The sequence below is a fragment of the Streptomyces sp. x-80 genome, assembly GCF_046549095.1.
Taxonomy (GTDB): Bacteria; Actinomycetota; Actinomycetes; order Streptomycetales; family Streptomycetaceae; genus Streptomyces; species Streptomyces celluloflavus.
Window position 1 is genome coordinate 394,957 of record NZ_JAJPWM010000002.1, and the last position, 53,126, is coordinate 448,082.

General features: G+C 68.3%; 69 protein-coding genes, 4 pseudogenes and 1 CRISPR repeat array (1 of these 74 running past the window's edge). Of the genes and pseudogenes, 15 read left to right on the forward strand and 58 right to left on the reverse strand.

From position 1 onward, the window contains the following. Together ACLJWH_RS04535 and ACLJWH_RS04540 are read left to right on the forward strand one after the other, a co-directional pair. Window positions 1-359, forward strand: the 3' portion of a protein-coding gene (locus tag ACLJWH_RS04535) for an XRE family transcriptional regulator (protein ID WP_411140233.1). It extends 904 nt beyond the left edge of the window; 359 of the gene's 1,263 nt are visible here — the last part of the coding sequence; its start codon lies beyond the left edge, outside the window; it ends in the stop codon at window positions 357-359. Further along, complete coding sequence (locus tag ACLJWH_RS04540; protein WP_411140234.1) at window positions 344-883, forward strand: GNAT family N-acetyltransferase; 540 nt, start codon at window positions 344-346, stop codon at window positions 881-883. Before ACLJWH_RS04535 ends, ACLJWH_RS04540 begins: the two co-directional genes overlap by 16 nt. A gap of 77 nt (window positions 884-960) precedes the next feature. Further along, window positions 961-1,538: direct repeats of the CRISPR family, unit length 29 nt; unit sequence GGGACCATCCCCGCGTGCGCGGGGACCAC. A 391-nt stretch (window positions 1,539-1,929) separates the two neighbouring features. On the opposite strand, the gene ACLJWH_RS04545 is transcribed toward ACLJWH_RS04540, so the two are convergent. From ACLJWH_RS04545 to ACLJWH_RS04705, 33 genes are all read right to left on the reverse strand, one after another. Then, entirely contained in the window at window positions 1,930-2,280 is a 351-nt protein-coding gene (locus ACLJWH_RS04545; protein ID WP_411140235.1) for a hypothetical protein, read from the reverse strand. A gap of 40 nt (window positions 2,281-2,320) precedes the next feature. Next, window positions 2,321-2,581: a hypothetical protein gene (locus ACLJWH_RS04550; protein ID WP_411140236.1), complete on the reverse strand. Its 261-nt coding sequence runs from the start codon at window positions 2,579-2,581 to the stop codon at window positions 2,321-2,323. A gap of 14 nt (window positions 2,582-2,595) precedes the next feature. Continuing rightward, a complete protein-coding gene (locus tag ACLJWH_RS04555; protein ID WP_411140237.1) occupies window positions 2,596-3,465 on the reverse strand; it encodes a GH25 family lysozyme in 870 nt (289 codons plus the stop codon). A gap of 209 nt (window positions 3,466-3,674) precedes the next feature. Beyond that, a complete protein-coding gene (locus ACLJWH_RS04560; RefSeq protein WP_411140238.1) occupies window positions 3,675-3,917 on the reverse strand; it encodes a hypothetical protein in 243 nt (80 codons plus the stop codon). A gap of 78 nt (window positions 3,918-3,995) precedes the next feature. After that, window positions 3,996-4,283, reverse strand: a complete 288-nt coding sequence (locus ACLJWH_RS04565; RefSeq protein WP_411140239.1) for a hypothetical protein — start codon at window positions 4,281-4,283, stop codon at window positions 3,996-3,998. A 117-nt stretch (window positions 4,284-4,400) separates the two neighbouring features. Next, the gene (locus tag ACLJWH_RS04570; RefSeq protein WP_411140240.1) at window positions 4,401-5,012 is read right to left on the reverse strand and encodes a hypothetical protein; all 612 of its coding nucleotides are present in this window, start codon (window positions 5,010-5,012) and stop codon (window positions 4,401-4,403) included. Window positions 5,013-5,173: 161 nt separating this feature from the next. Further along, complete coding sequence (locus ACLJWH_RS04575; protein ID WP_411140241.1) at window positions 5,174-5,803, reverse strand: hypothetical protein; 630 nt, start codon at window positions 5,801-5,803, stop codon at window positions 5,174-5,176. A 1-nt stretch (window position 5,804) separates the two neighbouring features. Continuing rightward, a complete protein-coding gene (locus tag ACLJWH_RS04580; protein WP_411140242.1) occupies window positions 5,805-6,899 on the reverse strand; it encodes a DUF5047 domain-containing protein in 1,095 nt (364 codons plus the stop codon). Next, a complete protein-coding gene (locus ACLJWH_RS04585) occupies window positions 6,899-9,136 on the reverse strand; it encodes a hypothetical protein (RefSeq protein WP_411140243.1) in 2,238 nt (745 codons plus the stop codon). Before ACLJWH_RS04585 ends, ACLJWH_RS04580 begins: the two co-directional genes overlap by 1 nt. Window positions 9,137-9,142: 6 nt before the next feature. Beyond that, window positions 9,143-12,721, reverse strand: coding sequence for a hypothetical protein (locus ACLJWH_RS04590; protein WP_411140244.1), 3,579 nt, complete (start codon window positions 12,719-12,721; stop codon window positions 9,143-9,145). Then, the gene (locus tag ACLJWH_RS04595; protein ID WP_411140245.1) at window positions 12,718-13,161 is read right to left on the reverse strand and encodes a hypothetical protein; all 444 of its coding nucleotides are present in this window, start codon (window positions 13,159-13,161) and stop codon (window positions 12,718-12,720) included. Before ACLJWH_RS04595 ends, ACLJWH_RS04590 begins: the two co-directional genes overlap by 4 nt. After that, window positions 13,113-13,490 (reverse strand): phage tail assembly protein, encoded by a 378-nt coding sequence (locus ACLJWH_RS04600; RefSeq protein WP_411140246.1) that lies wholly within the window; start codon window positions 13,488-13,490, stop codon window positions 13,113-13,115. The genes ACLJWH_RS04595 and ACLJWH_RS04600 overlap by 49 nt, the downstream gene beginning before the upstream one ends. 79 nt (window positions 13,491-13,569) lie before the next feature. Next, entirely contained in the window at window positions 13,570-14,136 is a 567-nt protein-coding gene (locus tag ACLJWH_RS04605) for a hypothetical protein (RefSeq protein WP_411140247.1), read from the reverse strand. Between the two features lie 70 nt (window positions 14,137-14,206). Further along, complete coding sequence (locus ACLJWH_RS04610) at window positions 14,207-14,644, reverse strand: hypothetical protein (RefSeq protein WP_411140248.1); 438 nt, start codon at window positions 14,642-14,644, stop codon at window positions 14,207-14,209. Continuing rightward, window positions 14,641-14,922, reverse strand: a complete 282-nt coding sequence (locus ACLJWH_RS04615; RefSeq protein ID WP_411140249.1) for a DUF5403 family protein — start codon at window positions 14,920-14,922, stop codon at window positions 14,641-14,643. The genes ACLJWH_RS04610 and ACLJWH_RS04615 overlap by 4 nt, the downstream gene beginning before the upstream one ends. 324 nt (window positions 14,923-15,246) lie before the next feature. Beyond that, window positions 15,247-16,167 carry a glycosyltransferase family 4 protein gene (locus ACLJWH_RS04620; protein ID WP_411140251.1) on the reverse strand — a complete coding sequence of 307 codons (921 nt, stop codon included), beginning with the start codon at window positions 16,165-16,167 and terminating at the stop codon, window positions 15,247-15,249. 65 nt (window positions 16,168-16,232) lie between these two features. Next, the gene (locus ACLJWH_RS04625; RefSeq protein ID WP_411140252.1) at window positions 16,233-16,688 is read right to left on the reverse strand and encodes a hypothetical protein; all 456 of its coding nucleotides are present in this window, start codon (window positions 16,686-16,688) and stop codon (window positions 16,233-16,235) included. Window positions 16,689-16,713: 25 nt separating this feature from the next. Then, a complete protein-coding gene (locus ACLJWH_RS04630) occupies window positions 16,714-17,637 on the reverse strand; it encodes a P22 phage major capsid protein family protein (protein WP_411140253.1) in 924 nt (307 codons plus the stop codon). A 44-nt stretch (window positions 17,638-17,681) separates the two neighbouring features. Beyond that, the gene (locus ACLJWH_RS04635) at window positions 17,682-18,188 is read right to left on the reverse strand and encodes a hypothetical protein (protein WP_411140254.1); all 507 of its coding nucleotides are present in this window, start codon (window positions 18,186-18,188) and stop codon (window positions 17,682-17,684) included. A gap of 68 nt (window positions 18,189-18,256) precedes the next feature. Beyond that, a complete protein-coding gene (locus tag ACLJWH_RS04640) occupies window positions 18,257-19,306 on the reverse strand; it encodes a hypothetical protein (protein WP_411140255.1) in 1,050 nt (349 codons plus the stop codon). After that, window positions 19,299-20,705 (reverse strand): phage portal protein, encoded by a 1,407-nt coding sequence (locus ACLJWH_RS04645; RefSeq protein ID WP_411140256.1) that lies wholly within the window; start codon window positions 20,703-20,705, stop codon window positions 19,299-19,301. Before ACLJWH_RS04645 ends, ACLJWH_RS04640 begins: the two co-directional genes overlap by 8 nt. 9 nt (window positions 20,706-20,714) lie before the next feature. Then, complete coding sequence (locus tag ACLJWH_RS04650; protein ID WP_411140257.1) at window positions 20,715-22,349, reverse strand: terminase; 1,635 nt, start codon at window positions 22,347-22,349, stop codon at window positions 20,715-20,717. Window positions 22,350-22,984: 635 nt separating this feature from the next. Beyond that, complete coding sequence (locus ACLJWH_RS04655; RefSeq protein WP_411140258.1) at window positions 22,985-23,467, reverse strand: hypothetical protein; 483 nt, start codon at window positions 23,465-23,467, stop codon at window positions 22,985-22,987. A gap of 184 nt (window positions 23,468-23,651) precedes the next feature. Further along, on the reverse strand, window positions 23,652-23,963 hold the full coding sequence (locus ACLJWH_RS04660) for an HNH endonuclease (protein WP_411140259.1): 312 nt from the start codon (window positions 23,961-23,963) through the stop codon (window positions 23,652-23,654). Further along, on the reverse strand, window positions 23,963-24,190 hold the full coding sequence (locus ACLJWH_RS04665; protein WP_411140260.1) for a hypothetical protein: 228 nt from the start codon (window positions 24,188-24,190) through the stop codon (window positions 23,963-23,965). The genes ACLJWH_RS04660 and ACLJWH_RS04665 overlap by 1 nt, the downstream gene beginning before the upstream one ends. Before the next feature lie 131 nt (window positions 24,191-24,321). Further along, entirely contained in the window at window positions 24,322-24,498 is a 177-nt protein-coding gene (locus tag ACLJWH_RS04670; RefSeq protein WP_411140261.1) for a hypothetical protein, read from the reverse strand. A 123-nt stretch (window positions 24,499-24,621) separates the two neighbouring features. Then, window positions 24,622-25,014: a hypothetical protein gene (locus tag ACLJWH_RS04675; protein ID WP_411140262.1), complete on the reverse strand. Its 393-nt coding sequence runs from the start codon at window positions 25,012-25,014 to the stop codon at window positions 24,622-24,624. Between the two features lie 147 nt (window positions 25,015-25,161). Beyond that, window positions 25,162-25,533, reverse strand: coding sequence for a hypothetical protein (locus ACLJWH_RS04680; protein ID WP_411140263.1), 372 nt, complete (start codon window positions 25,531-25,533; stop codon window positions 25,162-25,164). A 172-nt stretch (window positions 25,534-25,705) separates the two neighbouring features. Continuing rightward, window positions 25,706-26,074 carry a hypothetical protein gene (locus ACLJWH_RS04685; protein WP_411140264.1) on the reverse strand — a complete coding sequence of 123 codons (369 nt, stop codon included), beginning with the start codon at window positions 26,072-26,074 and terminating at the stop codon, window positions 25,706-25,708. A gap of 142 nt (window positions 26,075-26,216) precedes the next feature. Further along, the gene (locus tag ACLJWH_RS04690; RefSeq protein ID WP_411140265.1) at window positions 26,217-26,798 is read right to left on the reverse strand and encodes a hypothetical protein; all 582 of its coding nucleotides are present in this window, start codon (window positions 26,796-26,798) and stop codon (window positions 26,217-26,219) included. A gap of 54 nt (window positions 26,799-26,852) precedes the next feature. After that, on the reverse strand, window positions 26,853-27,872 hold the full coding sequence (locus ACLJWH_RS04695) for a hypothetical protein (protein WP_411140266.1): 1,020 nt from the start codon (window positions 27,870-27,872) through the stop codon (window positions 26,853-26,855). A 66-nt stretch (window positions 27,873-27,938) separates the two neighbouring features. Then, window positions 27,939-28,397 carry a hypothetical protein gene (locus tag ACLJWH_RS04700; protein ID WP_411140267.1) on the reverse strand — a complete coding sequence of 153 codons (459 nt, stop codon included), beginning with the start codon at window positions 28,395-28,397 and terminating at the stop codon, window positions 27,939-27,941. Further along, window positions 28,394-28,546, reverse strand: coding sequence for a hypothetical protein (locus ACLJWH_RS04705; protein WP_411140268.1), 153 nt, complete (start codon window positions 28,544-28,546; stop codon window positions 28,394-28,396). The genes ACLJWH_RS04700 and ACLJWH_RS04705 overlap by 4 nt, the downstream gene beginning before the upstream one ends. A gap of 162 nt (window positions 28,547-28,708) precedes the next feature. Here ACLJWH_RS04705 and ACLJWH_RS04710 point away from each other — a divergent pair, with 162 nt between their 5' ends. The 3 genes from ACLJWH_RS04710 (at window position 28,709) to ACLJWH_RS04720 (ending at window position 29,840) form a co-directional block, all read left to right on the forward strand. Continuing rightward, window positions 28,709-29,008 carry a helix-turn-helix domain-containing protein gene (locus ACLJWH_RS04710; protein ID WP_411140269.1) on the forward strand — a complete coding sequence of 100 codons (300 nt, stop codon included), beginning with the start codon at window positions 28,709-28,711 and terminating at the stop codon, window positions 29,006-29,008. Window positions 29,009-29,092: 84 nt separating this feature from the next. Beyond that, window positions 29,093-29,296 (forward strand): hypothetical protein, encoded by a 204-nt coding sequence (locus tag ACLJWH_RS04715; RefSeq protein ID WP_411140270.1) that lies wholly within the window; start codon window positions 29,093-29,095, stop codon window positions 29,294-29,296. Between the two features lie 97 nt (window positions 29,297-29,393). Further along, complete coding sequence (locus ACLJWH_RS04720) at window positions 29,394-29,840, forward strand: FxLYD domain-containing protein (RefSeq protein WP_411140271.1); 447 nt, start codon at window positions 29,394-29,396, stop codon at window positions 29,838-29,840. Window positions 29,841-30,011: 171 nt separating this feature from the next. On the opposite strand, the gene ACLJWH_RS04725 is transcribed toward ACLJWH_RS04720, so the two are convergent. Then, window positions 30,012-30,668 (reverse strand): hypothetical protein, encoded by a 657-nt coding sequence (locus ACLJWH_RS04725; RefSeq protein WP_411140272.1) that lies wholly within the window; start codon window positions 30,666-30,668, stop codon window positions 30,012-30,014. 54 nt (window positions 30,669-30,722) lie between these two features. Then, the gene (locus tag ACLJWH_RS04730) at window positions 30,723-31,610 is read right to left on the reverse strand and encodes a hypothetical protein (protein ID WP_411140273.1); all 888 of its coding nucleotides are present in this window, start codon (window positions 31,608-31,610) and stop codon (window positions 30,723-30,725) included. A 103-nt stretch (window positions 31,611-31,713) separates the two neighbouring features. Here ACLJWH_RS04730 and ACLJWH_RS04735 point away from each other — a divergent pair, with 103 nt between their 5' ends. Further along, the gene (locus ACLJWH_RS04735; protein ID WP_411140274.1) at window positions 31,714-31,968 is read left to right on the forward strand and encodes a hypothetical protein; all 255 of its coding nucleotides are present in this window, start codon (window positions 31,714-31,716) and stop codon (window positions 31,966-31,968) included. Window positions 31,969-32,021: 53 nt separating this feature from the next. Here the strand turns inward: ACLJWH_RS04735 and ACLJWH_RS04740 are convergent, their stop codons facing one another. Both ACLJWH_RS04740 and ACLJWH_RS04745 read right to left on the reverse strand, forming a co-directional pair. After that, window positions 32,022-32,354, reverse strand: coding sequence for a hypothetical protein (locus ACLJWH_RS04740; RefSeq protein WP_411140275.1), 333 nt, complete (start codon window positions 32,352-32,354; stop codon window positions 32,022-32,024). A gap of 111 nt (window positions 32,355-32,465) precedes the next feature. Continuing rightward, a complete protein-coding gene (locus ACLJWH_RS04745; RefSeq protein ID WP_411140276.1) occupies window positions 32,466-33,173 on the reverse strand; it encodes a SpoIIE family protein phosphatase in 708 nt (235 codons plus the stop codon). Between the two features lie 286 nt (window positions 33,174-33,459). On the opposite strand from ACLJWH_RS04745, the gene ACLJWH_RS04750 reads away from it, so the two are divergent. Then, on the forward strand, window positions 33,460-34,047 hold the full coding sequence (locus ACLJWH_RS04750; RefSeq protein ID WP_411140277.1) for a hypothetical protein: 588 nt from the start codon (window positions 33,460-33,462) through the stop codon (window positions 34,045-34,047). 13 nt (window positions 34,048-34,060) lie between these two features. Here ACLJWH_RS04750 and ACLJWH_RS04755 read toward each other — a convergent pair whose 3' ends face one another. The 18 genes and pseudogenes from ACLJWH_RS04755 to ACLJWH_RS04840 form a co-directional block, all read right to left on the reverse strand. Further along, the gene (locus ACLJWH_RS04755; RefSeq protein ID WP_411140278.1) at window positions 34,061-34,309 is read right to left on the reverse strand and encodes a hypothetical protein; all 249 of its coding nucleotides are present in this window, start codon (window positions 34,307-34,309) and stop codon (window positions 34,061-34,063) included. A 38-nt stretch (window positions 34,310-34,347) separates the two neighbouring features. Next, complete coding sequence (locus ACLJWH_RS04760) at window positions 34,348-34,980, reverse strand: hypothetical protein (RefSeq protein ID WP_411140279.1); 633 nt, start codon at window positions 34,978-34,980, stop codon at window positions 34,348-34,350. Beyond that, a complete protein-coding gene (locus ACLJWH_RS04765) occupies window positions 34,977-35,327 on the reverse strand; it encodes a hypothetical protein (RefSeq protein WP_411140280.1) in 351 nt (116 codons plus the stop codon). Before ACLJWH_RS04765 ends, ACLJWH_RS04760 begins: the two co-directional genes overlap by 4 nt. Further along, window positions 35,324-36,046 carry an ATP-binding protein gene (locus ACLJWH_RS04770; protein ID WP_411140281.1) on the reverse strand — a complete coding sequence of 241 codons (723 nt, stop codon included), beginning with the start codon at window positions 36,044-36,046 and terminating at the stop codon, window positions 35,324-35,326. The genes ACLJWH_RS04765 and ACLJWH_RS04770 overlap by 4 nt, the downstream gene beginning before the upstream one ends. 2 nt (window positions 36,047-36,048) lie before the next feature. Further along, window positions 36,049-36,963, reverse strand: coding sequence for a helix-turn-helix domain-containing protein (locus ACLJWH_RS04775; protein ID WP_411140282.1), 915 nt, complete (start codon window positions 36,961-36,963; stop codon window positions 36,049-36,051). A gap of 92 nt (window positions 36,964-37,055) precedes the next feature. Further along, entirely contained in the window at window positions 37,056-37,373 is a 318-nt protein-coding gene (locus tag ACLJWH_RS04780) for a hypothetical protein (RefSeq protein ID WP_411140283.1), read from the reverse strand. Window positions 37,374-37,396: 23 nt separating this feature from the next. Then, entirely contained in the window at window positions 37,397-37,744 is a 348-nt protein-coding gene (locus ACLJWH_RS04785) for an HU family DNA-binding protein (protein WP_411140284.1), read from the reverse strand. Between the two features lie 310 nt (window positions 37,745-38,054). Continuing rightward, window positions 38,055-38,300, reverse strand: a pseudogene (locus ACLJWH_RS04790) (WhiB family transcriptional regulator); the annotation flags it as partial. Continuing rightward, window positions 38,300-39,274: a hypothetical protein gene (locus tag ACLJWH_RS04795; protein ID WP_411140285.1), complete on the reverse strand. Its 975-nt coding sequence runs from the start codon at window positions 39,272-39,274 to the stop codon at window positions 38,300-38,302. The gene ACLJWH_RS04795 and the pseudogene ACLJWH_RS04790, both read right to left, overlap by 1 nt. Window positions 39,275-39,279: 5 nt before the next feature. Next, complete coding sequence (locus ACLJWH_RS04800; RefSeq protein ID WP_411140286.1) at window positions 39,280-40,116, reverse strand: hypothetical protein; 837 nt, start codon at window positions 40,114-40,116, stop codon at window positions 39,280-39,282. Next, on the reverse strand, window positions 40,113-40,526 hold the full coding sequence (locus tag ACLJWH_RS04805) for a hypothetical protein (RefSeq protein WP_411140287.1): 414 nt from the start codon (window positions 40,524-40,526) through the stop codon (window positions 40,113-40,115). Before ACLJWH_RS04805 ends, ACLJWH_RS04800 begins: the two co-directional genes overlap by 4 nt. Continuing rightward, window positions 40,513-40,857, reverse strand: coding sequence for a hypothetical protein (locus ACLJWH_RS04810; protein WP_411140288.1), 345 nt, complete (start codon window positions 40,855-40,857; stop codon window positions 40,513-40,515). The genes ACLJWH_RS04805 and ACLJWH_RS04810 overlap by 14 nt, the downstream gene beginning before the upstream one ends. Continuing rightward, window positions 40,854-41,084, reverse strand: a complete 231-nt coding sequence (locus tag ACLJWH_RS04815) for a hypothetical protein (protein ID WP_411140289.1) — start codon at window positions 41,082-41,084, stop codon at window positions 40,854-40,856. Before ACLJWH_RS04815 ends, ACLJWH_RS04810 begins: the two co-directional genes overlap by 4 nt. Next, on the reverse strand, window positions 41,077-41,262 hold the full coding sequence (locus tag ACLJWH_RS04820; protein WP_411140290.1) for a hypothetical protein: 186 nt from the start codon (window positions 41,260-41,262) through the stop codon (window positions 41,077-41,079). Before ACLJWH_RS04820 ends, ACLJWH_RS04815 begins: the two co-directional genes overlap by 8 nt. 175 nt (window positions 41,263-41,437) lie before the next feature. After that, complete coding sequence (locus tag ACLJWH_RS04825) at window positions 41,438-41,878, reverse strand: hypothetical protein (protein ID WP_411140291.1); 441 nt, start codon at window positions 41,876-41,878, stop codon at window positions 41,438-41,440. A gap of 29 nt (window positions 41,879-41,907) precedes the next feature. After that, window positions 41,908-42,261 (reverse strand): hypothetical protein, encoded by a 354-nt coding sequence (locus ACLJWH_RS04830; protein WP_411140292.1) that lies wholly within the window; start codon window positions 42,259-42,261, stop codon window positions 41,908-41,910. Window positions 42,262-42,347: 86 nt separating this feature from the next. Then, the gene (locus ACLJWH_RS04835; RefSeq protein ID WP_411140293.1) at window positions 42,348-42,623 is read right to left on the reverse strand and encodes a hypothetical protein; all 276 of its coding nucleotides are present in this window, start codon (window positions 42,621-42,623) and stop codon (window positions 42,348-42,350) included. Next, a complete protein-coding gene (locus ACLJWH_RS04840; protein ID WP_411140428.1) occupies window positions 42,620-42,835 on the reverse strand; it encodes a helix-turn-helix domain-containing protein in 216 nt (71 codons plus the stop codon). Before ACLJWH_RS04840 ends, ACLJWH_RS04835 begins: the two co-directional genes overlap by 4 nt. A gap of 195 nt (window positions 42,836-43,030) precedes the next feature. Between ACLJWH_RS04840 and ACLJWH_RS04845 the strand changes: the two genes are divergently transcribed. The 6 genes and pseudogenes from ACLJWH_RS04845 to ACLJWH_RS04870 all read left to right on the forward strand — a co-directional run. Beyond that, window positions 43,031-43,573 (forward strand): helix-turn-helix domain-containing protein, encoded by a 543-nt coding sequence (locus tag ACLJWH_RS04845; RefSeq protein ID WP_411140294.1) that lies wholly within the window; start codon window positions 43,031-43,033, stop codon window positions 43,571-43,573. Window positions 43,574-43,854: 281 nt separating this feature from the next. Further along, window positions 43,855-45,162: a hypothetical protein gene (locus tag ACLJWH_RS04850; protein ID WP_411140295.1), complete on the forward strand. Its 1,308-nt coding sequence runs from the start codon at window positions 43,855-43,857 to the stop codon at window positions 45,160-45,162. A gap of 81 nt (window positions 45,163-45,243) precedes the next feature. Further along, complete coding sequence (locus ACLJWH_RS04855) at window positions 45,244-45,441, forward strand: SDR family oxidoreductase (RefSeq protein ID WP_411140296.1); 198 nt, start codon at window positions 45,244-45,246, stop codon at window positions 45,439-45,441. 10 nt (window positions 45,442-45,451) lie between these two features. Beyond that, window positions 45,452-46,225 carry a histidine phosphatase family protein gene (locus ACLJWH_RS04860; protein WP_411140297.1) on the forward strand — a complete coding sequence of 258 codons (774 nt, stop codon included), beginning with the start codon at window positions 45,452-45,454 and terminating at the stop codon, window positions 46,223-46,225. A gap of 672 nt (window positions 46,226-46,897) precedes the next feature. Further along, window positions 46,898-47,613: pseudogene (locus tag ACLJWH_RS04865) on the forward strand (IS5 family transposase); the annotation flags it as partial. Beyond that, a pseudogene (locus tag ACLJWH_RS04870) lies at window positions 47,613-47,771 on the forward strand (IS1380 family transposase); the annotation flags it as partial. The pseudogenes ACLJWH_RS04865 and ACLJWH_RS04870, both read left to right, overlap by 1 nt. Before the next feature lie 114 nt (window positions 47,772-47,885). Here the strand turns inward: ACLJWH_RS04870 and ACLJWH_RS04875 are convergent. Next, a complete protein-coding gene (locus ACLJWH_RS04875) occupies window positions 47,886-48,152 on the reverse strand; it encodes a hypothetical protein (protein WP_411140298.1) in 267 nt (88 codons plus the stop codon). A 376-nt stretch (window positions 48,153-48,528) separates the two neighbouring features. Continuing rightward, window positions 48,529-49,563 carry a helix-turn-helix domain-containing protein gene (locus tag ACLJWH_RS04880; RefSeq protein ID WP_411140299.1) on the reverse strand — a complete coding sequence of 345 codons (1,035 nt, stop codon included), beginning with the start codon at window positions 49,561-49,563 and terminating at the stop codon, window positions 48,529-48,531. A 5-nt stretch (window positions 49,564-49,568) separates the two neighbouring features. Here ACLJWH_RS04880 and ACLJWH_RS04885 point away from each other — a divergent pair, with 5 nt between their 5' ends. Then, on the forward strand, window positions 49,569-49,817 hold the full coding sequence (locus tag ACLJWH_RS04885) for a hypothetical protein (protein WP_411140300.1): 249 nt from the start codon (window positions 49,569-49,571) through the stop codon (window positions 49,815-49,817). 539 nt (window positions 49,818-50,356) lie between these two features. Here the strand turns inward: ACLJWH_RS04885 and ACLJWH_RS04890 are convergent. Next, a pseudogene (locus ACLJWH_RS04890) lies at window positions 50,357-51,766 on the reverse strand (NF041680 family putative transposase). A gap of 184 nt (window positions 51,767-51,950) precedes the next feature. Between ACLJWH_RS04890 and ACLJWH_RS04895 the strand changes: the two are divergent. After that, window positions 51,951-52,721 carry a transposase gene (locus ACLJWH_RS04895; RefSeq protein ID WP_411140301.1) on the forward strand — a complete coding sequence of 257 codons (771 nt, stop codon included), beginning with the start codon at window positions 51,951-51,953 and terminating at the stop codon, window positions 52,719-52,721. Window positions 52,722-53,126 lie beyond the last annotated feature (405 nt).

A 53,126-nucleotide genomic window follows, 5' to 3' on the forward strand; every position in this document is an offset into this window, starting at 1 on the left:
ACTTCTACGACCCGTCGGAGCTGCTGGCCATCACGGCAGTAGTCCAAGAACACCTCGGGATGCCGGAAGAAGCCGAAGCGTCCTCTCACCGAGCGCTCTCTGCCATACCCGACCGCTTCCGCCGAAACCGCGGACTAGCCACCACCCACATGGCTATGGCACAACTCCAGCAAGGTGATCTCGAACTCGCGTGCGCCACAGCGGCCACAGTCTTCGACATCATGAAAGACGACGAGATGCCCGGCCGGATGCGCACCGGACTCGGCGACTTCCATCGCCACCTGCTAGACCGCGCACCGAACTCGGTACAGGCTCGGGAGTGGACAGACCGGATGCGCACGAAATGGAGCACCCAGTGATAACACTTCGCCACTATGCCCACGAGAACCTGGCGCAGATCCGCCAACTCCTACTCGACGTGCACACAGACATCCCCGAATATTCGCCGGACGATCCCTTCGTGCGGCGCTTCCCGTGGTTCGTCGACCATTGGGGAGGCCGGCCAGACTTCACCTGCGTGATCGCCTATGACGCTGACGAACCTGTCGGCTTCGCGTACGGCTCGCCGCTCAGTGAGGGAACCGAGTGGTGGCGGGACCACATCACACCGGCCCCAGAATACTGGCAGACCTACGCAGTATCAGAACTGATGGTGCGGCCCAAGTGGCGGAAGACCGGTGTCTCCAGCCAACTGCACGAGGCTCTGGTGGCCGAACGTTCCGAAGACCTGGCCGTGCTGCTCGTCGACTCCAGTCATCCCAAGGTGCAGTCACTGTACGAGAGCTGGGGATACGAGAAGGTCGGGAACCGGCAGCCCTTCGCCGACTCCCCGGTGTACGCCACCATGGTGCGCTGTCTCCGCCGACCAGCGGTAATGTCTTGAGGCATAACGAAACGCCCCGCCGCCTGCCGAAGCAGGAGGCGGGGCGCAGTCGTACTGGCCGGATAGTCATCAGGCCAGGGAACAACCCCGCGTGCGCGGGGACCACTGCCTGCTCGGGCCGCGCCCACCGACCTCGTTGGGACCATCCCCGCGGGCGCGGGGACCACTCGCCGCGGCGTTTGGTGAGCGAGCTCATGACGGGACCATCCCCGCGGGCGCGGGGACCACATGGACGACTGGTAAACGCTCTTGCTCGCCGAGGGACCATCCCCGCGTGCGCGGGGACCACTTGGTGCCCGCCCCCGCCGGGATCCCTGTGTGGGGACCATCCCCGCGTGCGCGGGGACCACCCGCTTTGGTGGACCACGTGTACAGGCAGATGGGGACCATCCCCGCGTGCGCGGGGACCACTGGCCCTCCTGGAAGATGTTTTCTCGGGTGAAGGGACCATCCCCGCGTGCGCGGGGACCACGATATGACACAGCAGCGCATCGAGATCGAGTCGGGACCATCCCCGCGTGCGCGGGGACCACTCAGCCTTGCGGGCTTCCCGGTTCTGGCCTGGGGGACCATCCCCGCGTGCGCGGGGACCACCCCATCTGTCCGCTCGCGCTCTGGATCGCGTCGGGACCATCCCCGCGTGCGCGGGGACCACAAGGCGCGACCTGCGGCTTCACCGTGGGCCGACGCGATTTTTGAGCACTTCCACGGAATCCGGCCAACAGGACATAGGGGATACGCGCGTGCGCTCCTCCGCTCGCCCTGACCAGCAGAGTGGGCGCGGCCGAGCCAACCGAATATCCATGTACCGACCCTATCCTCATCCCTTCCGGAGCGACGTCTGTAGGAAGGCACCTGCCAGCTACGTGTGCCATCGGCTGCCCAGGGGCGGCGGGGGTTCCAAACTCGGCTCTGCCGGCGGATCCATCCACCCGCCGTCGACGAGAGCACCGACGTCCCCAGCTGTCTCGTCCACCCGCGGTGTCACCGGCCGAGCGTCAGGTAGTTCCCGCATCGTCACCATCCCTATCAGGGCTCACCAGCCTCTACTTGGCGACCACGGCCCACACGGAGATCGCCGACGCGAGAAGCCCCATCAGCACCGGCACGACCATCTGGTAGAGGCGGGCCTGCCGCTCACGCTCGCGCCGGTCCCGATCCGCCAACTGGTGCGCCTCGAACTCCCGCTCCAGGACACCGCGGGCATCCCGCTCCTTCTGCACCTCCTGACTCAGATCGCTGATGCGCTGATCGGTGTACGCAGACTGGAGCGAATAGACCTCGGTCGACACCATCTTGTCCAACCGGGCGTTGATGCCCTGCCCCATCGCCTGGACCTCTTGGCGCAGCGCGACGACGGTGCGCCCGATCTCACCCACCGAGAGCTCATCGGACACAACCGCCTCCGTTCACAACGCCGTTCGGTTCAACCCGGGGTCAGACGCCCTTGGCGAGGGATGCGCTGTTGCGGACGTCGGCGAGCCGGGCCACGAGGCCCTTGGCGAGGGACAGCGCCGCGGCGACGCCGCCGGCCAGCGCGGCGTACCACATGGAACCGTCGAGGGGCTGGGTGACTGCGATGCTGCCGATGAATGCCTGGAGGAATGTGGAGAGGATGCGTTCGACGAGGTCGCGGCCGAACGTGCCGGCCGTCTTGAGGACGGTGTCAGCGGACGGCAGGGAAAGGGGATCGCTCATGAGGTGTGCCCTTCTCAAGAGGTGGTGGTGAAGCCGTGCGTCGTGCCCAGACGGGTCAGTGACGTCATGCCGGGGATGCCGTCGGCGTCGCGACCGCTGTAGCCGTACCAGCGCTGGAGCGCCGCGAAGGCGGCCACGCTCTTCGTGCCGAACGAACCGTCCACGTACGTGGATGCCAGCAGCCCCTCCGCCGCCAGCGCCTGCTCCACGAGCAGCACTTCGGCGCGGTACGTGGTGTGGCCTTCCGCCGCCGGCGGGTCCGTGCGGGCCGCGGCGACGACATGGGCCAAGGACACCGTCGGCCGGCCGGTGCCGCCACCAGGCGGCGTGCCCGCACCGCCGGATGCCCACTTCCGCAGCGCAGCCCGGTCCGCGAACTGACCGACATTGGTGTCGAGGGGCCGATCGGTGTGCTGATGGAACAGCCACTGCGCCGTGATCCGGGGGCGGCCGGCGGTGACATAGTCGGCGATCCACAGGGCTTCGCCAGCGTTGCTGGTGTGGTCGCGGTTCTTCCAGTAGTCGAGGTTGCAGTAGAGGCCGACGCGGTGCGTCGAGCCGCGGAGCCGCTTCACCTCGGCGAGGAACACGTCCTTCTGCGCGCAACTCACTCCGGAGTCTTCCCAGTCGGCCCAGAGCGGGTCCCCCTCGACGGACGCGCAGCGCTCGACGAAGTACGCGGCCTGCGCCGCCGTGTCGCCCGGCCGCAGGAAGTGGTAGAAGCCGACGACCAGCCCGTTGCGGCGCGCGTGGGCGGCCTGGGCGGTCATCCGCGGGTTGATGTACGAGGTGCCCTCGGTCGCCTTCACGAAGACAAAGTCCAGCCCCTTCGTGCTGTAGGCGGCCGGCTGGTACGACGATACGTCGATCCCCTTGACGGTCATGGTGGTTGCCTCCTGGCATGAGAAAACGCCCGGTGCGGTGGCACGCGGGCGTTGGGTGGGCGGTGGTAGGTCAGGCATCGTCGTCCGGGGCGACGCCGTACATGAGGGGGCGGCTGTGTGTGCCGGTCAGGGGGCAGCGCCGTACCGGCGGCGGCCGGCACGGTTGTGGGTACGCCAGTTGCCGATGTCGAAGCCGAGCGGGGCGTAGTTCAGGTGAGCATGTCGATGCTGAGTACGGAGATCGTCTTCTGGCTGTAGCTGACGAAGAGGAGCGCGCGGACGCGGCTGGTTTCGATCATGCGGTTGCGGTCGTCGGCTTCGCCCCAGGGGAGTGTGGCTTCGAGGGGGGCGTAGCAGGCGTCGGCAAGGGCGAGTATGAGGGGCTCGCTCGCGTCAAAGGGGAGCGAGTCGTGCAGTGCTTCGACCCCGGGATCGTATGTGAGCCGGTACAACGCGCTGGTCTCCTGCCGGTGAGGACTGCCAGCGGTAACGTAGCGGATCGGCGACTGACTGTAACGAGAATCGGAAGATCAGGCTGCGCCGCGGCGGGCCCGGATCCGCTCGGCCGCGGCGAGGACTTCATCGGTGCGGTCGACCCAGTCGCCGGGGAGTTCTTCACCGCGGTCATCGGCCGCTGCCAGTGTCTCGGCTCGCTCGGCAGCTGCGAGCGCGCGCTCTGCGACGCCCTGCCACCGGGCGAAGACAGTGAGGACTTCGTGTGCCGGCGCCCTGTTGATCTCGCCGATGAAGCGGCTGGCCAGGGTAGGGCTACCGAGTGCGTCGCGGATGGTTTCGATGGTCCACGGCTCGGATTTCATGCCGCCCTCCCGGTGCGGGGTCGCGATTCGTGACGCACGATAGCGTACTGGTCAGTGCGTTACAGGGGGTGATAATGCCTTTGGCATGTGCCGTTTTCCTCTGTCGCGCAAGTCCTCTCAGAGGCTGTACATGACGTTGTTGAAGGACAGCCAGGGCGGGGTGACGCCGGATCCGGTGCCGACGATGCGGACGCCGCCGCCGGTCTCGGCGTCGATCTTCAGCGCGAGGGCTGTGGAGTCGGCGGCCGAGCAGGCGCCCGAGACGGTTCGCAGGGTCGTGGGGCGGGCCTCGGGCGGCAGGGCGCTGGTCAGGATGTAGCCGCCGTTGGCGATGGCGTTGCCGGAGTAGGTGAGGTTGAGACCGCCGCGCCACATCACCGTGCGCTCGCCGAAGAGGTTGACCACGCGGTACTGGACGGTGCCGTTGCTGTTCCCGTTGTGGGAGAAGCCCGAGGCGAGGGCCGGCGTTGTCCAGGCGGAAGTGCCGGCCGCGACGACCACCCACGCGGAACCGTCGTAGAGCGTCAGAAGCTTTTCCGACGCGAGCGCCGCGAGCATTCCGAAGGCCGGCGCTGTCAGGACCGCATTGCGGTGGGAAGCGGACGTGAACCGCATCGCGGACCGTTGCACGATCGCGTTGGCGAGGGACTTTGCCAGCGTCTCCGCGTTGGGGGCATCGGTGAGGGCGGCGATGTCCACGCCCTGATCGTAGTCGTCGTGGGTGGGCACGCGCCCTCCTATGGTGTGCGGGTAACTTTGGGACGTAAATCGGCACCGCTGGCAGTAACTCCGCAAGTCGAGAAGTCCCGGGTGGTGGCCAGTTGCTGCGGCAACACTTCGGCGTGGTCACCGCCCGGCCTACGCTGATCAACCCCCTGACCGGACAGACGCTATTCGGTGTAGTACGAGCAGCCGTCGAGGCTGATCCAGGTGGGGGCGGTGCCGGTCTCGTAGATGCGCAGCTGTCCGGTGCTCGGGTTGATCGCGAGCCGCACGAGCGCCGGTGTGATGGTCGAGTCCCGGACACCTGCCCACCCGAACTCACCCCCACCTCCTGGGCGGATCGCCGCGGGCAACGTCGCAACGGTCGTGTTGTTGGGGACGGTCGCGCCAGCTTTGTCGATACGGCCCCTGAGCGTGATGCGCCTGTCCTCACGCAGGTACGCCGGACTGGTGCCGTGTCCCGGCCAGCCGAAGCCCGGCGCGAGCGGGAGAGGAACCCACCCGCCGCTGTCCGCGGTCGACGTCGGCCGGCCGCAGCACAGCCAGTTGCCCGTGCTCGACTGGGTGATGACGACTTGGTCCCCGACGACGGGCAGGTGGTAGGTGGGCATGCGGCGTGCGGTGATGCCGTCCCTCGTGATGATCGTGCCGTCCGCCCCGACGGTGGCCACGATCGCCTGGCGCCAGTCCGCGCCCCGTACCTGCGGCGTGGCAGCACCGGTCTGCTTCACCTGCTGGAGGACTGCGTCGGCGAACTCGGAGGCCACCGCGTGCGCGTGATGATCCGCGGCCGTCATGTCAGCCGTCCTCCTTCGCGGAGATGGTCTCCAGGTCCATCGCGCCGGCGGTATCCAGCGATATCGAGAAGGACGCGACCTGGTGGATCTCCTTGGTGCCGTCCGGATAGACCACCCGGACCGTGTCGCCCGGTTCGATCGCCGGGTTGGTGAGGCTGGTGATCGATGCGGTCGCGTTCGGCGCGATGGCCTGGCGAAGAAGCAGGTTCGCCGCCTGCGTGCATGCATTGACGCTGGTCAGGGTGGGCGAGCTGTAGAACATGGGGCGTCGTCCGAAGGGCCCGCCGTAGTACGTCGGGCTGGTGGGGTCGGTGTCCGTGACCACCGCAGATACGGGCGGCGTATTCATCTCGGTGTTCTCACCGCTTACGCGCACCGCGTTGTGGACGCCGACGGCGCTCATACCGCGGGTCGCGCCGATGTATACGCCGCCTTCGCCCGCTGCGATCGTCCACACGGGAGTGGTGGTGAGGATGTCCGGCAGCGGTGAGATCACGAAGTTGCCATCTGCGTCCGCGTATACCTCGGCGCCGATGGCGGCGGCGCACTCGACGACGGCAGCCCACCGGTCTGCACCGATGTCCCAGGTGCGCGGCCCGATCGCCGCGTCGGTCGCCCGGGAGATGACGGTGGCGGCTGGCAAGGTGGCCTGGATGAGCGTGGTGACGGCGCCGACAGCAGTACCCGAAACCCGAATCGACTCGGTGAACTTGTCGTCGGCCACCGCCACCTCCAGGCTCTTGCCCGACAGCGTCACCGGGCCCGTGTCCGGGTCTCCGGCGACCTCGTCGAGGCGAAACAGCCCGAGCGGCACAGTCTCGACGGTGCCGTCGCTGTACCGCACGCCGCGGGAGATCCGCAGCCGCGAGCCGTACACGGATAGTGCCGCCCGCGGCGTGCGCGGGATGAGCGACGGGTCGGCGATCTCCACCGAGCAAGTGCGCCGGCAGGAGGCACTGCGGTCCACGGTGACCGATCCACCGGTGTGCGGCAGGTCGGTCACCGTGCCGTCCGCGCGGAACAGGGTGATCGTCGTGGCGAGCCGGTGCGACTCGGCGATGGCCTGGAGGAACCGGGAGCTGACGGGGTACATCATCAGCCCCCCATTTTCCGGTTGAGCAGCACGTCCTCCCACGTGGCGTAGGCGTCAACGATGCCCTGCCAGGTGGCGACCTCCGCCAGGACGTCCTGCCACGTCCGGCCCGAGGTGCCATCGACTCCGACGGCGGTGGGCATGTCCACCTGCGTCAGCGGCAGCGTCCACCCCCGCCACTCGTCTACCGCGTTGGTGGCGGCCCGCGCCTCCTGGACCTCGCCGACCGAGACGTACATGTCGTCCAGCCCGTTGCCGGGGGCTACCTGAAGCAGCAGGACGGACCCAGAATCGAGGATGCGGTGCAGGGCCGCACGCTCGTTGTCATTGCGCGTCCACACAGCGAGATCACCCTCCAGACCGCCGCGTACGTCCGAGACGACCACGGCATTGCGGCGCCCCTTGACCCGGTGCGCGCTCTGGTCGACCGGCCGTGTCCACGCCGGCGCGGTCCGCACGGTGAGCCGGAGATTGCGTTGCGGGCGGCCGGGATCCTTCAGCCACGCCAGGTCCGGATCGCCGGAGGCCAGCATCACCGTGTCCGTCGTCCGCTCGACCTGCGGCGTGCCGTCGGCCGCGTACACGTCCGCGCGGTAGGAGACGGGGGCGTTCAGGGGAGCCTCGTAGTCCTCCACGCGGAGCGTGTCCCCGGTTACAGGTGTCTGGACGTAGAGGCCGGACGGACCTCGTACGGGAGTCCGCAGGCCGTCGGCCCCTATCCGGGAGATGGTGATCAGGGTGCCCGCGGTCAGCTCCCGGAAGGTCAGCACAGCCGCGGCCCGCGCATCGTCCGCAGCGACAGCGTTCAGGGGGAGGGCCTGCCACAGGGAGACCTCATCCAGGCGCAGCGCACTGCCGCCGGCCAGCGCGGTCAGCGTGATCTCGATGGCGGCCTGCGCCGCGCCAGGCGGGGCAACGGCATCGACGCGGTACTGCCACCAGCCACTGGTGCCGAGTCCCACCTCGGTGGACACATCAGCGCCCAGATCGGCGCCCGCCGCGTCGTACCAGCGTGTCGCCCGGGTCATGGTCCACGCGCCCGCAGTGACCAGCGTGTCGAACTCCTGGCGCCACGACAGACCCGCCGCGGCACCGGCTGGGAATCGCGGCGACCGCAGCACGCTGACGCCGGCCGCGGCGCTGGACACGGCCAGGGAGTAGGAGCCCGAAAAGCCTGTCCCCCACGGCGTGGAGCGGTCCAGAGACGCACCCCCCGACATCACAGTCCAGCCGGCCGGGCCCTGCTCGAAGGACGCCGCGTCGTATGGGATGACCGTGCCTGTGTGCAGGCCGGGGAACGCCAGCGCCACGGCCGCCTCGGTACGTACAACCTGGCCGGCGCTCGCGCTGGTGATGCCCACCGCGAGGCCGCAGGTGGCAGCCCCCGCAGGCGCGATGGCGGAGACGATCTGCCGGTACCAACCGGTGCCCGGGGCAGCCAGCGGCGACCTGATGGCCTGCAACTGCCCACCGCTGGGGTCGTAGAACCTCAGCTCCACCCAGCAGTTCGCGCTGGCTGCGGGCGGGTTGACCAGGGCCTGCGCCAGGTACTCCTGTCCCTGGGCCACAGCAGCCCGCTCTGCGGTGACGGCGCTGGCGGTTCCGCTGGCGATCGCCGTCAGCGTCAGGACGTGGCCACCGGCGCCGTAGTAGGTGGCCGCCCACTGCACCGGCGGCACTGTGCGGCTGATGGTGGTGTTGGTCTCAGCCTGCCAGCCGGATGTGTCCACCTCCGCACCCGACTCGACGTTGAAGGAGAACAGGTTGCTTGGCGTCCGAATCGGCAGGCCGAAGTAGACGTTCTCCCAGAAGTGCGTCACGCCTACGGCCGTGGCCGCGGACGAGAGGACCACTCGCGCGCGGTCGGCACCGACCGGCGCCACACCGGCGACGCCGACGCGGTGCCAGGCCGCCGACGCCGCCGATGTGGTCAGGGACCATGTGACCGGGCCGACCGGCGTGTAGGTGGCGTCCAACCACTCGATACCGATCCGCTCGGGCTGTGTGGAGGCGGAGGCGTCCGCGAATACCTGGTACGTCCCGCCCGCGACCACTGGGTACCCGGCGACCGTCTCGGCCTGCATTTCGCCTGCCGCGCCGGGTTTCATGACCATGCAGTTCGGGCCGTTGCGTCCGCCCGTACCGATGGACAGGGCTGCGTTCGAGCGAGGCCGCCAGCCTGCGTACGACGGGTCCATGGACTCTGCGGTCGGGCTCAGGAAATTTCCTGGGATTGCCACGCTGCATCACCCCCTTCGTGCACGCATGGCGCTGATCGTGCGGCGCTGCTCAGCGCGGACCTGACCCGACACCACGCCGAGGAACTCCCCCGAATCGAGAACCAACTGGCCGACGAACTGCTGCTCGGCACCGCTGTGCCCGGCGACGAACACGTCCCGGCTCAGTCCGCCCACACCGGAGATCGGCAGTACGGCCGCGGGCAGGTCTGCGGTGATCGCCCGCAGCGTCGCCCGCAACTTCGGCGTGGAATCGTCAATGCCCCTGATGAATCCGTCGATCAGCAGACGGCCGGCCGGGGTGAGGATCCGCGCGTCGCGGGCCGGCGGCCCCTTCCACGAGGTCAGGCTGCCGGTGATGCCGCCGAGGGTGGATTTCACAGACCCGATCATGGACCGGATGCCGCTGATGAACCCCCGGAGCAGAGACGCGCCTGCCTCCCACAGGAGCCCGCCCAGGTTGCCCAGGGCGTTGACCGCTTGGCTGGGCAGCCCCCGGAGCCAGTCGATCGCGTTGCTGAGCCCCGAGCGGACCATGCCGGTGAAGCGCGCCGCGGCGTCCCCGGCGAGCGAGGAGAGCTTGCCCGGCAGCGAGGAGATCGCCGCCCACGCTTTGGAAGGTAGACCAGCGAGCCAGGAGACGATGCCGCGGACCATATCCGGGATGACGCTATGACCCACCAGGTGGTCGTAGAGCCACTCGAACCCAGCGGAGATCTTCGTGACCAGCCAGCTCACGGCGGCGATGCCCGGGGCCAGGAAGCGCTGGAGGCCGCTGATGAACGTGATCAGTTTCTGGAGCGCGGGCACGGCGTACTGGGTGATCCCGTTGACGCCGATCGAGATGAACGCCGCCGTCAGCTGCGCAAGGGGCGGAATGAGCGGCACGATCGCAGACAGCAGCTGACTGAGCAACTGCGTCCCCAGCTGCGTGAGTTGGGGAAGCAAGGGGGCCACAGCAGTGAGCAACTGACCGAAGGCCAGCCCCACCTGCCCCAATGCCGTCGCGAGCGTCGGCATGATCGGCGCCAGCGAACTGAAGATCGCGACCAACTGATTGGCGTACCCGGTGACCAACTGCCCGATGATCGCCGCGAGCCCCGACAAGACCGGAGCCAAGTACGAACTGATCCCTGTCGCGAGCTGCGTGATGACAGGCGTCATGGAAGCGAAGACCTTGCCGAGCGCGCCGAAGACCGGCCCGAGCGCGGGGAGCAGAGCAGCGATGATCTTCCCCACAGCAAGGAGCAGCGGTGACAACGCCACCACCAGCTGCCCCACCGCGCCCGCGGCAGCCACGAGCACTGGCCCGAGTGCCCGGATGACCGGCTGAAGGGCCGAGCCGAGGGCCTTGATCAGCGTCTGCGCGGGCGGCCCGAGCTGCACGAGCACCCGCCCGATCACCCCAAGAGCCTGTGCCAGCAGCGGGCCCGCGGTGCTGGCGAGTTGCCCCATCGTGGTGAACAGTGCCCGCATTCCGGCTTGGACGTCCGCGCTGGAAAACGCGGTTTTGAGGCTGCCGGTGATCTTCTGAAGAGTCCCGAGGAATCCGCCGCCGGTCACCTGCGCGGCGCTGAAGATGCTGCTGAACATGTCCGAGACGTTGCTCACGACACTCATCAGCTGCCCGAAGAGGCTGAGCGCCGTCTCAATGGCACGCTCCATAGCACCGGACTTGAACGCGCTGGTCATCTTCGCTGACAGACGATCCAGAGCCTGACCACCGAACTTCGACAGGCGCTGGAACGCCGGCGCCCCCGCCGCGCCGACCTGCACGAGACCCTGCACCACCACTGCGGGCAGACGCGAGAGCGACCGGAAACCCGCCGTCGCGCCGGCCAGAGCCGTGCCCAACGTGCCGTTCTTGCCGAGAGTCCGGGCCATCGACAGCACCCCGGAGATCATCGCGTTGAGGGTGCCGGCACTGGAGCTGAGGGCCTGCCGGAAGGCAGGCAGCGTGGCCGTTGCCGCGGCCTTGAGCTGCATATTGAGGCCAGCGAACGTCTGCTGCTGCACGCTGCGCTTCAGGGCCTCCAAGGCAGGCTGCATCGCGTGGATCTGGCCCACGAACGCCCGCGCATTCGGCGGCAGCTCCTTGAGCGCCTCCGCGTACTCCTTCGCTTTCGCCGGGTCGAGCGCAGCAGAGAGGGCATCACCTACACCAGAGAACGCCATCTTCGTCGTAGCGGCGACTGCCACGAGACCCAGCAGCGCCGTGGCACCCACACCCGCGGCCGGCGCCATCCCCCGTAGCGCAGCCGTCAGCCCCGCTGCGACCGGCACCGCAGCACCGGCCGCAGCCGAGATCTTGCCGAACGTGGCAGCGATGCCCCCGAGTCCTGCGGCCACACCCCGCAGCCGGGACAGCGCGCCGGTGGCACCCTCCACAGAACGCCGATCCACCTGAGCATGGACAGGGACAGTGACCGGCGGAGTGATATGCGCCAGCTCGGCGCGCAGACGGGCGATGGCCACCGCATTGGCCGTGGGCTGTACCAGTACGGGCACCGAGCCGGCCGCAGCCAGCTCCGTCCGCAGCCGGGACGAGAACCCCGACAACGACGGCACCACATGGACGGTCGCCCGCACATCGCCCAGCGAGCGCAGCTCGGCCCGCACTCGATCCCTGAACGTGCCCATGTCCGGGACGACGGGGACTTGTACGCGGGTACGCACGCGGTCGAGAGCTGCGTGCAGCCGCTCGACGAAGGCCGCGGTGTCCGGCAGGACCAGCACCGACACCCTGCTGCGCACCATCGCCAGCTCGGCCTGAAGCTCCCGCCGAAACCTGGCGGTATCCGGGACGACGGACACCTGTATACGGGCACGCACGCGGTCGAGAGCTGCATGCAGTCGCGCTTCGAGCCCCGCGGTGTCCGGAACGACGGACACGGCGGCCCGCGCGTGGGTCGCCATGCGAAGCTCGGCCTGAAGCTCCCGCCGGAAACCGGCGGTATCTGGCAGGACCGGCACCGCGAAGCGGACCGCGAGTGTACCCAGCCGCTCTTCCACGTCCCGCCGGAAACGGGTGGTATCCGGGGCAACCGGCACCCTCACCCGAGGCGTACCCACAGACAGCTGGCTGCGGAGTTCCTGCTGGAAGAAGGCGGTGTCCGGAGACACCGGTACCTGCACCTGTGCCGTCGCGCCGGCCAGAGCCAGGCGCAGTTGCTGGCCGAAGCCCCGCGTATCCGGAGCGACCGCCACGCGCACGGACGCGCTGGCGCCCTCCAGGCCCGCGCGCAGCCGCTCACCGAACGCCGCAGTGTCCGGCGACACCGGCACCTGCACACGCGCGGTCGAATCGGCCAAGGCCACGCGCAGCCGCTCACCGAACGCGGCAGTGTCCGGCACAATACCGACCGCGACTTTCGCGTGGATACGTTTCAGGCGCGCCGACAGGTCCTGCGCGAAGCCGTCGGTGTCCGGGTTGATGCGTACCCGGACCTCGGCGCGCTGCTCAATCCTGTCCAGGTAGCGCTGAAGGGACCCCGCAAACCGGCTGGTGTCGGGCAGGACTCGGACGCTGATACGTCCGACCTCACGGCCGCCAGGACCCGCCACGAGATCACCGCCTCTCGTGGTCACCGCCTCGTGCGGTACTTCTCCGGCAGCGGCTGCGCCAGCGGATGACGCGAAAGATCCAGCTTGCGGCCGGGGCTCGCTCTACTGGCCACGGCCGTCTGCGGGCGTGGGATGGCCTCCGGCCGCGCCACTGCGCCCTTGCTATTGACCTGCGCGATCAGCCAGGCCGTGGTGTTTACCGCATCGACCAAGGCGGCCTGCAAGTGCCGCTCCAGCGGCCACGCACGATGCGCCAGGCCACCACGGTGGCTTGCCACGACCGCGGAATCGTCTGGGCCATGCTCGACCAGGTCCAGGACACGGCGCGGTGCCAGGGTGCCCCGCCACACGTCGGCCAGGTCCAGGCCGAGGCGTTGCAGGTCGTACCGGATCGCCGCACCGTGCCCGTCGTCAATCAGCTGGCCGAGCTGGAGGCTTCCCCCGCCTGCGTGCCCTCCATCCACCGCTCCATCACCAGCAACCGCATCGCCAGGTCCCAGCCCTCTACTTCCCGCCGCATCTCGTCGCGGTTGTCCGCGACGAGCAGGAACAGGTCCCGCAGCGTGGCCTCCTGCCTGACGAGTTGGTCGAACGCCGCACCCTCACCCTCAGTGCCGGCCTCGGGCTTCTTGTCCAGCGCTTCGATCAGCACCTGTGCGCTACGGCGCGCCGAGTCGTCCAGGCGCAGCAGGTTGCGCAGGCTGACGACGGCGCCGCCCGCCGTTTCGAGTTGCAGGTCTGCGTACTTCAGTTCTGCTTCGGTGCGCAGGTCAGCGACTTTCAGAACACCCATGATCGGTCCCTTCGGCAGGTGATGGTGGTCCCGGATGGTGGGCCTCCCGCCCGGGGGACCGGCCGGGCGGGAGGAGTGGTCAGGAGCCGTGGCCGGGCGCCAGGACCGCGGCCCACTCTCCGATGTTGTTGCCGATCAGCGACGAACCGAGCAAGGTGGCGGTGATCGGGAAAGCCATGAACTTGTCCGTGCTCATGGCCACCGCGTCCTTGCCGAGCAGGGACGCCCTCGGGTGCCACAGCGGAACGAAATTCGTGCCGTCCACCAGGATCATCAGGAGCGCTTTGACCTGTGGCGTCGGTCGCGCTGGGATCCGGAAAGAGTGGTCGGGCTGCACCGCCTCCGCGCCCGCACCGAAATAGAGCTGATACGTCTCGACCGACGCCTGGACGGACTTGAAGGTGATCGAGTAGTTGATCTTCGGGCTGGTCTGGCGCAGATTGCTGTTCTGCCAGGTGCCGAGCGTCTCGGGATCGTCGCCGTCCCGGCCGAACTCGGGCAGATCATCAAGGGACGTGTGTCCGATGCTGATCCAGCCGGCCCCGGGGTCCTTCGGGTCCGTGATGGTGGGCTTCGCGGTGTCGGGGTCGGCCAGGTAGATATACCCGGTGCCCGCGACGATCGGCGCGTTGTCGTTCTGAGGCATGGTGTGTCGTGTCTCCAATCGCCGTGCAAGCGCGCGGATATGAGCCGCTGGTACGAGCGGCGAAGATCTGTCAAGACGCGGGATGCGGCCTGGTGATGACGCGGTACGTCGCAGTGAAACGGAACACGTCGGCATGGAGCACCGGGCCTGGCGCCCGGTCCTCGGCCGGCGCCGCGTACTCGGCAAAGGCGTGGAGATAGCCGCCTGCCCCGGCGTCAGCGAATTGATGGGTGCACTGCTCGTAGAGCACGGTGCGTACCTGGCGCGCCAGCAGTGATGCTGCCCGCCTGTCGGAGGCGCACGCGGTCAGCGTGATGATCGCCGCGTCTACGCCCCGCGGGTCCGGGGCCGCGCCGCCCGGCACACGCCGCGCGACGACCAGCGGCATCTGCCCGTACCAGTCGTCCGGCCACAGCGTCCACAGGCTCGCCGGCACGCCTCGTTCAGCCAGCCCCGCGGCGAGCGCGTGCCGCACCAACTCGTCCGCGTCCGGCAGGAGCGCGGTCACAGCCCCGCCTCGAAGGCGTGAATACCCGCCACCATGTGACCATTCGGCGTCTGGTGGCCGTAGTTCTTCGACAGGGCGGCGGGATCGTCGGAGTAGATGACCGTGTCCGTCCCGCCCGTATGGGTCTTGATGGAACGCAGGAACTCGCCGGTGTCCTGCTGGCCGACGGCCACCGCGCGGATGCGGGCGGCGCGCACCTCGGCCACGCGCTTCACCTCGGCGCGCGCTCCAGGCAGGTGGGCGATGTAGGCATCGAGGTCGTGGATCAGTTCCGCCACAGTTTCACCTCCGGCGCAGGACGAGCACGTCGTGAGTCGTGCGGGGCGAGCCCCGCCATCTCTGCGGTGGCGCGTCCACCGTCCAGTCCTGGCCGGCCCACACCGCCCGGTCCCACGGCCCCGCGGGCAGCGACCGGCCGATCACTCGGTACGTGGAAACGTCCGCGTAGCCGTCTCTGCTACCGGTACCAGGAAGGTGCGATACAGCGGGCTGCACCCGGCACCGCACCGCCACCGGAGCACCGGCTGGCCCGCGGTTCCCGTCCGGCCGGACCGGCCCGGCCGGATAGAAGACGACCTCCTCCGATCCACGATCGAGGAGACTCATCCCGCCACCTCCTCTACCGCACGGCACCAGGCGTCCAGCTCGGCGGCGGGATCCAGCTCCGCCGACCGCGCGAGCGCGCGCTTCGACGCCGCAGCCCACGCCCGGGGCCGCAGCAGCCTGCGGATGTGGGCCTCGATCGCTTCCAAGTCGTCGCGATCCGCGAACGTGCCGGCCGGGCCGAGACATTCGGTCAGGCCCGGGGTGGGGTGGGCAATCGTCGGTATGCCGGAGGCCGCGGCTTCTGCCGCGACGCGGCCCCACGACTCGTAATCGCTGAGCGCCAGCAGGATCCGCGTCCGCCCGTACACCGCGGCCCGCATCCCCGACCCAGGGATATGCGGCACCACCTCGACATTCGGAGCCTGACGCACCACCTGATCCCCATAGGAACCGCGCACACCCAGAAAATCAACGTCCGGCATCCGCTCGGCCAACTCCCAGAAGATCTCGCCGCCTTTGTTCGCGTTGAGGTTGACCAGGGTCACGCGGTCGCCGGGCGTCGTGCGGTATTCAGCCGCGAAGACAGGCGGCCGAACCACCAGAGCACGTTCCGGCGCGGGCGCATCAGAGTCCGCGTACCACTTCTCCGCCGTCTCCAGCATCCACCGGCTGTTGTAGACCGCCAAGCCGACGCCCGACGCCTCCTCGAACGTCTGCGAGTAGGTGTTGTGGCAGATACTCACAACCGGGATCCGACCGCAGGCCGCTGCCTCCTTCACATATGGCACACCCTCCAGATGGCTCACCAGCACGTCAGCTCCAGCAGCCAGAGCGGCAGGTGTCCGGGACGCCAGCGGCGCCGGCCACACCTGGACACCCTGGAGGGCATACCGGTCGGCGAGCGCCGCGCGGCGGAACAGATGCACCCGCACGTCATGCCCTCGCTCTGCGAGCGCCCGCAGCATGCTGTGCGTCATCCACTCCGCGCCCGCGTTGTGATCCGGCGGGTATCCGTGCAGCCGGGCCACAATCCGCAATCGCCTCACCGCGGCGCCCCCGGATCGCCGGGAGCGCCCCACGGGATGCGCTCACTGTCGCCGGCCACCTGCGCGTACCAGGTGTCATCCACCCGCACCGGCCGATGAATCGCGACCGAGGCGATGCCGCTGCGGCCCGACAGCTGCGCCAGCAGCGCGATCTCCTCCTTCGTGAGTGCCATACCGGTCGGAGCGGATGCAGGCAGCTGGTACTGGTAGTTGCCCTCCATCTCCATCCTGTAGCCCTCGGGGTTTCGGACCCGGCGCTCGGCAGCGGCCAGTGTGATGCTGATCGCCACATCCGGTGCCGTCGCAGGGTTCGACCACGGCAGGCCATACGTGCGTACGAGAGCGGAGGCGTCCGCAAGGGCCGCCGCGGCGAACGGCAGCTCGTCGGCCGCCAGGGGCCGCCCAAGGCGCGCCTCCAGATCGGCAATCGTCGCCAGAGGCGGGGGTGCCATCCTGATCACCTCCGTTCCGACCATGTCAGCTACCCGGCTTGGCGAGTGTGAGCTTCACCGCGCGGACCAGCTCCAAGTGCTCCGGGTCGCCGGCCGCCGCGGTGTTGTCCTTGACCACCGCGGTACCGACGTAGGTGTTGAGCACGCTGCGGTCGCGGAGCTTCGTCGGGTCATAGTCGCGGATCCAGCGCATCGCCAGGCCCGCGTGAGACTGCGACTGACCGAAGGACACGCCCGCCGGAATCGCCGGTGCGCGCATCGCGAAGATGAACGCGCTGCGCACGAAGGCGTAGGCCGCGGAGGGGTCGATGGCGTTGGAGCCGATGACGTTGAACCCGGCATAGCGGCCGATCATCGCCTCGCGCAGCGCACCCTCCGAGCCGGACTCGTCGACCCGCTTGAGCAGCTCGGACTTGAGCATGGCGGCCTCGACGTCCGCACCGACGAGCAGGACCCTCCCGTCCCTGGGCACCTCGGCCTTGTTGAGCGCGGTACGGGCATCGACGGCCGCGGCGAACGGATCGCTGGGGTTGATGGTCACCGTCGTGGCATAAGTGGCACCCGAGATGGTGGTGGCGAGCAGGTCCTCGACCGCCCGCGCCACCGCGGAGGACTGCGGCGCCAGCACCTGTGCGCCGAAGTCCTTGATGTCGAGGGTCAGCTCCTCGTCGGTGACCGCCACGGCGCTGTAAATGTCGTGGTTCAGTGACACGTCGATCTTTGACTCGTCCAGCTCATCGAGAACAATCTCGCTGCTCCGGTTGTTGCGCCAGCCGTACTCACGAGCCCGAAGCCGGGACGGCACCCGGATCGACACGGTGTCGTTCTTGGCGCCCGCGAAATCGCTGATCGCGTCATTCCACACGAGCGACGGAAGAACCACTTCGCGCTCCAGCAGACCGAGTGCCGTTGCCGCAATCACTTCCGGCTTCAGAAAGACATTTGCCATGGTCAGCCCCTCCTAAAGGGGGTCACGCCCCGGAGGGGCAGAGATCAGTGGAATCGGGGGATGCCGGCCGCGAGCTTGCGTGGGTCGGTCTCCGCCGGTGTGTCCGTGGGGTCCAGGCCACCGCGTCCCAGGCCGGCTGACGGAGCGAAGTGCACGGACAGTGCCTTCGCGTCAGCCTCGATGTCCTCAGTGGTATCGCCGCGCAGCCGGTCGATGAACTCCTCCGGCAGCCCGTACTGGTGGCCGTAGCGGATGCGCGCCACCTGGCGTGCCGACTCGGCCTCCACCAGCGCGATGGCGGCCTTCGACTCCTCCGGGTCGACGCGCAGCTCCAGCTGCTTCTTCAAGGCGTCGACCTCCGCGCGGAGCTTCCGGGCCTCTTGGTTGGCCTTGCGCTTCGCCTCACGGCCGCGCTCCGGGTCCGACCAGTCGTCGTCCGCCTCCGGGGCGGGCTCGGCAGGGGCCGGCGCGGGTTCAGGGGCAGCGGCCTCTGTGGGCTCTGCCGGTGCCGGGGTATCAGCCGGTGCAGGGGCAGACGTCGGGGTGGACATGTCGGTGCCTCCAGGGCAGGACTCATACGCCGAGCGCCTCCAGGGCGCACAACGTCAGGGAAGGGGTGCTACACGGTCACATTGCGGGAGCGGACCCGACGGCGCCGGGCCTCCATCGCCGCGCGGAATGCGGCACGGGCTTCCGGCGCGTTCAGGCCCTCAGTGACCGAGTCGTACAGCTCGCGGTACGCGCGCGATGCCTCCGGCACCCAGTCGGTACGGGAGTACACCGGCACGAGCGTGCAGTGGCAGTTGTTGTGGAAGCGGTTCAAGCCCTTGCTGGTCTCCCACTGGGCCAGGTGCTGGGGTGACCAGTCCTCCCAGCCCTGCGGCGGGCCAGGCGCGGCAGCCTTGCGGCGCGATGCCGTCCCGCGGTACCGGGCCGTCCAGAAGGAGCGATACACCGCGCCCCGGCCGGCCAGCATCCCGCAGAGCCAGCAGGGATCGGCATCGGTGACCCGGGCCCAGCCGATCACGGCCCGGTCCGAGCGCGACGACTCCTCCATCAGGTCCCGGCCGCCCATCTGGGCGTCCCGGTCCGCCGCGCCAGCAGCGCCGGCACCGACGTCCCGCATGATGCCGTCCAGCTCAGCGAGGAAATCCGCGTCGTCAAGCCGTCCACGCTGCTGCTGGTCTGCCCGCAGTCGTGAGATGCGCCGCTCGGCCGCGACAGGGCCGGTCACCACCAATGAGACCGTGGCGCGCCGGTCTTCGGCATCGGCGTCCGCCTGTGGCCACGCGAAATTGGTGTCCACGCTCACGCGCACCGCGTCGTCCCGGTGCGGTCGGCGCGACGCGCCGGCGGACGCGGCGAAATGGTCGCGCAGTTCGCCGAGCGACGCCTCGTCCCGCACCGGTCCGCCCTCCAGCGGCGGTAGCGTCTCCCCGGTACGCAGGGCGCGCAGCAGCCGCACGTAGTCCGCCGTCAGCCGCCTCGACCGGCGCCGGTAGGTGCGTGTGAGGGCCACCGAGTCCGCCAGCCAGGGCCCGGCCGTGCCTCCCAGAGCGATGGGGGACACCTGGCGCCACCGGTCCAGGACAGCGCGGGAGGCACCTGCGGAGATCTGCACCTGGCCCAGCCGGTGCATCTCAGTGATCTCCGCGCCCTGGTCAGCCACCAGCCGGCCCGGCCGGGGCCGCGGCCCGTGTCAGCGACTCCGCCAGACGTACCGATGAATCCTCCTCGGCGGCCATCTCCGGCCAACTGGCACGGTCGGTGTCGGTGAACCCGGGGATCTTCGACCACAGAGCGCGGGCCGGCACATCCAGCATCTGTCTGGCCTTGCCGAGCGCGTCGACCGTCTGGCTCAGGCTCCGCGATTCGGCGTCCGTCCATATGACCTGCGAGGCCAGGTCCTCCGCGCCTTCGCGCTCACCCATGATCCTGGCTGACAGGCGCATGTCCGATTCCCACGACTCCCCGAAACTGCGCTTGTACTCGGCGACCATGCGCATCATCACTGCCTCCGTCGCCGCCAGGGCCTCGGCACTCAGGTTGATCATGTCGCCGACGCCGAGGTTGTGCGGCGGCACCTGGCTGACGACAGCGAGATGCCGCAGCGACATGCCCACGCTCTCGATGAACCCTGTCAGCGGAGTCTCATCCAGAGTGCCGAACCTCGTGTCCGCGTCAGGAGCCATCAGCAACCGCGACGCGTCCGCCGTCACGGGCCTCGCGATCGGGTTGCCGTCCGCGTCGAGCAGCGGCTCGCCCGTCTCCGGGTCACGCTTCAGCGGCGGCGTCATGCCACTGACCGTGCGCACCTTGAAACTGCCGTAAGTCTGCGAAATCAGAAGATCAAATACCGTCTGATTGATGCGATCTTGCAGTGGAATCAGCGGCTCAACGGCGCCGGTCGTGCGGCCCTCCAGATCCACCTGTGCCGCGAACCGCCGGACCGGGCACACACCGAGTCCGTGCAGCCGCTTCTGGGAGAGCGTCACCTTCTCCTCGTCAGCCTCCGCTCGATACACGGCCGTCTCGTCGTAGAACCAGCCTTCGACCGAGCCTTCGACGCCGGGAAGGCGCCGCAACTCCAGTGCATACAGGGGCCACTCGTCCGCCGCCGGATCGTCGTACGCGGCCCACATACACCGGGGCGACACCGCCCGGATCACAGGCCGCGTCGGATCCGACTTATGGGGAAGTACGACTGTGAAGCTGTGCCCGTAGGTGATTGCTGACCTGTACACGGCGGCCTGGCGCTCATCCAGCCGATTCGGCTGCCAGCCCGAGCGCCACTCCGGCGCATCCTCCGACGAACCCGACCGGTGATACCCCTCCACCGACAGCGCCTGCGAAGGAGCAGCGACCACCATCGGAAGGAAGTTCGAGATCGACCGCTCTGCAAGCAGGCGGTACTCCTTCGAGGCATTCCGCGGCGTGTACGGGCCTGCATGTCGGCCCCGCATATACGCATCGATCCGGTCCAACCGCGGCCGGTCGTGCCTCAGACCCTCCAGAGCCCGGGTCGCGCGGGTCGTAGCGTCCGCGAGGGATACGGCAGAGACTGTCACCTCGCCCCCTCACATGAAGTACACGGTGCCGGAACGCACCTTCGTCGTCGCGCCCTTCGCGAGCGCGTCCAGCCGGCACTGCCACGCGAGAATCGACGCCACCGCGGCGTCGATTTTCCGAGGACTGTCCGGATGCTCTTTGCGGATCTGGATGCCCGCTCGGGACTCGGCCCGCCGCGCATTGAGCATGTGCCGTGTCAGTGCCGACGAGCCGTCATGCGTCACCTCACGGTCCGTCACTGCGTCATGCAGTGACCGCGTCGCCCGCACGATCTGGAGCGCCCGGCCGCCCGTCATCCACCATTCGATGGGATGGTTGCTCGACGACTTCACCCGCAACTGCGGCCCGTACTTCGCCTCCCAAGCGGCTACGTGGCTCTCCCACTTCGCCGGGTCCGCGTACATCCCGATCACGGTCCGGCGCCGAAAGGTGGTCTCGACTTCGGCCAGCACCTCGGCGACCGGCACCTCCCAGTCATCACCGGCCGGGCCGTCCGGCTGCTCCCACACCCGGATCTCGAAGAGATGCCCATCACTCACACGGCACCCGACGAGCGCGGTGGCATCCGTCACTCCGCGGTTGCGCTTCCGACTGCCGTCGAAACCCAGCACGATCGGGTCGCCATCCGCCACCACCTCACCCAAGGCCGTACAGCCGGACCACTCCGGCTGTGTCAGCCACGAGTCAGTCGCGTGGGTCACCTGGTTCAGGTAATAGCGCCTCGCGTCCTGCGGCTCCGTGTCCGGATCCCAGTACTCGTTCAGCAGGCGCCGCAGGTTGACCCAGCCGCCTGCGCGGTCCGCTGACCCGCCGTAGGCGATAGCCAGGCCCTCCAGGAGGGACTGCTCGTCGGCCGGGTCGGTCTCCGGAGGCGCCTCCCTGTGGTCGAACAGCAGGCCGTCAACGGCCTTTGTCTTGCCTTCGAGTTGCTTCTTCCACGCCTCGAACGACCGCTCCGCCACGCTCCCAGCGCCGGGGACGAATGCATTCGGCGTCTCGACGGAACAGCCGTTGACCTTGCCGAGGTTGCGTCGAATGACGCCCGCCAACCGGCGCCCGCCATTCGACGGCGTCCACGACTCGGTCTGGTCCATCGCCGAGAACACCGGCCTGAACCCCTCACGCGACGTGCCCGAACTGGTCACCGGCTCGATACGTCCCCGCGGCACGTTCACGAACGTATCCAGCGGCTCGATGTCGTAGTGGTCACCAATCGGACCGTTCCGCGCCATCTCCAACAGCGGATCCCAGGTATTCGCCGTCTGATCCTCACTGACAGCGACGATCTGCACCTTCGCCTTGAACCCCAGCGAGGTCCACGGCCGGCCGACCGGCTCACCGGCCGCGTCCCAACCATCTGGCACGACGTCCGCCAGGGCCTCGGCCAAGCACAGAGCAGCCACCAGTGGCGACTTGCCCCAACCCTTCGGCCGAGAGAGCACCGCGCGCCGGATGCGCCGCCCATTGTTCAGCGCCCGCCCGCCGATCGCCGGACCCTCGAACCGCGGGTCGATGGCGTACAACTGGAGCACAAACATTGCCTGCTCGTCGGTGAACTCCAGCGGTTCACCGGCCGCTGGCCCGTCCGGCACGATCAGGTTGTCGGCGATCCAGCCCAGCACCTGGTATCCGAGCGTCGGCAACTCGCCTCGGTAAAACGGCCCGCGCCAAGGCATTGTCCCCCGTCCCGTAGCACAACAGCCTGAGCCACGCGACCCCTTCGGGCGGATCTGACTGGCGTACCCAAAAACAGACTGCCCTACCCAGATCTGTTCGGCGATGCCGTTTACAGCTGGCGCGTCTCGTATGCTGTCGCTGACATTGGTCGTCTTCCGCCAACCCGCCGGACCTACAAGCCGGTTCGGCATTGGCCCGCCTCGGGCCACGACCGAAGGAGATGCAATGTCGGATATGAGCAAGCCGCGCAGGAAGTGGTCCGGGCCCGAGAAGTGGCAGGTCTGGATCGGACTTGGCGGGTTGCTCGTGGCGGTCATCGCCACAGTGGGTCAGTACATGAGCTGACCCACACAACCGAGACGGTCGGACGGGATCGCATGCAAGCAGCGAGCCCGGTCCTCATCTGGACGACCGGGCTCGGTAAAGGGCTCGATCTGGTGCCAGCCAGGTCGAGCCCTACATCATTTCTGATATAGCCACTTCTCTGCCTTACCCAATCTTTCGGATAAGGAAGGTTGCGGCCACAGCATAGGCGATTCAGTCCGCTACCAACACCCAGAACAATACGAGCTTTAGACCGACTGGAGTGGGGACCCACAGGTCAGTGACCTGTATCCGGGCTATCGGGTCCTACGACTCGCAACTTCGCGTACCGTTCCCGAGCCGCGACTGCTCCCGACGACCCCTTGCCGCCGTCCGCCTCATCCGCCTCTGCGAACGCCATCCTCAGACGGGCCCGGTCCTCCATCGTCGCGCCGTGCTTCGCTACCCGCAGCCGCAGTTCAGCGGCGAGCGAGAGGTCACCGCGCCAGTACTTCGCGTGGATCAGCGCGGTGTCGAGGAGGAAATCCCAGTCCGTGCTGCCGAAGTGCTCAGCCTGCGGGCTGGCCCGCCACATGTCCCACCACTCGACCGTCCGGGCCGGCCAGGCGAACTCGACCAGATCCCCGTCCACCTCGATCTCAAAGGTCGGAAGGGCAGGCGCCTCGGCCCGCTCGAACCGCAGGATCGTCTGCGGAGTCGGCCCCTTGTTACGGCGCGCCCGCCGGCTCGGATCCTTGGGCGCCGGCCCTATCCCGGCCATGCCGACCATCCCCTCTCGGATGCATGGTCATACGAGCGATATGCGCTTCCCGGTGATCCAGAATCCCCAGACCCGTACAGACCCGGAGCACCTATACGCTTGCGGTCGGGATTCCATGATCATCGGGGTCCCTCCCCAGGTCATCCCGAGATCGATATGCATCGAACGCATGGGTATGCAGTGATCAGCGCAGTCCCGGATGCGCCTCGGTCGGTCTGGTGCGCCGTGGCCGAGCGCTGCGCCGCCGGGCAGCTGCCGACTCCCGCGCAGTCTTGTGCTTGTGGTGCCATGAGCAGAGCGTCTGAAGGTTGGCGTCGCGGTGATCGTGCCGATCGCCGATGTGATCGACTTCAAGACCAGCGGTCGCGGGACATCGGCCGCCATCGCGCATGGTGGCGACGCACTGCTGGCTGTCCCGGGCAAGGATGCGCGGCCGTACGGAGGAGTCCCAGTCGGTGGGGAGTTCGGCGCGGCGGTTGCTGCTGCTCCAGGCCATCAGGCACCGCCTTTCTCCGCCTTGGCATGGGTGGCGGGGTAGATCCCCGTGGCGCGGTGGTGGAGCAAGTTGCAGTAACCCTCCGCGCGGCCCGGCATGTACTTCTCCAGGTGGCTTACGCATCGGTCGAAGTCGCCGGGGGTGCCCCATCTGATCTCGGCCGCGCCTTTGCCGACGGTCCAGTATTCGCGCAGCTGCTCTGCGCGGCCGGGGTGTGTGTCTGCCATGACTCCCCCTGTCTCCGTCTGGGCACGACGAAGGCCCCGATCGTGTTGACCGGGGCCTTCGGTATGCCGAGATCAGCTGTGTGCGGGCACGCTGAACACGGGACGAGTGTTACACCCGTATGGGTGTGCGGTCAAGCGGCCTTCTGCGGTTGCCGGTTCTGGAGTTCGGCGAGGTCCACGAGGACCCGGCCGGAGCGATCGTGGCCGTGGTCGGTGATGCGGCCACGGTGGCGCCATACGCGGATGGTGCCGGGGCGGATGCCGGTTGCGGCATGGGCGGCGTAGATGTCAACGAGCATGGGGCGCATGGGCTCATGATGCCGCGCGTCTCGCTGTTCGATCTACCAGGCGCTCAGGTCGGGGCGTCGCGCGCGGTAGGTACGAGTGTGGCGCCATCGATGCAGTGGAGGGAGCACGCTTCGCGCTGGGTCCTACTCTCGCCGGTACCCGCGGCGATTCGCGAGTGCTGCTGTTGCGGTGCTGCCGTACCACCGGTTAACGCCGCCTTCGGTGTCGTCTGGCTCCGGCCAGCGGCCTCGGGTGCGGTCGGCGCGGATGGTGCCGGCGGCGATGCCGGCGGCCTTGCCGATCTCGGCGGCGGTGTAGAGCTGCCTGGGCTGGAGGTTCAGGGTGGGGCGGTCGACATGGATGCGTACCCATTCGTCCACGGCGGTGGGGTCGTAGAGCTTGTAGCGCCCGCGCTTGTCGGTGGACTCGGGCCAGTCGGGGTGTCGCGACCACTGGTTGCGTACGGTGTCGTAGGCGCGGCCGTGGCGAGCCGCGATCTCGTGCATGGTTTCGCCGTGGGGGGCGCGGTTTACCATGGTGGGGTCCATTCCTTTCGGGAGTGGTGGTGACCGGCGAGGGTTTTGCGGCAGGCATTTCGGTGTCTGTGAGCCTGCGGGCTCGATCCTCGCCGGTCTTTTGCGCGTGGGGATGCCCCCGGCTGGCTGCCGGGGGCATCGGGATGGTTACTCCTGGTGTCGCAGTTCCTGGGAGATGAGGACCAGCGCTTCACCTGCTACGACGACGTTGATCTGGATTTGCAGGTCGAGCGTGGGGTCCGCCGGGGTTGCGAGTAGCTGGGTGAAGAGGTTCGCTCCGGCGAGCCAGTGGAGGCAGGCTCCCCAGATCCCGGCTTGCTGGATCTCGGTGATCGGCTGGTCTTCGATGATCTCGACGACTCGGGCGACTGCCGGGATGATTTCTCGGCTCTCGATTACCTCCGAGTTGGGGAGGGTGATCGGTACGGGGAGCAGTTCGCAGACCTGGATGATCAGCTGGTAGGTCACGAGCAGGTGGTGGGCTGTCTCGCGTACCCGGTGCTCGAATTCGTCGGACATTGTCCGTCCTCTCTTGAGTTGTTGTGGTGGTGAGTTCGGGGTTTGCGGCCCCTCCCTCATGTGCACTACTTTACAGCGCTCACGCACTGGATTGCAACACCTCGTGGAGAGCTTTTCCGCTTTCGACGAAGGCGGGCGCCGCCCACCCGCACCAGGTGGGCGGCGCCTGCGATCACTCCTGGTCGAGCCAGGCCAGGACGCTGTTCAGAGCGACCTGCATGGAGGCCATGGCGAGTTCGGCCGCCTCATCCCGCAGCTTGGACCCGTTCATGCCGGTGGCGTAGAGACCGATCAGGTCTGCCGCGGTATTCCAGTGGAGGCAGGCCATCTGGAGATCGGCGCGCACGTCATCGGGGAGCGGTAGGTCGTCGCTGATCCGGAAGCACCGGTCGACGCCTTCCATCAGTTCGGAGATCGGCCCCGTTGCGCGCGGGAGGGTGATCGATACGGGCAGGCCCTGGCAGGTGACGCGCAGGCCGTAGTAGAGGGTGGTGAGCTTGGCGAGCAGGTATTCGACCTGTTCGTCTCTCGAGTCGGACATGAAGTTCCCTTCCTTGCGGGTGATGGGGAGTTGGGGTTTGCGGCCCCTTCTCCATGTGCACTAATTTACAGCCCTCGGGCACTGAATTACAACACCCCTGTGCGGGAAAAGGCCCCGGATCACCGGAATCCGGGGCCTGCTCTCAGATCAGCTGCCAGCCAGACAGACGACCATCCCTGCCGACGACTGCCGACAGGCGCAGCCCCGGCAACTCGGCCAGCGACACGCCTACCGCTACCGCGATATCCGCCGCCCGATACCGGGCCGGCTTCAGTGCGTCCGCAGCGTCGGCGACAATTTCCGCCTGGTCGCCTACCAGCAACAACACCCGGACTCGAACACGATCGCTCGTCGCTTCATCCCCCCTTGATTCAATCGTCCGATTCTTTGCGAGAGCCCGCTGCCCAGGGGTGAGTTCATTCACCACGACGAACGTGTAGATCTGCGTGCGCCCTGTGTCTGTCCTGGTGTAGGTCGTCTGCACCTCTGCGACGGTGACTTCCGAGTCGTGCAGGGCGATCACCTCCCCCACTCCAGGGACCGGCATCATGCCGACAGTCGCCAGTTCTACAAGATCAGTGAGGTCGGGCCTGTTCGAGGTGACGAAGGTGATGCAGTGCAGCGGCGGCTGTGGCGGCTCTTTCCCCCACACTCCGAGGCCGCGGGCCTGATCCTGCTCGTCCCGCGCAAGGATCGCATCGAACGAAGCGCTGCCAGTGGACATAGGTGCCTCCCATGAGGTTTCTCGGTACGGGATTCTTGCGCTACGGCGCAGTGGTCATGCGTAGCCGCCTCCGCCTTTACCGACGTCAACGTTCGTGGCCTGTCCGGCGCGGTCGATTTCGCGGGCGAGGGTGCGCCGGATCGTGTCCGGGTTGATGTCCGTGCCGAGGAGGTCGCGGGTGATGGAGACGACGGGGTCCCGGTCAGTGATGCCGCGGCGGACAAGGTCGCGGACAGCAGCGGTGATGTTGTCCGGACGCGGTCCGGACAACATGTCCGCCTTGGTCAGCTCGATGCGGGGGTCAGCTGATGGCGCGCTGGTAGGCGTATCGCCTGGTGCTGTCCGTTTAGTGTCCGGTCGGTCAACAGCGATCTCGGCGGGTGCGCCGAGGAGCACCAGGGCCACTTGGACTGCGTCGACGTTGACGCCATAGGTGCGCAGGAGTGCCGCGAGGTCTCCAGGGGCGAGGTCGGGCTGCGCTTCATGGCCGATGCGGATGGAATCGGTGGGATCGAGGGTGGCGAAGTGCTCGCGAAGGCGGGCCATAGCTGTCGCGGGCCTCTCCGGCGCGGTCCGGACAGGTTGTCCGGCCTGTTCGATGTAGTCGATGGCACGGGCCTTGACTGACTTGCCCGCGCGGCGGGGTGCGATGATCCAGGCCCAGCCCCCCAGGAGCGGGAAGCGGAAGGGCTGTTCGCCGCGCTGCTGGGCACGGGGCCCGGCCCAAGACAGTTCGGATACGACCAGCAGGGCGATGGTGGGTGAACTGAACAGGATGGCGGCGCCCCCACCTCCATGGATGAGGTCGGCGTGGATGCCGTTCAGGTAGACCGATCCAGCGGCTTGGCAGAGGGAGGCCAGGCGGGCGCCAGCGGCGGATCGGCCCGCAGCGCTGGCTTCGTTGGCGAAGTACAGGCATGCGTAGGCGGCGCCGTCGAAGACTACGACGGCGGCGGCTCCCACGGGCCACGGCGCCTCGTAGTGGGCGGCGACCTCGGCCAGCGACCAACCGGTAGAGCCGAGGGCGGAGAGGCAGACGAGGGTCAGCGCGACGCGCCAGACGTTGCGGTTCATGGGGACCTCCCGGAGAGGTGGCCGGCCTGCGGTGCTGGGGGCGTTGCAGGCCGACCGTCTGGGGCGTCAGGGCGCGACGCGGCAGGTGGTGATCGCGGGGGCGTGGCCGGTCAGCTTGACGTCGACACCGGCGAACGCGCCGCGGCCTTGGAGTCGCATGCGGCTGGCCCCGATGTCTCGGTAGTCGATGTCCGTGGAGGGGATGTCGAGGGCTTCGCGCCACTGCTCAAAGCGGGCGAGGCCGTCATGCACGCTGACCTCGATGTGGTCGGGGTAGATGTTGCTGACCTCGATGAGGGCGCCGGGCAGGTGGCCGAGTGCGCGGCCGAGCCGAGCGGCGGCGTCGAGGGTCGCGTTCACCGGGGCGCCTCCGTCTTCGTCGGTGTCGTCGCAGACGAGGAGGTCGGCGTCGTCGCGGTGGTCTTGAGCCTGGCGGCGGGCCTGTGCGTCGGTGTAGTCGGCCGTGGCCTCGGCGAGCAGCGCGCGGACTGCTTCGGTCTGCGCGGACGGCTGGGTGGCGGTCATCGCGCACCGCCGCGGGTGATGGTGCCGGTGACGCCGACCGCGGTGGCGCGCACGGTGATGGTGCGGCCTGCGTGGTGGCGGGTGGTGCCTGCTGCGATCAGGCGGCGCGGGGCCAAAGTGCTGGGCGGTGGCGTCTGGGTACGATCCATGCGGATCTGCTCCTCGGGACTGTGAGTGGGTCTGGCCCCGGCCCATACGGCGTTGCAGCGCCGGGCCGGGGCCGTTGTGCATCAGCAGCGCGGGCTGCTTGCTGGCGACTGTAGGGGCCCCCTACGCTTAAGGCAAGCGGCCCTCCGAGGGAAAGGGCCGGGATGAGCGACGAGGAGGTGCGCCGCGTGTCGGACGCCCTTGATGCGGTCGAGCAGATTGCGGACCGAGAGGAGCGGGTCAAGGCTCAGAGCCGGATCATGGCCGATCAGGTCCGGCGCAACAAGGCGTGGTCTGCCGACCGCACCGCCTTGATCCGCGACATGTGGGACGGCGGCAACGGGCTGTCGTACCGGCAGATCGCGGACCGGCTTCAGATCAAGCTGAGCACGGTGCAGGACGTGTTCCGCAGCTACAAGGGGTCGGGGACCGCGCGGCCGAAGAAGGGATCGCCGGATGTGTGACATGGTGCGGTGGCTGGGCAGCCAACTCGACGCGGATGCGGCGCCCAGCATGCGCAGTGCGCCGCTCGCCTCCACTGTGGAGGTATGACCGCGCATCCCCCCGTGGTGGTACATCCGCCGTCACCGTCCGGCGGCCGGCGGGTGTCGGCCGGCGGCGAGATCCTCGGCCTCGCGTATGGTCCGCGGGACCTGGTCGAGTTCCTGCGCCGCGCCGGCCTCGATGAGGACGCCATCGAGGATCCGCAGTTGATCGAGTGGCGCGGCGGCGGGCCGGACGTCTGGGAGTGACGGTGGCACTTGTTGGTCACAGATCAGACACTCCGCCTCCACAACTCCCGTTCCCGCTCGTATGGTTACCCCACTTCTGATATCTCGTGGGGGGATCATGCGCATACGGATCATCGCGGCTGGTTTGACGGTGGGCGCGGTCGCGCTCACCGGGTGCATGCCGGGTACGAGCAGCGGCGGCTCCGACCGATCGGCCAAGGCGGTTGAGGGCAGCGGTCACGGTGAGACTCCCGCCAAGGGCTTACCCGCGGCCGAGGATGATGGCGGCAAGAGCGACGTGAAGATCGACGATTGTTCGGTGGGCGGGGTTACAGGCTGGCCGGCCGCCAAGCTGACGGTGACGAACCACTCCAGCACGAAAGCGAACTACATCATCAGCATCGAGTTCGTCGACTCCAGCGGCACGCGGCTCGGGACGGGCGCGGCGGCCGAGAATGGCCTCGCTCCTAAGCAGCAGGCCAAGGTGACAGCTCAAGGTGTTGAGAAGGTCAGCGGGAAGGTCACGTGCAAGGTGGTGACGGTCGGCCGGTATCCGTCACCGTGACCGAGCAGTCGTGATGACGCCCCGCCAAGTCGGATCGGCGGGGCGTCTGCGTTGCGTCGGGCGCTTCAACGTCAGGTGTACCGCTGCATGTCTTCTTCGAACTCCCCCTGCGGCCGACCCCATCAGCGCAGGTAGGCCAGTCCCCGCGGACGCCCCTTGGGGCGTTTCGGCTCAGTGCCCGTTGTCGATTACCTGCACGTCGGGGGACCATCCGCCGTCGGTGCGTACCGGGATCACGGCCAGGCCCCGGACTTCGCCCTCGACCGTGGCGGACTCGGCGGGGGCTCGGACGGTGCCGAGGTAGATACCCTTGGTGGCGTTGTTCCGGCGGCGCACCTCGGGGCTCTTCGCCCTGGACTCGTTGAACCAGCCGCGCCGCCCCCCCTTGGCATCCAGCAGCTCCCAGATCCAGCCGTACTGCTTCTGGACGCGCCGGGCCGGGACCAGGGTGCCGTCGAGGTCGAACAGGGCAGGGAACTCGGCGGTCCCGCCGTTCTCGGCGATGTGGGCGGCCAGGCGGTCTTCACGGGCGCACACGCCGTGTGCCCACTGGCTGAGGAATCCCTCAGTGTCGGACGCCTCGATGCTCTCGCGCGCCGCCTCCTCGTGGGCGGCGGCGCTCTCGCGCAGCGCCGTCGGCTGCATGTCGGCGTCCTGGATGCTGGTGACGTAGGCCGCCTTCGTCCTCCAAGCGGCCCCGCACTCCAGGCAGCGCAGCAGGGAGTAGGGGGAAGGGGCGCGGCGGTAGCCGTTGAAGGCACTGTAGTTGGCGTTCCGGACCACCACTCGCCAGGCGGGGCGGTGGGACTTGTCGAGGCAGGCATGCAAGGGCAGGGCTCCTCTGGAGGATTGGCCGGCGGCCGTGCGGGCCGCCGGGGGTGATCAGGCGGCGGCGTGGCGGGCGGCGCGGCGTCGCTCGTACTCGACGCAGTAGGAGCAGCTCAGCGGCTCGTTCGTGCGGCGGAACTTGCTGAGCATCTGGTTCATCCCGCCGCGGCACAGCGGCCAGGGGTAACCGTCCAGGCCGGGCGCCTGGGTGTGCACCTTGCCACCGAGGTAGGACACGACGCGCTGATCCAGTTCCGCGGGCTCCTCGTCGACCTCGGTCGGCTCCTCAGCGGCCGGGGCCGGCCACGCCTTGGCAACGGCGTCAGCGGCCTCGCCCTTGGTGGCGTACCACCCGATGATCCCGCCCTTGTTCTCGCACGTGGGGGACCAGGCGGCCCACCCGCCGCGGGCGAGGCCGGCCGGGGTCTCGTCGAACACGACCCCGATGCCCTCGCGGTCGCGCCACACCTGGTGGGTCATGCCGTGATCGTGGGTGACAACCACGGCGCCGGGGGCTGCGTCGAGAACCTCGGCGGGGATCGGCTCGTCGGCGGCGTGACTCCTGACGGCCCCCTGGGCGGACCGCAGTTCCTTGTGGGCGGCGACGGCGCGCGCCTCGACGGTGTGGGCGGCGCGCGCCTCGGCCGCGTCGGGCTCATCGACGTTGCTGTCCACGCAGTAACCGGCGTACTCGGCGAGGACGCGGAGGACGGTGTCATCGGCTGTTGTGATCTTGACGTAGTAGCTCCTGCCGTTGCGGCGGAGGGGGGCGCCCTCGTAGGCGAGCCGGAGTGCCTTGCACTCGGGGTCGCTGTCGTCCTGCCCGCGGGCGAGGTTGGTCCCGTTGAGCCAGTCGCAGAACTTGCCGGGCAGGGTGACAGTCACGGTGGGGGTGGTGGCGATGACCTCGGCGGGGAGCGTCTCGTCTGTGCGTGCGTTCATGGTGGGCCTCGCTTTCTCGGTTAACTGTGTAGCTACACGCTAACGGCAACCGTGTGGCTACACAAGGGGTGTTGTGGAAGAAACCGTGTGGCAACATCAGGGCATGACCGACTCCGCCGAGGGCCACACGTTCACCGCCCGGTTTCGCCTGCCTCGCCGCATGTGGGACGCGTACGGCAACGTCCTCGGCGACCGTGACCGCGGCGCCGACCTCCTCGACCACGTCCGTGCGACGATCAAGCAGCACGGCGACGAGCAGGCACTCGCCGACCTCGCCGCAGCCGAGGAAGAACTCACCGCCCGGCGGGCCCGGAAGGGCGGCCGACCCCGCCGCGGCGCCCCGCCAGCGCAGGACTGACAGGGCGTCCACCTGCGCCTACTCGCCGGGGGCGGCCGGGCCGATCATTGGCCTCATCCCTCGGGCAAGTGCTGGGCAACGAGTGCAGTGAGCCACTGAGGTCGATCGCGGTCGGTCCGGCCACCGTAGAACGAGACTGGTTCCAGGCCGAGTCCGACTCCGCCGGACTTTAGATTTAGACGGCGTGGGCCGGTGACTTTAATGGTCGTGGCGCCGGGCTCGTACCAGGAATCGCGGTGGTCAGCGTGCTGCCAGCGATAGGTGATGGTGACGGTGGCCGGGACGATGCTGTGGCTTCTGGAGTAGGTGGCGATGTCCGGGGCCCCGGCTATGGCAATGGTGATGGCGCGCTCCTCCGTCAGACGGATGGCTGCGGGCTTGGTCATTGCTCTGGCTTTGTACGCGAGAACGGGAGTCGTTTGTTGACGCCTTCGGGAGTCGCACGCCCGCGCGAATGTCCAATGTTCGCGACTTTGGGAGGCGCCCAAGATGAAACGTCAGGTGTGGCGGATCACGATGGCGGTGGCGTCGTCCCTGACGCCGTCGCCAGACTCGGCGGCGGCCACCAGGGCGTCCGCGAGGGCCTGCGGTTCGCTCTCGTACTTGAGGGCTAGGGCCTCCATCACGCCGTGCGGCACCTGGTCGTGGACGCCGTCTGTCGTGAGCACCACCAGGGATGCCTGGGTCGTCCACGCTTCCGCGACGGTGGCGACGGCGGCGGTGGCCACCGTCGTACGCACCCACTGCGCCGACCGGCGGACGACGTTGCCTTCGTAGCCGCACATCACCAGCTGCTCGGCCAAGTTGTGGTCGGCAGTGAGAGGCCGAAGCCGTCCGTGCTCCAGGGCGTAGGCACGGCAGTCCCCCACCCAGGCGACCCGGATCCGGTCGTCGCCTGCCTCGGCGGTCGCCACCACGGCGACAGCATCCGGCTCAGGCTCGTCGCTGGCGCCCGGGTCTGCCACCAGTTCCGTGGCGGTGAGAAGGCCGGCGAGGCCGCCACGGCGGGCGGCGACGCGGGCGGCGACGTCGGCGAGCAACTGCGCGACAGCGGCCACGCGGGGGCTGTGTCCGATCCCATCGACCACGGCGGCGGCCGTGGTGCCGTCGGCCTGGACATGGACAGCGGCGGCGTCCCCACTAGGTGCGGCGGTCCCGTCACGAGTGGCCGCTCCGGTGATGACATGAGTGCGCTCGGTGGTCATGCCATAACGCTACGGGGGACGCCAAGGACCCCTCTAACGTTCGGCTAACGGACTACCCCGGGAGGGCAGAGCAGAGGTGACTCGACTCCCAAACTCGTAGACATTGATCACGAGCCCGACCCGCGAAGCGACTCCCGAAGCCGTCGACAAACGACTCCCGTTCTCGCGTACAAAGCCACACGTTCGGGGGGCGTTTCCGCTCGGAGGGCTTTTCCAGGTGTTCGCGTGTTTCCGAAACAGGAAACACCTGGTCCAACCGGTTTTCGGTGGTTCAGTATGGGGCGCCATGAAGACCATCCAGATCGTCCCGGGCCTCGTCGTGGGCGAGGCGATGCACGCGGTCGCGACCGCCGGATTAGCCCTTCACGCCCCGGAGTTGGGACCGCTCAGCTGGCGGCGGTTCACTGCGCCGACCGGCTGGTGGCTCGTTCCGGACGGGAGCGGCCGGCTCAGCAAAGCCGAACTCACTCTGGTCGAGGACCAGGACAGAACCGTCAGGATCAACGTCTGGTACGCGCCCGACATCCGGGGGACGGACGGCGCTCCCTGCCCGCACTCGCATCCGTGGCCGTTCGAGTCGAAGATCCTGCTCGGCGGCTACACCGAGGACCGGTACGTCCTTGACGGTGATCAGGTCCACGCGGAGACGGGCAGGGAACACGTGCAGGGCACCGACAACACCGTAGGCCGAGACCTCTACCACGAGGTGGCCGAGCTGCACACGGCCCCGGGCGCGACCATGACCCTCATGCTGTGCGGGCGGGGCGAGCGCGGGGCATGGGGACACCTCGACCCAGCGACCGGAAGCGTCACCCCGCCGCAGCGCGACCCACGCTTCCCGGCACACCTGCGAGCGCTCAACCCTCACCGCTGATCAGCGCCTGCTATCACCAGGCACCGCGGACGGAACCTATGTAGCGGTAGCCGGTGCTGGTGGGCCGGAGCCGGTCGAGGCGGATGCGTGTGGTCCGGACTCCGGGAAGGACAGTGGCAACCTGCCGCTCGGCGTCCCACGCAACTTGGCGGACGGCGGCGCGGCTTGCGTCGATGTCGACAATGCGTAGGTACCGTTCGCCTGCGCGGGGGTCGTTGTCGGCCCAGATCTGGTTGGGTGCGGGTGTGGGAGTGGTGTTCACAGTGACGTCCTGAGGGAGTTGAGGTCGGGTGTGTGGGGTCACGCCGCGGCTCCGGTGGGCGGGGCCCACGCGCCGGTGGCGAGGGTCATCCAGGTGTGTGGCGGGTAGTCGGTGCCGCACAGGCGGCACCGGATGCTGGCGGCCCCGGCGGGGACGCGGAGGGGCGCGCCGCAGATGTCGCCGCCGCCCAGGTCCGCTGCGCAGTCGCCGACGCGAAGTACGCCGGGGGCGGGGTCGAGGAGCGCGTTCGCCTGCCGGGCGAGGTGGCGTATCTCGCGGGCCATATCCGCGGCGCCGGGGAACTCGGCGGCGATCCAGTCAAGATTGATGCGGAGGCCCCGGGCAGCGGCTTGGACACGGCGCTCGATCGTGCCGACGCGGGCAGGCCGGCCCCAGCCGCGGGCGTCCTGCATCGCCTCGCGCCAGGACTCCAGCACGGAGACCATGCCGCCCTCGGCCCGCATCGTGAGCACGTCCACACGGACCGGCAGCGGCGCCTCACGGACGAGAGCCACGGGACCGTCGCCGCGGGCGGCGCCAGGCTGAAGGCGGTCAGCCAACAGCAGGTAGTAGACGGGGAGTTCGTCGAGCCTTACGTCCAGGCCGTGGGCGCAGGCATCACAGAGCTGCGCGGACGTGGTGAGTGGGGCGGTGCAGGCGGTGCAGTTCATGCGGCGCTCCTCGTGCGGATGTCAGGGACGATCAGCCAGCCGGCGGCGGTCATCTCGCGGGCGATGTACTCGGTCTGGTCGGCTGGAGTGGCGAGGTCGGGCGGGGTGATCACGCGGTAGACCTGGAGCGCCATGCCCAGCGCCGCGAGGGCGGCGGGGTCGATGTCGCCGGGGCACTCGGTCGCGTGACCGTCGGTCTGGCGGATGGTGTAGCCGTTGGACATGAGGTATTCGGCGATGCGCCGGACCTGGGCAATGGGTGTCCCGGCGGTGGGTGGGACGGTCAGCCGGTAGTCGTCCAGCGCGGCCCGGATGACAGCGAGGGCAGCCGCGGAGATCTGGTTCATGCGGTCCTCCGGCGGTCGGTTCCGGTCATGGCGATCACGCGGGTGTCTTCGGAGAGGCGGGAGACGATGCGTTCGCCGAGAGCGGCAGTGAGGTCACGGCCGTCGGCGGTGCGGGCGGGGAGGTTGCTGGTGTAGATCGTTGGGCGGCAGGCGTTGTACCGCTCGTTGACCAGTCGGTAGGTGATCTCCTCTGTCCACTCGGTTGCTTTGGCGGAGCCGAGGTCGTCGAGGAGGAGGAGCGGGACGCGGGCTAGACGGGCGAGTTCTCCTTCTGTGCCGCGGGCGCTGCCGTTGGGGCGGAGGAGGCCGTACATGTCGGCGGCGGTGGTGGCTCGGATTTCGTAGGTGTGGGGGCCGGCGGCGGCGATGCGGCGTAGCGCGCCGTACGCCTCGTGCGTCTTGCCGGTGCCGGTGGTGCCGGTGAGGAGCAGCGACCCCGCGGCTTCGGGGTCGGTAGCAACCTGGTCGGCCCACTGCTGGACGGCGGGGTGGGTGGCGTCGGCGTGGCTGTACCGGGGCGGGGTGGCGGTCTTCCAGCGGCTGAGGGCCCATTCGGCGCGGCGCCGGCGGTGGTACTCGGGGTGGCCAGGCTCTTCCGGGCTCGGGCCGTCGGCGACGGGTCCGGCGGCGAGGTGTGGGTGGCGCTCGTGAAGGCCGGCGAGGATGCGGCCGAGGGCGGCGTTGGGGTTGCCAGTGAGAACCGCGGCGGGTTCGTGCATGGTCAGAATCCGTTCTCGTACACGGACAAGTCGGTGGGGTTGCGGTAGGGCTGCCAGGTGCCGCCGGACAGCGCGCGCAGGCGGGGGCGTTGGGATCGCTCGCTGGCCCACTTTGCGCTGCGGCGCATCCATTTCTGCCATTCGGCGGGCCAGTTGCTGCGGCGACTGCCTTCGGCTCGGTGATGGTCGATGAACTGGGCGGTCTCGTAGTCGACGTCCAATGCGTTGCCGAAGGTGTCGACGGCCCAGCGGCGCATCGAGTCGGTGAGCGCGAATCCGTCTTCGTCGATGGGGGCGGTGTAGGCGCGGCCCGTGGGGTCGGCACTGTTGCCCCCCACCCCAGCCATAGGGGTAGGGGTTGTTGGTGGTTCTTCTGGTGGTTGGTTGGTGGTTACGGCGGCACTGAGTGCGTGACGTGCGGAGTTAAAGTGCGTGACGTCACGCTGTTGGAGTGCGTGACGTGCGGAGTCTGAGTGCGTGACATCCCCGTCTGTCACGCCGTTGGAGTGCGTGACGGTCACGCCTTCTGGCTGCGTGACGCGCTTTGCCCGGGACCGCCGCTGGCGCTCCGCCGCCGCGGTCCGCGATGCTTCCTCGGCGCGCTCGATCTCGTCCCAGTCGGATGCCGGCCGCACGAGATGCAGCGCCAGCTTCCACCGGGTCCGATCCTTCACCGCGCCGTCGGCGCTGATCAGCTTGGCGTCCTCCAGGCGGCGCAGCGCGCGCTGTACGGTGCGTCGGTCGTACCCGGTGCGGTACTGGAGCCGGGACACGGAGGGGTGAGCGTTGCGGCCCGCCTTGTCGGCGTGCTCGGCCAGGGCCTGGAGGACGTGCCGGGCGGTCGCGTCCGGCTTCCCGGCAGGGGTCCGCAGCATGGGCGCATCGTCCATGGCCCACTTCACGGCCTCAGTGCTCACAGGCCCTCTTCCTTTTCCTTCTGCTGGCGAGGTGGTTGTGCGCCCGGAGCGGAGACGTGGTCGCCCCGCCCCGGGGCCGTGCGCGGTGTAGGTCAGGTGTTGGGGTGGCGGCCACCGGAGACGCGGAGCAGCGCCATCAGGTAGCCCATGCCGCCCGTACCAAGCGCGTTGGCGACCGTGATCGCGTTGCGGGTCCAGTCGGCGAGCGGGGCAGCCTTCTCGGCCGCCAGCGTCGCGTCCGCCTTGGTCTCGAACGTGGCCAGGGCGGGGCCGTCGTGGTGCGCGAGGATCCAGCGGTACGACGAGAGCGGGCTGATGCCGGCGGGGACCTCGTAGATGTGAAGGCCCGGGGTGGGCTCGGTGGCCTCGACGGAGAAGGGGCCGGCAGAGGTGGAGATCACGAGATTCACGTGATTTGTTCCCTTCGGGTGCGTCAGCTGCTCTTGGGCCGCTTGCGGACGGTGGCGGTGGTGTCGCCGGCACGGACGATGTCGGCGAGGCGGGGCGCAACGCGGAACCGCAGCCCGCGGGCCGCGGGCAGGTGAATCGGCTCGCCGGTCTGGAGATTGCGCGCGGCACGCGGCGCGCGCTCGGTGACGGTCCACGTGCCGAAGTTGCTGATGGTCACGCTGTGCCCGGCCGCGGTGGTGCGGGCGATGATGTCGAGGAGCGCGGATACGGTCGCGCTGGCCTGAGTGGTGCTGACGCCGGTCTCGGCGGCCACTGCCTCGGCGAGCGCGGTGCGGTTCAGCGGTCCGGACGGAATGATCATGGTGCTCATGTCGTCCTGCTTTCGTGATCAGAAGGGTGGGGTGTCGGAGCAACAGGGTTCGATCCAGCTGCGAGCGAGCCAGCGCAGCACTGGTGCGGGGCGGCGGTCATGCCGCGGGCTTCTTCCGGCAGCGGTAGGCACGATCCGCGGCGGTGTGGGCTGCGCGGCACGCGTCGTCGATGGGCTCGCGGTTCTTGACGTGCCGGTGGTAGGCGGAGCTGGTGCCGCAGGCAGCGAGGGGCCGCCCGCCGCGGCTGCCCGACTTTCGCGCCGGGGCAGGCGGTGCACCATCGGCTGCGGACCGCTGCTCGGCCTCGCGCCGAGATCGCCGGTATGCGGCGCGTCGCTTGAGGCTGCGTCGCTCTTGCTCGCTCAGACCGCCCCAGATGCCGTAGTCCTGGCCGGACTCCAGGGCCCACTGGAGGCACTGGTAGATGACTGGGCAGGCGCGGCAGATGTCCTTCGCTTCCTCGATCTGCAACAGCGCGGGGCCCGTGTCGCCGGTCGGGAAGAACAGATCGGGCTCCTGATCACGGCACGCGGCCCCGTGCCGCCAGTCCCTCATCACGCCGCCTCGCCCGGGTCGTCGTCCACGAACTCGGCGTCGTACGCCCCGTCCTCGTCCGGCCCCGGCCTCGGCTCCGCCTCGGGCTCCGCGGCGGGCTCGGCCTTGAGGCGGTCCGCGATGGCCTTGAGCCAGCCGATCAGCTCGTCGTCGAGGTGCCCGGCGGCGTGTGCCTTGCGGTACACGTCGCCCACGTCGTCCGGGGTGAGCGCGCTCTCGGCTTCGGCGAGGTAGTCGGGCCGCGGCGCCTCGATCGCGCCGTGCGGCTGGCCGCCGCCGGCCGGGTCGAGGGCGAGCGCGGTGGGGAGGGGGCCGGTGAGGGCCTGCCTCGGGGTAATGCCACGGATCTCGACCACCACCACGGGGAACCTCTTGGTTTTGCCGTCCGCGACGCGCTGCCGGGGCTCGATCCGGAGCGCCACCGGCACGAGTCCGTTGCCGCCTGTGCCGGACAGGACCATGTCGACGGTGCCGCCCCACTCGTTCGCGGCGTAGAAGCTGTGCGTCTCGGCCCGCCAGACACCCACGTCCGGCATGTCCGGGAGGATCACGGTCAGGCGCGAGGTAGCGGAGCAGACGCGCCCCTTGGGCTGGTGGTGCCAGTCCTCGCCGAACTGGCGTAGGCAGATGCACGGCTGCCCGGAGAGACGCTCGCGCTGCCCGTCGCAACGGCGCTGGCAACCGCCGCCCGACCACAGCTCGTTGTACTGCGACAGGGGGTCGCCTGGCGGCATGAGGGCGTCGATGCTCTCGGCCTCGGTGATGACGCGGTACTGCGGGGCGCCGTTGCCGAGCGGCTGCCACTGTTCGACGGTGCCGCCCCACGCGTCGGCTGCGGCCTGGACGTAGTGCTCGGCGTGCGAGGAGATGATCCACGTCCGGGAGCGCACGGGCCGCTTGCCGTCGGTGAACCCGGTCCGCAGGCGGCCGAGTTCACGGGCCTGCCGCTGGAGGGTGAGGATGCGCGATCCCATCGCGGTCACGCTGCCTTTCGGGTGGTCGTCCGCAGCGGCGCGGCGGACGGCGTCATCGCGGGATAGGTGCTGGCGGTGGCGTGCAGCCACCGCGTGGTTTCGAGGGCGCCGCGGAACGCGCGGTGCGCGGCCCGGCCGGCGGGCATGTCCACCAGGGCGTGCGTCTTGGCTCGGAGGTTGAGGACGCCGGTGCGGTCGATGCGGGGCATCGGCGCGTCGGTGTCGTCGGGAAGCAGGACCGTCTCCGCGTACCGGAGCGCGGCGAGTTGCAGGGTGTTCTCCGGGTAGACCGACTGGGCCGAGCGGGTCGCGCTGGTCTTGTAGTCGACGAGCCACAACTCGCGGCGCCCGCGAGGGCCGGTCGGGAGCCACACCATGAGGTCGGCGGTCCCGGCGTAGCCCAACCGCCGGTGGAACACGGTGATCTCGGTGGCCTCGATGTGCTGGTCGAGGTCGACACCCCACGCAGTGAGCCACACGTCGAGCTGCGCGATGTACGGCGCTACCTCGGCGTCGGCGGGGAGCGGGGCGCCGAGCACGCGTGCCTCGGCGGCGGAGTGGACGCGGTCGCCGAGGTCGGCGGCCTGCTCCTTGGCTTCGCGGTGGAGTGCCTTGAGGTCACGGGTGAGCGCGGCACGCTCGTCGGCGGCACGCGGGGTGAGGGCCTGCCAGTGGTCAAGGGCGTACTCGACGGTGACCTTGACGCCCCACGGCACCAGTGCGTGGGACTTGTTCACCGCGGTGTCGATGACGTTGGTGACGGATACGAGGTCCGGGCCCCCGGCGGGGTCGGTGTAGTACCGACCCCGCGAGGTGTCCCGCGCGTGGCGGGGCTGCGTCATGGGCACTCGCCGCCCTTGGCCGACGCTCGGACCGCACCCCGCTGGATCTTGGACGCCATCCGCTCGATGGCATCCGCCTGCACCTGGTGCTGCTGGCTGCCGGTCGACCGGTACTCCCTGGCCTTTTTGAGCAGCCACGCGATGATCTGGGCATCTCGCTCGGCGACGATTGCGGCGCAGGTGGACTCGTCCTTGCGGGTGTCCTTCCCGGCCTCGTTGGCCATGCTGCGCAGCAGGTCTGCTGCATCACCACGGCCGGGGTCGCACTCGTAGTCCTGTGGCAAGGCGTTGATGGCGTCGGCGGCCTCGCGCAGCACCTCGGCGCGGAAGGCATTGAGTTCGAGACTCACCCGCTCCGGATCGACCAGCGCGCCGACCAGGTTGCGGTAGAGCCAGTCACGGGCGCTCATCGTCACCGCCCTCGGCGAGGTAGTCCGCCAACTCGGTGGCGTCCCCCCGTGTGCCCCACGTACGGGCCCGCAGTCGGTCGTCCTCACGCCAGCGGACACGCCAGCCCGTCGCGGCCTGCTCCACGCGGATCGCGGTGCGCCTCGCGGCACGCCACGCATCCGCCGCCCGGTCGCAGCAAAGCGGGCTACCCATCTCGTACTCGGCCGCCATCTCCGGGTAGGCCAGGGCCGTCTCAGCGGTCAGTACTTCGTGCGGCAGGTCGCAGAACCCGCACACCGGAGACCATCCGGTGAGGCCCTCGGCCTGGCGGTAGTGCTCAGGTCCGGTCATCGGGCGTTGTCCTTGCGGGTGTAGTAGCGGCGGCCGGGCGTCTCGTGGATGTCGAGGAGGCCGTGCCGGTGCGCGTGGGCGAGATCCCGGCGGGCGGTGCGGGTCAGCGGTACCGGGTGGCCGGCCTGCTGGTAGAGCCGCATGACGCGCCGCTTCGTCCACTCACCGGGCTGCCGCACTATGGCAGCGGCGAGGATCTGTCTGCGGCTGGTGTCGGTGTCAGGCATCGGGGTCCTCCTCAGTCAGTCCCAGGGCGGCGAGTAGCAGTCGCAGGTCGGCGCCGTCGGTGGCGTGGGTGGCCGTGTAACGGCGAGCCCGTTCGCGCTCCTCGGCGGGGGTGCGGGGAAGCGGGGCGGTGGCGGCCACGTGGTCGATGGGGAGGCGACCGAACATGCCGATGCTCATGTGCCCGCCTCTCGCTTCTGGCAGGCCGGGCACAGGTCCCGGCCACGGGTCGACCAGAGGTGGTCGCGGTAGGCGACAGTCCGCATTGCACGGACTGTGCGGACGTCGGCAGGCGGGCGGAACTCGGCGCTGCACGCGGTGCCGTCGCAACGCAGGGACAAGGCGACAACAGCGGTCACGAGAGGTCACCCCCCGCGGCCCGCATGCGGGCCCGGAAGTCGCGGCGGCGGGCCTCGGCCTGCTCGGCGGTGAGCAGGGGCTCGTCGTCGTGGACGAGTCGCCAGCGGCCGGCCGCTCGGTCCCACTCGATGTGCATCGGGATGCCGGCGGACACACAGGCGTTGAGGGCGTCGGCGAGGTGCTGCCACAGGGGTGCCGGGAGGGCATCTCCGAGCGCACACAGGGTTAGGCAGGGCCACTGCTCGTCGTCCTGCTTGCAGTGCTCGCTGTCCGTGTACCGGATGTGCAGCGCACGGACGACGGCGGTCTGCTGTTCCAGCTCGGCGACCCGAGCCCGCAGCCGCTCGTTCTCCGTGGCCGTTTCCGGCGACTGGAGCACCCCGACGGCGCCCAGCGCCATCGCGATACCGGCCGCCGTCTGCCGCGTCGCCATCATCTGGCAGATCAAATTCGCTGCCGCGTTGATCAGTTGGGCATGCATTCCGACACCGCCAGCGACGCCACAGCCTGCGTCGCCCACACGAGGAACTCGCCCCCGCTTCGCGACACGGTGAACTCCAGCGACACGTCATAGCCACGCTGGTCGATGCAGACCTGATCGGCGGCCACGTCGAGGGCGGTCCGCCAGGCTTCAACCTCGGCAAGGGCATGCAACTGCACCATCACCCGGTCCGGGTAGACGTACGAGACGTAGAGAACACCGCTCGGCAGGTCGGGGAACGCCGCCGCGACGTCGACCAGACCCTCCAGCCCGGTCAACTGGTCACCCAGCGTCTGCGCCGCGTAGTGCGGCTTCGAGAACATAGGATGCGTGCTCATGGTGAGCCTCATTTCTGTGATTGGTGAGGTGAGCCGGAGGGGTCGCGCCGGGTACCAGCCGGTTGCGGCCCCGACTCACGCCGGGGTCAGGAGCTGCGCTCGCTGAGGGGGCGGACCTCGTACATCGCGGCGATCTCACGGATGTGGGCGAGCCGGAAGCTGATCCGACCGCCGGCCTGGCTGTGCGGAATCAGCCGAGCATTCGCCTTGTCGCGGAGCGTGCGCGCGGTGAACGGGAGCCACGTCTTCGCCACCTGCTCGGGCGAGTAGTGAACAAGCTCCGCCGGATCCAGCCGCGGGTCCGTGGACTGATCGGAATCGCCGCTCTTGGTGGTTCGCGCCTTTCTTGTTGCTGTCGTCACGTCGTCTCCTGATGCGTGATGGCTGCGGTCGGCACGCGCAGGGCATCGGCGATGGTCTGCACCGTCGTGGCGGCTGTCTCCCGGATCTGATCCCTCTCCAGTCGGGAGAGGTAGCCCCGGTTGAGGCCGGTGCGGTTAGAAAGTGCACGAAGGCTCAGAGACTGAGCCTCCCTGATCGCTCTGATGGCGCCGCCGTTCGGTCTAACCCTCAGAGACTAGGCATCAACGAACCCGTTCTGCAAGCACTTTGCGCCGCTGAATGTTCAGTAAATAAGCATCGAGGGCGAGTGCATGGCTCGTCTCGCGCGCCACACGCGCCTCAGATGCAACCCGTTTGCGGCCTGCACGCTCAGTAACTGCTGATGGGACGGTCGCGGGTGGGCTACTGGGTTGCACAGTGATAGGGCATGATGACCACCATGGAGCGAGACTGGAAACGGCTCGGTGCGGCCCTGAAGGCCGGCAGGGAGGCCCGCGGCCTCGGTCAGGCCGCCGTCGGCGACATGATCGGCGTGAAGCGCGGCACCATGCGCAACATCGAGAACGGGGAGATCGCCCGCGTCACCCCGACGGTCCGCGCCTACGCCCGTGCTGTCGGTTGGCCAGATGAGGGCATCGATACGGTTCTCGCCGGCGGGCAGCCACCGAAGCTCACCCCCACCGCGTCTCGCGCCGAGCGCGATGTCGCCGCGGCTGCGAGCCCTGCCGCCGCGACTCCCGAGGAGTTGCCGCTACGCATCCAGGCGGCTCTGGCCGAGGGACCGCTCATCGACACCGCGGTGATCAATCTGCCTGGCGATGACGACGGCGCCGAGGGGCAGATGGTGATCATCGTGAAGGGGCGAAGCAATGCCACCCCCGAACAGTTGCGCCGCGCCCTGCTCGCCTGGGATGCGACGGAGGCCCGGCTGAGGCACGCAGAAGACAGCAAAACATTCCTGGATGAATAGTTCACTTCCCCTCCACATGTGAACATTTTGTGTGGTTGCATGTTCACCGCTAACGAAGGTGCCGCCGTACTGGGTTGAAGGTGGGGACCAGTGCGGGTCGAAGTAAAGTGCGTGAAATCAATGCCCGTTGACGTCTGCGTATGGCTGGTCCAGCGCGACGATATGTGGGTGTTGTACATCACCGAGCAGGTTCTCGAATCGCTCGGTGGCAAACTTCCCGGGGTGGGGCCCCAACAGATTGTTCCGCGGCGTGTAACGCCGGGACAGTAAAGGGGCCAGCCGTGGCATACGCGGAAAAGCGCGTCAGCACCGCAAAGGGCAGCAAAGGCAAGGTCAGTTGGCGTGCCCGATTCAGGCTGCCAGACGGGACTTGGGGATCTGAGCCCGGGTTCCCAACAAAGAAAACGGCGGTGGCGTGGGGGGAGGAACAAGAGCGCCTGATCAAACAGGGCATCTGGATCGACCCGGAGAAGCGAAACACGACATTCGGGGACTTCGCCAGGACTTTCATGGCGTCCCGGCGGAAGCGGGGCCGAACTGTCGGCACCAGGTGGGACAACCTGGAACTGCACATCCTGCCGCGGTGGGAGCACATTCCGCTCGGGAAGATCACTTGGTTCGATGTTGACGCCTGGCAGCAGACCATGGACGTCGAAGATGTCAGGCGAGGACAGTGCGTCTCTCTGATGTCCACGATCACGACGGCCGCCGTTGACGCCGGGTGCATCACAGTGAACCCGCTGTACGGCCGGCGCCGCACACGGGACACGGCGGGTGGGACGACGACCTACCGGCCCCCGAAGATCCGCCGCGACGGAGGCGCCCGCCCCGAAGACGCGCTCCTCGTCGCTGAACGACTCGGCCCGGCCGTCGGCATCCACGTGCTGACGACTGCGTTCGCGGGGCTGCGATGGGGCGAAGGGCTCGGACTGCACCGCGATAACACGCTGCTGGCGCGCCAGCAGCCGTGGGGCGCTGGCGAGTTCGCATGCCCGATCATCCGTATCGTCGAGGAGTACGCCGAGTACCAGGAGCGCGACGAGCACGGCGACAGGAAGGGCTACATCGTCCGCCTGGAGCCGACCAAGAACGATGGGAGCACTCGCGACGTGGACATCCCGCCGTTCCTGGCTCGCCTGCTCCGCCACCATCTCGACGACTGGCCGCACGAGCGGCCGTTCTGTACGCCGTCCGGACAGCCGTGGCGCCGCGGGAACTGGGCGCGAACCTTCCGGCCGGCGTGCGACGGCCGGCCGAAGCGGGAACGGCGCCGGGGTGTGTCATACAGAGGGGCGTGGGAGCCGATCCTGCCGGGCCTCGACATGCGAGCCCTACGGGCGTTGCACGACACGATGCAGGCGGAGATAGGCGTGAAGGAACCACTGGCGTTCGAGGCAGCGGGGCACCAACGGCCGGGCATCAAACGGCACTACCAGAAGCCGACGCCAGCGATGCGAGCCGAGCGCCTGGAGGGGCTGGAGGCCATATTCTGGAAGGCGATGGCGAACGTGAATCTGCGGACGCTGTGGGGCCGGGTAAGCCTCGCGAAAACCAGCGACGAGATGATCTCCCAAATATCTCCCAAATGATCACCGCGCGGAGATCCGTCCCCGCCCCGCCGCAGCTAGGGGGCCCGCCGGAAAGAGCGAAGAGCCATTCTCCTAAAGCGGGTGTCGCAGGTTCGAATCCTGCCGGGGGCACAGAGAAACACCAGGTCAGAGGTCCTTCCGTCCAGCGGACGGGAGGGCCTCTGCGCTTGTAGCCGCCCTGAGGATGTCACCGCGGCCGTCTCGTTCCTCGCCACCGACGACGCCGACTTCATCACCGGCCAGACCCTGCGCGTCGACGGAGGCTGGATCCTTGGCTGACATCTGGCTCATGCGCCACGGCGCCTACGAAGGCCACCGACCCGGCCACCACGCCCCGTACGAAGCCGTCCTCACCCTCGAAGGCCGCGACCAGGTACACCGCTCCCTGCCCCTCCCCGAGGGCATCACCGTCCTCGTCACCAGCCCGATCCCCCGCGCCCGCCAGACCGCTACCCTCATCTCGCACCTCACGGGCCTGCCCATCGTCGCCACGACCGGCTTCCTCGCGGAATGGCGAGCCCCCAGCATCGTCCTCGGCCGCACCGCCGACACCTACCCGCCGGCCTACCGCGCCTGGCGAATTCGCCGACTCGTCAACCCCACCCTCCGCTGCGAAGACGGCGAAAGCCTCACAGACCTCCACACCCGCGCCCGCCACTGCGCCACCTTCCTCCACCACACCGCCCAATGCCACGGCCCCCTCCTGGCCATCTCCCACACCCCCGCCTCGGCGTCCTCACTCGCCTTCCAAGAGGGCCCGGCGCCTTCGTCACTGCGGCGAGAAGCCCCTGGCAGTTCGCCGAGCTTCGTCCGTTCACACTCCGGCGGCCATCCCACTCAGCAACAACAACCAGACTGCGGCACTGACCGCATGCACCGTGCAGTGCGCGGTCTCAGCGACATCGCTTCTGCACAAGGGTCATTGCTGCCCACCAATGCCGAACGGAACAGGGAGGATCTCAAGCATCCTCAGAGCGCGTCGCCGGTAGACCAGTGCCACGGAGCACAGTGCCACCGCCGCGAGGGCTGGCCCCATTGCCCCATCCGGCAATCCGGTCATTGACAGGAGAGCAGCGCCCACAGCAGTGAGTCCCGCGACAGCCACGAGCCGCAGTACTTCACGGTCACGGGCCGGGGTGACATCGGCAAGCTCGGCCTCATCAAGCAGCGCTCCGACGCGCCCCTCGCTGTAGCGCTCAGCCACAGTGAGCAGCAGGCCGCCAAGTTCGCACAATGCTTAAGCAGAATCTACGTCGAGACTCTCCTCCGCCACGCGAAGACGCGCGACGACCTGCCCTGCATGCCGATGTAACGCCATACGGCGGTGCCATCGACGGCCGGGCGTAACACCTCTGGTCCGGCGGGCTGCCCATATGGCAGCCTCGGCGTCGCGCAACGCCGCGCCTACGTTGGGCTCCACGGCCCCCGTTCCCTGCCCCATGGGCCTCACCACAGGCCACGACCGCCTCTGCAGCAACGACGGTGAGGTTGTAGCGGTACGCAAGAGCACCCGTAGCCACGTCAGCCAGCGGTCCTGGTTATCGGCCGCGAAATGCGAGGAAGCCCGCTACGAGAGGGCCGAAGTGCATCATCACCACATAAGCCAGGCCGAAGGGTACCGACGCGATGAGCCATAGCACGACGGGGCCAACAACATAGCCGGGGCTCCCTTAGGTCGTGGCCTACATCGTCAGTTGGTCGTTGGGTTGGCTATGGGGAGTGGCGGTGGAGGTGGATCGTGCCGGATGGGCTGTGGGAGATTGCCAGGCCCTTGTTGCCGTCGGCGAGGGTTCGCCCGCAGGGCGGCGGAGTCGCGAACATCGACGATGAGGCGGTGTTCGCCGCGGTCATCTATGTACTGGTGAGCGGCTGCGCCTGGCGGGCCTTGCCGCCCTGCTTCGGGGCCTCGAAGTCGACTGTGCACCGCCGGTTCCTTATCTGGTCCCGGGCTGGTGTGTGGGGACGACTGCACCAGAAGGTGCTCCAGCTCCTGGACGGCCAGAACCTGGTCGATCTGTCGCGCGCGGTTCTCGACTCCGCCCATGTCCGCGCTAAAAAGGGGGCGAACACACAGGTCCGAGCCCCGTGGACCGAGGCAAGCCGGGTTCCACGATGCACGTCCTGTCCGACGCGAACGGACTGCCCCTACGCGTCGGACTCTCCGCGGCGAACACTCACGACAGCCTCGCCCTGAAGCCGATGCTGTCCCACTTCCCCATGGGACACGAATCCCACGCGACCGATTCCAAGCCCGTGCGACTTCACGCGGACAAGGCATACGACGTACCTCACCTGCGGCGATGGCTCTGGGGTAAGCACATCGGTGTCCGCATCGCCCGCAAAGGCATCGACTCCAGCGAACGACTCGGCCGCCGGCGGTGGGTCGTCGAACGCACCATGTCGTGGCTGACCGGATATCGGCGCCTCAACCACCGCTACGAACGGAAACCACCGGCCAAGCCCGGCTCTGGGAGCCTCGCAGCCTACGGCTCCGGCTTCACCGCGGCCAGTCAGCTCGTCACCACCGGCCGGCGGTCCGCCACTGGCCTTGTCCCCACGACATCACGCCCACCCTCGACCGGCTCGCTCGGCTGCCGAGCCCAGGCTGATCAGCACATCTCCCTGCCCCGTCAACAGCAGTACTTGACCCGCAGCAGTGGACTCGGCGCTACCGTGCGACAACCGGGCCGCCGTCAGCCGCAGACCGTCACGAAGGACCGAGGTTAGGAGGCTTCGCGCCTCTTCCTGTCGCGCCGACGAAGTTCGTCTCGCACGAAGTCGGAGACCGGCACGGAACCGTCGATCACGCCGGCGTACCGCTGCCCGACCTCCTTTTGGTAGCGACGTTCGCACAGCTTGCGTAGCAACTGCCAGGGCTTGGGGTTGTAAGCGAGATCATGTCGTTCGGCATACAGGAAGTGCACCTGGGCCTCAGTGCGATCTGCGAATACATTGATGTAGTCGTCCGGGCGGTCCTCGAAGCGGGGCACTGCATCCATCACCTTCTGAGCTGCTTCTCGTACCGGAGTCGGTGCGCACAAGTGGATTCCCATGAAGGCAGCGTGGAGCTCGATTTGGGCCTGTATCTCCGCGTACGGGCGCCCTCAGCGCACCAGCGGCGGTACAGGCTCATAGAGGCTGCCGCAATGGAGGCGCACGTGTGGCTTCTCTCCGGCGCGTGAAGTACTCGAACATGGTGAACGTGCACCGTTGTGCGGCTTCTATGAAGCGGTGGTATGCCTGAGTGCGGTCTTCGGAATTGCCGATGCGGGCTATGCCTACAGAGCGATTGCGTCCGAGGCGAGCGCTGGTGACGCTGCCGGAGGCTCGGACCGAAGCGGGGGTGATGGGACCCATGGGGGTTTTCTACACGCTTCGATGATCACCGCGTTTGGAATCCCGGACATTAAAGACTTCCGCCGGAGACACAGTCTCGCCTCGATGTTGTTGGTCCGGCTCGGTGGGCGAACGGAGCGGCGTGTACAGCCATGCGGTCCCACCTGCCCACTCCTTCCAACCGTTGGCGTGAATGCCCCGGAACGTCTCAGGGTGGGTAACTAGGTTTCCCAGCAGCCGGGCGCGGTCCGAAAAGATGACAGCGAGATCGCAGGCAGCATCGCCACGCAGTTGGTCCCGGAGAATGGGAGCATCGGCGAACCTGAAGACCTCGTTTACGTTCGATCCGAATACTCCGTCGAACGTTTCTCGGGCCTCAGTGACGTGGAGCGCCCCACGCACACGCAGCAACCCGGACGATTCCATGTCGTGGTTGTCGTGGTTGAGGAGCACCGATGTGTAGGGCAGCAACCGGGAGAAAGCGTCCGAAACCAGCTTTATGCCTGGCTCCCAGAACAACCACGAGTCTCCATGGTCGGCTGACTTGATCTCTCGATCGACCCCCGCACGGTGCTGCGCGCCAGACCATACTGCGTCGAATCGTCGGCGGAGATGAACTTGATGGTGATTGTCACGCGCTGCAAGCTGGTCGATGCCAAGGACCATCACCGTGTAGAGCGCAGAGGGCTCTTCCGTCGCCTTGGACCGTTGTGAGGGCGACTGAGCGAGGGCCAGCTCCGTCTGCCTACGCCGCTCAAGCCACGCCGCAACATCGCAGCCCCATGCCTTCACCACGCGTTCGAGGCTCTCCCGACTCGGGAGGTTCTCGCCATTCAGGTATGAGTAGTACGTCGACCGGCCGATCTCAGCTCGCTCACACGTCTCCTTCTCGGAGCCCGCCGCCCCTGCGCGTTCCCGTAGAAGCCGGAGCTCGATGGCAAAGGCGTGAAGCGGCTGGTTCGGATCGAGTGGCTTCGGTCGCCGCCCCACGGTTGTCCCCCCAAAAAATCCCGAGTAGTCCAGAGATGTCCGAGCTAGTCCAAAATCGTAGACCAGCGAAGGCACTCTGAATGACGCTGTGGTCGTATCCAAGTCCCAGTGCATTCAGGGAGTTCGTCGTGAGGTTCTCGTTCAGTGTGAGGGTCCTGGTCGTTGTCGTGATGCTTCTCGCGGCTGTCATTGTTGGTTTGGTGGCCGGGCTGTTGGCCCACCTCGACGGCGCCAGAGTGCCCGCCTGCATCATGCGCGGTGGTGCCTCTGCGGGGACGATGATGACCGTACTCGTGGTGGTCATGGTGGCGTTGGGTGTTCTCGCATGAGCCGGTCCTCACGGGCTGAACTCGCCAACGACGCTGATACCAGGGAAGCGCCCCGATAGAGGATGGAGCACTCTGCTTCAGCTAACGGCGGCAGACTCCTGGTAGCCATCCACGTGCTCAAGGCCGTTCAGATGACCGGAAGCTTAGGCGCGGTCGTTGCCGGCCTGGCCGGTAACGTGAGCTGTACCTTCGTGCGCTCGCAGGAGGCTGCGGCAGGACACCTTCGCTTCTTCTTCGACCAGCCTCTGGAATTCTCGGCACCTGGCGGCAGAACGTCCCACTCCCCAAGTCCTCGTCGCGCCACAGCCCGTCCAGCCGGTCTCTCACCCACATTGCCGTCGTACCGCCCAAGTTGCTCGCCCATGCGATCTGCGGGATCAGAGACGGGACTTGCTCACCGGAACGGGGGCGGAGCGACAACGGACATCTCGACAACTGCATCGGTCTTCGAAACAGCCCCGAGCATGCCCGCTGATCACGCTGGCGTACCGGGAAACTCCAAGATCCCCGACAGGAGTCAAGCTGAGCTTGTTCTTTATCTACCAGGATCTTCCAGGCTTGCCGATGGCCTTGAGGGTCTCGGGGCGTTTGACGGTCTTGCCAACGTCGTAGCGCGGTGCCCTGCGTTTGTTCTTGGCGCCGGGTGGACGTCCGGGGCCGGTGCCTGTGGGTTTGGGAACACGGGTCGGGCAGGCGAGGTGAGCGCGGATGTTCCTGAACCCCCGGCGGACCCGGGCCGGGGTGAGCCGGTCGGAGGCGGTGGGTTTCTCCCACGGCCGACGGAGGTCTTCGACGAGCGGCCGGGCAAGTCGGAGCTGGGTGTGAGCGACGATCAGAATCCAGGTCCAGCGGTCCGCGGCCTCGGGCGTACGGAGTTTCGGGGTGGTCCAGCCCAGGGTCTGTTTCGCGAAGCGGAAGGTGTGCTCCAGATCGAAGCGGCGTAGAAATGCCTGCCAGCAACGGTCCACATCACTGGGGGCGGCGCCGATCTGCGAGGACCACAGCCACACTGGCGGAGCATCCTGTTCCTTCGGCAGATGCTCGACCTTCAACCGGATCAACGTGCCTTCTACCAAGGGACGTTCGCCCTCGTGGTCGAGCTAGGGGGAGCGGTGGGTGAGCCGGGGGTGGACCCGGTCCCATGCCTGGGTTTCGGCCTTGCCGTAATTGCTGGTGTCGGTGGCCGTGGCGATCGCGGGCTCGGGCCAGGTCTCCGGCTTGGCGAAGCGGAATTCCGGGCCGTGCTTGGGCGGTCGGCCGTTGACGCCGTGCATCCGCGGTGGCTTCGACAGGCGCATGACGCGGTCGGAGCGGACGCGGCCGACCATCTCAACGGGGAGGTCGCGCAGGACCCAAGCCAGGCGGGTGACGTCGTAGCCGGCATCGCTGACGATCCCGATGTCCGGGTCCCCAGCCTGCCACTGGCCCGCGGTGATGAGACGCTCGACGACTCCTCGGAGCTGGCCGGCGGTGATCGCGGTCGCGTCGTCCGCCGGGCCCAGCCGGACCGCGTCCAGGATCGCGGTCCATGACGTGGCGCCCGGCTCCAGCACGGCCACGAAGGAGTAGGGCCACCCCGGAATGAACTGCGACGCCGTCTTCGCACGGCCGTAGACGTGGCAGAACAGCCGCTCCGCCGAGCATGGCGCGTCTGAACGAAGCCACGGCGACACATCGACCGCCAGGACCAGGCGCCCGCCGTCGAAACGCGGCAGCGACAGCCCGGCCAGCACCGTCCGCAGCCGGTCGACGTCGATCCGGCCGCAGTTCAGGCCGCCGTACATCGCTCCGTGCCCACGACGATGCTCGGGCAACAGCGTCAAATCCACCGGGGTCTTCACCGCGCCGTCCGCACACAGCACCGAGTCCACCAGCTCGAACAACTCGCCCCGGAAGCGTGACGCCTCCGCGAACGCTTCCCTCCGGACAGCATCAGGCAGCAGATTCACCCTCACGGACTTCGTCTTGGTCAAGTGCACCTTGGTCGGAGCACAGGATCAGACGAAGGCCGCCCCCACGTCCGGCGAATCCCCAGGTGAGCGACTCAGTTCGAAACGCCATTCGAGGCCGCTAGATAAAGAACAAGCTAAGGGTTGTCCCGGAACTGCTGGTCACGGGTGAGATGATCTTGGTGTGGCTGGTGTGATCACGGCGTCGGAGCCGTCTTGGACAGCCCCGTTCACCGGGTTGAGCCCGCGTTCCTTCGGGAAGCTGGTGACGGTGCTGCGGCGGGAGGGTGCGGGCGCGGTCCGCAAGGGCCGGCCGTGGAGCCTTCCGCTGGAGGACCGGGCGCTGTTGGTCGCGGCGTACTGGCGCACGAACCTGACCATGCGCCAGCTCGCCCCGCTGTTCGGGGTGTCCAAGTCGGCGGCGGACCGGATCATCGACCACCTGGGGCCGATGCTCGCCCTCCAGCCCCGCAAGCGGTTCGCCAAGGACACCGTGCTCATCGTGGACGGCACCTTGGTCCCCACCCGCGACCACACCGTCGCCGAGCGGTCGAAGAACTACCGGTACTCCACCAACCATCAGGTCGTCATCGACGCCGACACCCGCCTGGTCGTCGTGGCCGGCCGGCCGCTCGCCGGCAACCGCAACGACTGCAAGGCGTGGGAGGAGTCCGGCGCCAAGGCCGCCGTCGGCAAGACCCTCACGATCGCCGACGGCGGCTACCCGGGCACCGGACTCGTCATCCCGCACCGCCGCGAGCGCGGCCAGAGCGAACTCCCGGACTGGAAAGAGGAACACAACACGTCCCACAAGCAGGTCCGCGCCCGCGTCGCGCATGCCTTCGCCCGGATGAAGACCTGGAAGATCCTCTGCGACTGCCGACTCAAAGGCGACGGCATCCACCACGCCATGCTCGGCATCGCACGGATGCACAATCTCGCCCTTGCCGGATAGACCAGCGGGCCGTACGACGTCCCGCCGCACCCGAGGCAGCTCGAAGAGCATTTACGGGACAACCCTTAGTAGCAATGTCGTGACTCTGGTCGGCCTCGGACTTCATCCGGGGCCGTTTACGTGAGCGGTGTGTGAGCGGACGGGACGCCAAGCCCCGATATTCCTCCGGGTTGCTCGGCACCGTCCGACACGGACTCCGAGCCGAGTTTCTCCGCTTTGTCGCGTTCGGGCACCGCTCCGGTGCGTGCGGTACGATCCGGGCGGCAGCCTCCGCGATGGCCAGGTCTCCCCGCAGATCCCCGGCACACCCAAGACCAGCACGCACGAGGCAACTCGATCGCGGCCCCGTCGGCACGCCTCACGCAAACGGGCACCAGCCCCGCGAACGGCACTCTGCGACGCCCC

Coding starts and splice junctions, on each gene's coding strand:
- ACLJWH_RS04540 (WP_411140234.1), top strand. CDS start 344: ATGGAGCACCCAGTGATAACACTTCGCCACTATGCCCACGAGAACCTG.
- ACLJWH_RS04550 (WP_411140236.1), bottom strand. CDS start 2,581: ATGAGCGATCCCCTTTCCCTGCCGTCCGCTGACACCGTCCTCAAGACG.
- ACLJWH_RS04555 (WP_411140237.1), bottom strand. CDS start 3,465: ATGACCGTCAAGGGGATCGACGTATCGTCGTACCAGCCGGCCGCCTAC.
- ACLJWH_RS04565 (WP_411140239.1), bottom strand. CDS start 4,283: ATGAAATCCGAGCCGTGGACCATCGAAACCATCCGCGACGCACTCGGT.
- ACLJWH_RS04575 (WP_411140241.1), bottom strand. CDS start 5,803: ATGACGGCCGCGGATCATCACGCGCACGCGGTGGCCTCCGAGTTCGCC.
- ACLJWH_RS04580 (WP_411140242.1), bottom strand. CDS start 6,899: ATGATGTACCCCGTCAGCTCCCGGTTCCTCCAGGCCATCGCCGAGTCG.
- ACLJWH_RS04600 (WP_411140246.1), bottom strand. CDS start 13,490: ATGGGTGTTCTGAAAGTCGCTGACCTGCGCACCGAAGCAGAACTGAAG.
- ACLJWH_RS04605 (WP_411140247.1), bottom strand. CDS start 14,136: ATGCCTCAGAACGACAACGCGCCGATCGTCGCGGGCACCGGGTATATC.
- ACLJWH_RS04620 (WP_411140251.1), bottom strand. CDS start 16,167: ATGACGCACAGCATGCTGCGGGCGCTCGCAGAGCGAGGGCATGACGTG.
- ACLJWH_RS04625 (WP_411140252.1), bottom strand. CDS start 16,688: ATGGCACCCCCGCCTCTGGCGACGATTGCCGATCTGGAGGCGCGCCTT.
- ACLJWH_RS04630 (WP_411140253.1), bottom strand. CDS start 17,637: ATGGCAAATGTCTTTCTGAAGCCGGAAGTGATTGCGGCAACGGCACTC.
- ACLJWH_RS04635 (WP_411140254.1), bottom strand. CDS start 18,188: ATGTCCACCCCGACGTCTGCCCCTGCACCGGCTGATACCCCGGCACCG.
- ACLJWH_RS04655 (WP_411140258.1), bottom strand. CDS start 23,467: ATGGCCGGGATAGGGCCGGCGCCCAAGGATCCGAGCCGGCGGGCGCGC.
- ACLJWH_RS04660 (WP_411140259.1), bottom strand. CDS start 23,963: ATGGCCTGGAGCAGCAGCAACCGCCGCGCCGAACTCCCCACCGACTGG.
- ACLJWH_RS04665 (WP_411140260.1), bottom strand. CDS start 24,190: ATGGCAGACACACACCCCGGCCGCGCAGAGCAGCTGCGCGAATACTGG.
- ACLJWH_RS04670 (WP_411140261.1), bottom strand. CDS start 24,498: ATGCGCCCCATGCTCGTTGACATCTACGCCGCCCATGCCGCAACCGGC.
- ACLJWH_RS04675 (WP_411140262.1), bottom strand. CDS start 25,014: ATGGTAAACCGCGCCCCCCACGGCGAAACCATGCACGAGATCGCGGCT.
- ACLJWH_RS04680 (WP_411140263.1), bottom strand. CDS start 25,533: ATGTCCGACGAATTCGAGCACCGGGTACGCGAGACAGCCCACCACCTG.
- ACLJWH_RS04685 (WP_411140264.1), bottom strand. CDS start 26,074: ATGTCCGACTCGAGAGACGAACAGGTCGAATACCTGCTCGCCAAGCTC.
- ACLJWH_RS04690 (WP_411140265.1), bottom strand. CDS start 26,798: ATGTCCACTGGCAGCGCTTCGTTCGATGCGATCCTTGCGCGGGACGAG.
- ACLJWH_RS04695 (WP_411140266.1), bottom strand. CDS start 27,872: ATGAACCGCAACGTCTGGCGCGTCGCGCTGACCCTCGTCTGCCTCTCC.
- ACLJWH_RS04700 (WP_411140267.1), bottom strand. CDS start 28,397: ATGACCGCCACCCAGCCGTCCGCGCAGACCGAAGCAGTCCGCGCGCTG.
- ACLJWH_RS04705 (WP_411140268.1), bottom strand. CDS start 28,546: ATGGATCGTACCCAGACGCCACCGCCCAGCACTTTGGCCCCGCGCCGC.
- ACLJWH_RS04710 (WP_411140269.1), top strand. CDS start 28,709: ATGAGCGACGAGGAGGTGCGCCGCGTGTCGGACGCCCTTGATGCGGTC.
- ACLJWH_RS04715 (WP_411140270.1), top strand. CDS start 29,093: ATGACCGCGCATCCCCCCGTGGTGGTACATCCGCCGTCACCGTCCGGC.
- ACLJWH_RS04720 (WP_411140271.1), top strand. CDS start 29,394: ATGCGCATACGGATCATCGCGGCTGGTTTGACGGTGGGCGCGGTCGCG.
- ACLJWH_RS04730 (WP_411140273.1), bottom strand. CDS start 31,610: ATGAACGCACGCACAGACGAGACGCTCCCCGCCGAGGTCATCGCCACC.
- ACLJWH_RS04735 (WP_411140274.1), top strand. CDS start 31,714: ATGACCGACTCCGCCGAGGGCCACACGTTCACCGCCCGGTTTCGCCTG.
- ACLJWH_RS04740 (WP_411140275.1), bottom strand. CDS start 32,354: ATGACCAAGCCCGCAGCCATCCGTCTGACGGAGGAGCGCGCCATCACC.
- ACLJWH_RS04745 (WP_411140276.1), bottom strand. CDS start 33,173: ATGACCACCGAGCGCACTCATGTCATCACCGGAGCGGCCACTCGTGAC.
- ACLJWH_RS04750 (WP_411140277.1), top strand. CDS start 33,460: ATGAAGACCATCCAGATCGTCCCGGGCCTCGTCGTGGGCGAGGCGATG.
- ACLJWH_RS04760 (WP_411140279.1), bottom strand. CDS start 34,980: ATGAACTGCACCGCCTGCACCGCCCCACTCACCACGTCCGCGCAGCTC.
- ACLJWH_RS04765 (WP_411140280.1), bottom strand. CDS start 35,327: ATGAACCAGATCTCCGCGGCTGCCCTCGCTGTCATCCGGGCCGCGCTG.
- ACLJWH_RS04770 (WP_411140281.1), bottom strand. CDS start 36,046: ATGCACGAACCCGCCGCGGTTCTCACTGGCAACCCCAACGCCGCCCTC.
- ACLJWH_RS04785 (WP_411140284.1), bottom strand. CDS start 37,744: ATGAGCACCATGATCATTCCGTCCGGACCGCTGAACCGCACCGCGCTC.
- ACLJWH_RS04795 (WP_411140285.1), bottom strand. CDS start 39,274: ATGGGATCGCGCATCCTCACCCTCCAGCGGCAGGCCCGTGAACTCGGC.
- ACLJWH_RS04800 (WP_411140286.1), bottom strand. CDS start 40,116: ATGACGCAGCCCCGCCACGCGCGGGACACCTCGCGGGGTCGGTACTAC.
- ACLJWH_RS04805 (WP_411140287.1), bottom strand. CDS start 40,526: ATGAGCGCCCGTGACTGGCTCTACCGCAACCTGGTCGGCGCGCTGGTC.
- ACLJWH_RS04810 (WP_411140288.1), bottom strand. CDS start 40,857: ATGACCGGACCTGAGCACTACCGCCAGGCCGAGGGCCTCACCGGATGG.
- ACLJWH_RS04815 (WP_411140289.1), bottom strand. CDS start 41,084: ATGCCTGACACCGACACCAGCCGCAGACAGATCCTCGCCGCTGCCATA.
- ACLJWH_RS04820 (WP_411140290.1), bottom strand. CDS start 41,262: ATGAGCATCGGCATGTTCGGTCGCCTCCCCATCGACCACGTGGCCGCC.
- ACLJWH_RS04825 (WP_411140291.1), bottom strand. CDS start 41,878: ATGATGGCGACGCGGCAGACGGCGGCCGGTATCGCGATGGCGCTGGGC.
- ACLJWH_RS04830 (WP_411140292.1), bottom strand. CDS start 42,261: ATGAGCACGCATCCTATGTTCTCGAAGCCGCACTACGCGGCGCAGACG.
- ACLJWH_RS04845 (WP_411140294.1), top strand. CDS start 43,031: ATGATGACCACCATGGAGCGAGACTGGAAACGGCTCGGTGCGGCCCTG.
- ACLJWH_RS04860 (WP_411140297.1), top strand. CDS start 45,452: ATGCGCCACGGCGCCTACGAAGGCCACCGACCCGGCCACCACGCCCCG.
- ACLJWH_RS04885 (WP_411140300.1), top strand. CDS start 49,569: ATGACGCTGTGGTCGTATCCAAGTCCCAGTGCATTCAGGGAGTTCGTC.